48 protein-coding genes, 1 other RNA gene and 1 pseudogene (2 of these 50 running past the window's edge) are annotated in these 57,671 nt (G+C 47.2%); 13 read left to right on the forward strand and 37 right to left on the reverse strand.

All coding sequences use genetic code 11. The annotated features are described in order from the left end of the window. Positions 1-546, forward strand: partial view of a uridine kinase gene (gene udk, locus DWZ67_RS00815; RefSeq protein WP_005831829.1) — the 3' portion only. Its footprint begins 66 nt before the window's first position; the window shows 546 of its 612 coding nt (coding positions 67-612); its start codon lies off the left edge, out of view; its stop codon occupies positions 544-546. Between the two features lie 55 nt (positions 547-601). Next, complete coding sequence (locus tag DWZ67_RS00820; RefSeq protein ID WP_181979425.1) at positions 602-2,023, forward strand: transglycosylase SLT domain-containing protein; 1,422 nt, start codon at positions 602-604, stop codon at positions 2,021-2,023. Positions 2,024-2,063: 40 nt separating this feature from the next. Here the strand turns inward: DWZ67_RS00820 and metH are convergent, their stop codons facing one another. From metH to DWZ67_RS00845, 5 genes are all read right to left on the reverse strand, one after another. Next, positions 2,064-4,829, reverse strand: a complete 2,766-nt coding sequence (gene metH, locus DWZ67_RS00825) for a methionine synthase (protein ID WP_120137965.1) — start codon at positions 4,827-4,829, stop codon at positions 2,064-2,066. Between the two features lies 1 nt (position 4,830). Then, positions 4,831-5,283: an SsrA-binding protein gene (gene smpB, locus DWZ67_RS00830; protein ID WP_005831836.1), complete on the reverse strand. Its 453-nt coding sequence runs from the start codon at positions 5,281-5,283 to the stop codon at positions 4,831-4,833. An 8-nt stretch (positions 5,284-5,291) separates the two neighbouring features. Further along, positions 5,292-5,864 (reverse strand): Yip1 family protein, encoded by a 573-nt coding sequence (locus DWZ67_RS00835; RefSeq protein WP_120137966.1) that lies wholly within the window; start codon positions 5,862-5,864, stop codon positions 5,292-5,294. 3 nt (positions 5,865-5,867) lie between these two features. After that, a complete protein-coding gene (locus DWZ67_RS00840; protein ID WP_034532979.1) occupies positions 5,868-6,785 on the reverse strand; it encodes a hypothetical protein in 918 nt (305 codons plus the stop codon). An 80-nt stretch (positions 6,786-6,865) separates the two neighbouring features. Then, complete coding sequence (locus DWZ67_RS00845) at positions 6,866-7,363, reverse strand: DMP19 family protein (protein WP_008665373.1); 498 nt, start codon at positions 7,361-7,363, stop codon at positions 6,866-6,868. A gap of 443 nt (positions 7,364-7,806) precedes the next feature. Here DWZ67_RS00845 and DWZ67_RS00850 point away from each other — a divergent pair, with 443 nt between their 5' ends. Further along, positions 7,807-8,508 carry an iron-sulfur cluster assembly scaffold protein gene (locus DWZ67_RS00850; RefSeq protein ID WP_005831848.1) on the forward strand — a complete coding sequence of 234 codons (702 nt, stop codon included), beginning with the start codon at positions 7,807-7,809 and terminating at the stop codon, positions 8,506-8,508. An 18-nt stretch (positions 8,509-8,526) separates the two neighbouring features. Then, positions 8,527-9,537 carry a GGGtGRT protein gene (locus DWZ67_RS00855; RefSeq protein ID WP_005831851.1) on the forward strand — a complete coding sequence of 337 codons (1,011 nt, stop codon included), beginning with the start codon at positions 8,527-8,529 and terminating at the stop codon, positions 9,535-9,537. A gap of 59 nt (positions 9,538-9,596) precedes the next feature. Here DWZ67_RS00855 and DWZ67_RS00860 read toward each other — a convergent pair whose 3' ends face one another. From DWZ67_RS00860 to DWZ67_RS00895, 8 genes are all read right to left on the reverse strand, one after another. Continuing rightward, positions 9,597-10,634, reverse strand: a complete 1,038-nt coding sequence (locus DWZ67_RS00860; protein WP_005832802.1) for an alcohol dehydrogenase — start codon at positions 10,632-10,634, stop codon at positions 9,597-9,599. A gap of 27 nt (positions 10,635-10,661) precedes the next feature. Next, the gene (locus DWZ67_RS00865; RefSeq protein WP_008665308.1) at positions 10,662-11,459 is read right to left on the reverse strand and encodes a TrmH family RNA methyltransferase; all 798 of its coding nucleotides are present in this window, start codon (positions 11,457-11,459) and stop codon (positions 10,662-10,664) included. Between the two features lie 51 nt (positions 11,460-11,510). Next, entirely contained in the window at positions 11,511-14,198 is a 2,688-nt protein-coding gene (locus DWZ67_RS00870) for a transglutaminase domain-containing protein (RefSeq protein WP_120137967.1), read from the reverse strand. Positions 14,199-14,283: 85 nt separating this feature from the next. Beyond that, the gene (locus tag DWZ67_RS00875; protein ID WP_005832808.1) at positions 14,284-14,697 is read right to left on the reverse strand and encodes a DUF2141 domain-containing protein; all 414 of its coding nucleotides are present in this window, start codon (positions 14,695-14,697) and stop codon (positions 14,284-14,286) included. 27 nt (positions 14,698-14,724) lie between these two features. Beyond that, positions 14,725-16,650, reverse strand: coding sequence for a TonB-dependent receptor plug domain-containing protein (locus tag DWZ67_RS00880; RefSeq protein ID WP_120137968.1), 1,926 nt, complete (start codon positions 16,648-16,650; stop codon positions 14,725-14,727). Positions 16,651-16,787: 137 nt separating this feature from the next. After that, positions 16,788-17,699, reverse strand: coding sequence for a LytTR family DNA-binding domain-containing protein (locus DWZ67_RS00885; RefSeq protein WP_005831863.1), 912 nt, complete (start codon positions 17,697-17,699; stop codon positions 16,788-16,790). A gap of 66 nt (positions 17,700-17,765) precedes the next feature. After that, positions 17,766-18,368 (reverse strand): sugar O-acetyltransferase, encoded by a 603-nt coding sequence (locus tag DWZ67_RS00890; protein WP_016272870.1) that lies wholly within the window; start codon positions 18,366-18,368, stop codon positions 17,766-17,768. A 55-nt stretch (positions 18,369-18,423) separates the two neighbouring features. Further along, positions 18,424-18,999, reverse strand: coding sequence for a Crp/Fnr family transcriptional regulator (locus DWZ67_RS00895; protein WP_016272871.1), 576 nt, complete (start codon positions 18,997-18,999; stop codon positions 18,424-18,426). Positions 19,000-19,244: 245 nt separating this feature from the next. Here DWZ67_RS00895 and DWZ67_RS20010 point away from each other — a divergent pair, with 245 nt between their 5' ends. Beyond that, positions 19,245-19,385 (forward strand): hypothetical protein, encoded by a 141-nt coding sequence (locus tag DWZ67_RS20010; RefSeq protein ID WP_016272872.1) that lies wholly within the window; start codon positions 19,245-19,247, stop codon positions 19,383-19,385. Positions 19,386-19,464: 79 nt separating this feature from the next. Here the strand turns inward: DWZ67_RS20010 and DWZ67_RS00900 are convergent, their stop codons facing one another. The 11 genes from DWZ67_RS00900 to DWZ67_RS00955 all read right to left on the reverse strand — a co-directional run bounded on the left by DWZ67_RS00900 (position 19,465) and on the right by DWZ67_RS00955 (position 33,613). Next, complete coding sequence (locus tag DWZ67_RS00900) at positions 19,465-21,030, reverse strand: hypothetical protein (protein WP_227212788.1); 1,566 nt, start codon at positions 21,028-21,030, stop codon at positions 19,465-19,467. Positions 21,031-21,114: 84 nt separating this feature from the next. After that, complete coding sequence (locus tag DWZ67_RS00905) at positions 21,115-22,248, reverse strand: DUF4249 domain-containing protein (RefSeq protein WP_120137969.1); 1,134 nt, start codon at positions 22,246-22,248, stop codon at positions 21,115-21,117. A 12-nt stretch (positions 22,249-22,260) separates the two neighbouring features. Continuing rightward, the gene (locus tag DWZ67_RS00910; protein WP_120137970.1) at positions 22,261-23,424 is read right to left on the reverse strand and encodes a DUF4249 domain-containing protein; all 1,164 of its coding nucleotides are present in this window, start codon (positions 23,422-23,424) and stop codon (positions 22,261-22,263) included. A gap of 6 nt (positions 23,425-23,430) precedes the next feature. After that, the gene (locus tag DWZ67_RS00915; protein WP_120138131.1) at positions 23,431-26,169 is read right to left on the reverse strand and encodes a TonB-dependent receptor domain-containing protein; all 2,739 of its coding nucleotides are present in this window, start codon (positions 26,167-26,169) and stop codon (positions 23,431-23,433) included. Between the two features lies 1 nt (position 26,170). Then, on the reverse strand, positions 26,171-26,854 hold the full coding sequence (locus DWZ67_RS00920; protein WP_120137971.1) for a hypothetical protein: 684 nt from the start codon (positions 26,852-26,854) through the stop codon (positions 26,171-26,173). 247 nt (positions 26,855-27,101) lie between these two features. Continuing rightward, on the reverse strand, positions 27,102-27,476 hold the full coding sequence (locus tag DWZ67_RS00925; RefSeq protein WP_005832831.1) for a YccF domain-containing protein: 375 nt from the start codon (positions 27,474-27,476) through the stop codon (positions 27,102-27,104). Positions 27,477-27,513: 37 nt separating this feature from the next. Further along, positions 27,514-28,620, reverse strand: coding sequence for a DNA polymerase IV (dinB, locus tag DWZ67_RS00930; protein WP_016272878.1), 1,107 nt, complete (start codon positions 28,618-28,620; stop codon positions 27,514-27,516). A gap of 31 nt (positions 28,621-28,651) precedes the next feature. Next, positions 28,652-29,998 (reverse strand): MATE family efflux transporter, encoded by a 1,347-nt coding sequence (locus tag DWZ67_RS00935; protein WP_057089571.1) that lies wholly within the window; start codon positions 29,996-29,998, stop codon positions 28,652-28,654. A 223-nt stretch (positions 29,999-30,221) separates the two neighbouring features. Beyond that, a complete protein-coding gene (locus DWZ67_RS00945; protein WP_087332017.1) occupies positions 30,222-31,310 on the reverse strand; it encodes a 2-aminoethylphosphonate--pyruvate transaminase in 1,089 nt (362 codons plus the stop codon). A 36-nt stretch (positions 31,311-31,346) separates the two neighbouring features. Beyond that, the gene (gene phnX, locus DWZ67_RS00950) at positions 31,347-32,141 is read right to left on the reverse strand and encodes a phosphonoacetaldehyde hydrolase (protein ID WP_120137972.1); all 795 of its coding nucleotides are present in this window, start codon (positions 32,139-32,141) and stop codon (positions 31,347-31,349) included. A 14-nt stretch (positions 32,142-32,155) separates the two neighbouring features. After that, the gene (locus tag DWZ67_RS00955; protein ID WP_120137973.1) at positions 32,156-33,613 is read right to left on the reverse strand and encodes a DUF5690 family protein; all 1,458 of its coding nucleotides are present in this window, start codon (positions 33,611-33,613) and stop codon (positions 32,156-32,158) included. Here DWZ67_RS00955 and DWZ67_RS00960 point away from each other — a divergent pair. The 5 genes and pseudogenes from DWZ67_RS00960 to DWZ67_RS00980 form a co-directional block, all read left to right on the forward strand. Beyond that, a pseudogene (locus DWZ67_RS00960) lies at positions 33,614-34,171 on the forward strand (hypothetical protein); the annotation flags it as partial. It abuts the gene before it with no gap. 88 nt (positions 34,172-34,259) lie between these two features. Next, positions 34,260-36,200, forward strand: coding sequence for a heavy metal translocating P-type ATPase (locus tag DWZ67_RS00965; RefSeq protein WP_120137974.1), 1,941 nt, complete (start codon positions 34,260-34,262; stop codon positions 36,198-36,200). A gap of 5 nt (positions 36,201-36,205) precedes the next feature. Next, complete coding sequence (locus DWZ67_RS00970; RefSeq protein ID WP_057089575.1) at positions 36,206-36,640, forward strand: Fur family transcriptional regulator; 435 nt, start codon at positions 36,206-36,208, stop codon at positions 36,638-36,640. 71 nt (positions 36,641-36,711) lie between these two features. Further along, entirely contained in the window at positions 36,712-38,352 is a 1,641-nt protein-coding gene (locus DWZ67_RS00975; protein WP_117962732.1) for a sigma-70 family RNA polymerase sigma factor, read from the forward strand. Between the two features lie 81 nt (positions 38,353-38,433). After that, on the forward strand, positions 38,434-39,231 hold the full coding sequence (locus DWZ67_RS00980; protein ID WP_120137975.1) for a class I SAM-dependent methyltransferase: 798 nt from the start codon (positions 38,434-38,436) through the stop codon (positions 39,229-39,231). A gap of 199 nt (positions 39,232-39,430) precedes the next feature. On the opposite strand, the gene DWZ67_RS00985 is transcribed toward DWZ67_RS00980, so the two are convergent. Together DWZ67_RS00985 and ssrA are read right to left on the reverse strand one after the other, a co-directional pair. Continuing rightward, the gene (locus tag DWZ67_RS00985) at positions 39,431-39,916 is read right to left on the reverse strand and encodes a helix-turn-helix domain-containing protein (protein ID WP_016272883.1); all 486 of its coding nucleotides are present in this window, start codon (positions 39,914-39,916) and stop codon (positions 39,431-39,433) included. 205 nt (positions 39,917-40,121) lie between these two features. Beyond that, positions 40,122-40,520: a transfer-messenger RNA gene (gene ssrA, locus DWZ67_RS00990) on the reverse strand. An 820-nt stretch (positions 40,521-41,340) separates the two neighbouring features. Here ssrA and DWZ67_RS00995 point away from each other — a divergent pair. The 3 genes from DWZ67_RS00995 (at position 41,341) to DWZ67_RS01005 (ending at position 46,518) form a co-directional block, all read left to right on the forward strand. Continuing rightward, positions 41,341-44,169: a beta-glucosidase gene (locus DWZ67_RS00995; RefSeq protein WP_120137976.1), complete on the forward strand. Its 2,829-nt coding sequence runs from the start codon at positions 41,341-41,343 to the stop codon at positions 44,167-44,169. Between the two features lie 101 nt (positions 44,170-44,270). Further along, the gene (locus tag DWZ67_RS01000) at positions 44,271-45,398 is read left to right on the forward strand and encodes a lactonase family protein (protein ID WP_120137977.1); all 1,128 of its coding nucleotides are present in this window, start codon (positions 44,271-44,273) and stop codon (positions 45,396-45,398) included. A gap of 70 nt (positions 45,399-45,468) precedes the next feature. Then, positions 45,469-46,518 (forward strand): DUF4831 family protein, encoded by a 1,050-nt coding sequence (locus DWZ67_RS01005; RefSeq protein ID WP_034529662.1) that lies wholly within the window; start codon positions 45,469-45,471, stop codon positions 46,516-46,518. Positions 46,519-46,525: 7 nt separating this feature from the next. On the opposite strand, the gene DWZ67_RS01010 is transcribed toward DWZ67_RS01005, so the two are convergent. From DWZ67_RS01010 to DWZ67_RS01060, 11 genes are all read right to left on the reverse strand, one after another. Next, on the reverse strand, positions 46,526-46,879 hold the full coding sequence (locus DWZ67_RS01010) for a PqqD family protein (RefSeq protein ID WP_005831929.1): 354 nt from the start codon (positions 46,877-46,879) through the stop codon (positions 46,526-46,528). A gap of 19 nt (positions 46,880-46,898) precedes the next feature. Next, positions 46,899-48,290, reverse strand: coding sequence for an MFS transporter (locus DWZ67_RS01015; RefSeq protein WP_005832845.1), 1,392 nt, complete (start codon positions 48,288-48,290; stop codon positions 46,899-46,901). 153 nt (positions 48,291-48,443) lie between these two features. Beyond that, entirely contained in the window at positions 48,444-48,833 is a 390-nt protein-coding gene (secG, locus tag DWZ67_RS01020; protein WP_009038088.1) for a preprotein translocase subunit SecG, read from the reverse strand. 4 nt (positions 48,834-48,837) lie between these two features. Next, positions 48,838-49,611 (reverse strand): hypothetical protein, encoded by a 774-nt coding sequence (locus tag DWZ67_RS01025; protein ID WP_005831938.1) that lies wholly within the window; start codon positions 49,609-49,611, stop codon positions 48,838-48,840. Between the two features lie 4 nt (positions 49,612-49,615). Further along, positions 49,616-50,140: an LptE family protein gene (locus tag DWZ67_RS01030; protein ID WP_005831940.1), complete on the reverse strand. Its 525-nt coding sequence runs from the start codon at positions 50,138-50,140 to the stop codon at positions 49,616-49,618. Beyond that, positions 50,127-51,377, reverse strand: a complete 1,251-nt coding sequence (locus tag DWZ67_RS01035; protein WP_005831941.1) for a sigma-54 interaction domain-containing protein — start codon at positions 51,375-51,377, stop codon at positions 50,127-50,129. Before DWZ67_RS01035 ends, DWZ67_RS01030 begins: the two co-directional genes overlap by 14 nt. Position 51,378: 1 nt before the next feature. Further along, the gene (pdxA, locus tag DWZ67_RS01040; RefSeq protein WP_005831943.1) at positions 51,379-52,476 is read right to left on the reverse strand and encodes a 4-hydroxythreonine-4-phosphate dehydrogenase PdxA; all 1,098 of its coding nucleotides are present in this window, start codon (positions 52,474-52,476) and stop codon (positions 51,379-51,381) included. 5 nt (positions 52,477-52,481) lie between these two features. Continuing rightward, positions 52,482-53,537: a DUF4837 family protein gene (locus tag DWZ67_RS01045; protein WP_120137978.1), complete on the reverse strand. Its 1,056-nt coding sequence runs from the start codon at positions 53,535-53,537 to the stop codon at positions 52,482-52,484. A 70-nt stretch (positions 53,538-53,607) separates the two neighbouring features. Next, positions 53,608-54,648: a 23S rRNA (adenine(2503)-C(2))-methyltransferase RlmN gene (gene rlmN / locus DWZ67_RS01050; RefSeq protein ID WP_022401941.1), complete on the reverse strand. Its 1,041-nt coding sequence runs from the start codon at positions 54,646-54,648 to the stop codon at positions 53,608-53,610. 152 nt (positions 54,649-54,800) lie between these two features. After that, positions 54,801-56,939: a SurA N-terminal domain-containing protein gene (locus DWZ67_RS01055; RefSeq protein WP_016272890.1), complete on the reverse strand. Its 2,139-nt coding sequence runs from the start codon at positions 56,937-56,939 to the stop codon at positions 54,801-54,803. A gap of 122 nt (positions 56,940-57,061) precedes the next feature. Next, positions 57,062-57,671: the final stretch of a hemolysin family protein gene (locus DWZ67_RS01060; RefSeq protein WP_005831951.1), read on the reverse strand. Its footprint extends 647 nt past the window's final position; only the last 610 of its 1,257 coding nucleotides appear in the window; its start codon lies beyond the right edge, outside the window — the gene reads right to left on this strand; its stop codon occupies positions 57,062-57,064.

Below are 57,671 nucleotides of genomic sequence, written 5' to 3' on the forward strand. Positions count from 1 at the left end.
GAAAGCCTACCGGCTGGTGAAGTGGTATTGTTGCCACAAGACTCTTACTACAAGGACAGCAGCCATGTGCCCGTGGAAGAACGGCAGAACATCAACTTCGACCACCCCGACGCTTTCGAGTGGAGCCTTCTTTCCAGGCATGTCGCCATGCTGCGCGAAGGAAGAAGCATAGAACAGCCCACCTACTCATACCTGACGTGTACCCGGCAGCCCGAAACCATCCATATCGAGCCCCGGGAAGTCATCATCATAGAAGGTATCCTTGCCTTGTGCGACAAGAAACTGCGAAGCATGATGGACCTCAAGATATTTGTAGACGCTGACCCCGACGAACGCCTAATTCGTGTAATCCAGCGCGATGTAGTGGAACGCGGACGTACGGCCGAAGCCGTTATGGAACGCTATACACGTATACTGAAACCCATGCACCAGCAATTCATAGAGCCCTGCAAACGATACGCCGACCTCATTGTGCCGGAAGGCGGAAACAACCAGGTGGCCATTGATATATTGACCATGTACATCAAAAAGCACTTGGGGAGTTAATTTGTAATGGAGAATTGATAATGGAGGATTAAGAACGCACTAAACCCTATGAGATATGAACAGCCTGTTTTCTTTCGCCAGACATAAATCATCCATTATCAATTCTCCCGTCCCAATTATCTTGCTGTTGTTGTTGTGCTGCATCGCAGGATGCCGTGGAGGACATCCTGCCGAAAAAGAAGAAGCGGATGACCTGCAACAGATAAAGGACAGCGGAGAACTGGTCGTATTGACACTGTACAGTTCCACTTCCTACTTCATCTACCGTGGCCAGGACATGGGATTCCAGTATGAGCTAAGCGAACAGTTTGCCAAGAGCCTGGGAGTGAAGCTGAGAATAGAGGTAGCCCGGAATGTGCACGAACTCATAGAGAAGTTGCTGGCAGGCAAGGGAGACCTCATAGCCTACAACCTTCCCATCACCAAGGAATGGAAAGACAGCCTGCTTTATTGCGGCGAAGAGGTCATCACGCACCAAGTCATCGTGCAACGTAACGGCGGACGCACCAAACCACTGAAAGACGTAACGGAACTCATCGGGAAAGATGTATATGTGAAGCCCGGAAAATATTATGAACGGCTGGTCAATCTGGACGAAGAGCTCGGAGGAGGTATCCACATCCATAAAGTGACCAACGACAGTATCAGTGCAGAAGACCTCATCACCCAGGTGGCACAAGGAAAAATCCCCTATACCGTAGCAGACAATGACGTGGCACAGCTTAATACCACCTATTACCCTAACCTGAATATCGGACTCTCCATCAGCTTTGACCAGCGTGCATCGTGGGCAGTCCGGAAAGACTGTCCGCAACTGGCAGCCACCGCCAACAAATGGCATGAGGAGAATATGACTTCACCTGCCTATACAGCAAGTATGAAACGATATTTTGAAATCGGCAAGGCCATTCCCCACTCTCCTATCCTCTCCCTGCGCGAAGGAAAAATTTCCCATTACGATGATTTGTTCAAGAAATATGCTCCCGAAATAGACTGGGACTGGCGTCTGCTGGCGTCTCTGGCGTATACAGAATCCAACTTCGACTCCACTGCCGTATCTTGGGCGGGTGCCAGGGGGCTGATGCAACTGATGCCTGCCACAGCCAGGGCTATGGGGCTACCCGAAGGAAAGGAACAGAACCCTGAAGAGAGCATAAAGGCTGCCGTGAAATACATAGGCGCCACAGCCAAAAGTTTTTCCAAGATACCCCAGGAAGAACGCATCAATTTTGTGCTGGCATCTTATAATTCCGGTATCGGCCATGTGCTGGATGCCATGGCACTGGCCGAAAAATACGGCAAAAACAAATATGTCTGGCGTGATAATGTAGAAAACTTCATTCTGCTAAAAAGCAATGAGGAATACTTCACCGACCCCGTCTGCAAAAACGGCTATTTCCGTGGCATCGAAACTTATAACTTCGTAAGGGATATTACGTCACGCTTCGAGCAATACAAGAAAAAGATAAAAAAATAGGGATTAAGGATTAATCCCTAATCCTTATTTTCCTTCCTATTTAAAACAGATTCAGTTTGTTCTTTCTCGCTTCTTCCAGGGAAACGGTTGTCACTTGTTTCTCCCGGTTCTTCTCGCACAACTGCCGATACTTCTCATGCAGTTCTTCTTCCAGTTCCTCCTTTGTCTCAGGATTCATCAGTTTGGCTGCTACTGTAGCATTCTGTGAGGCGTCCTTCAGATGGATTACGGGAGCATGATAGACCGGAGCAATTTTCAGAGCAGTGTGAAGCGGTGAAGTCGTGGCACCACCTATCAGCAGAGGAACGTCCAGACCTGCCTTTTCCAGCTCAATGGCTACATGCACCATTTCATCCAGTGAGGGGGTTATCAGACCACTCAATCCTATCATGTCTACCTTTTCCTCTATGGCATGCTGTACAATGGTTTCGGCAGGCACCATGACGCCAAGGTCCACTATATCGTACCCGTTGCAGGCCATTACTACCGAGACTATATTTTTGCCAATGTCGTGCACATCACCTTTCACCGTAGCCAGCAGTACCTTCCCGGCAGCAGTCGCACCTTCTTCTTTCTCCGACTCGATTATGGGCTGGAGGATGGCAACCACTTTCTTCATGGTGCGTGCCGTCTTCACTACTTGCGGCAGGAACATTTTGCCTGCCCCAAACAAATCGCCTACATGATTCATGCCCGCCATCAACGGACCTTCAATGATAGAAACAGCTTTGGGATACAGCTTCAACGCTTCGGCAAGGTCTTCTTCCAGATAATCGCCGATACCCTTTGTCAAGGCGTACTTCAACCGCTCTTCCACAGAAGTCTCCTCTCTCCAGGCAAGTTGGGAATGGGCGGCAGCCTGCCGCTCTCCTCCGGAAGTTTTTGCCGCCTCTGCTTCCGCTTTCAAGCGTTCGGCAGTTTCTATCAGGCGCTCAGCAGCATCGGGACGACGGTTCAAGACCACATCCTCTATGCGCTCCAATATATCAGCGGGAATATCGGTGTAAAGAACGGAGGCAGCCGGATTGACGATACCCATATCCATGCCCTCGCGGATGGCATAGTAAAGGAATACGGCATGCATCGCCTCGCGAATGTAATTATTGCCGCGGAAAGAGAAGGAAAGGTTACTCACTCCTCCACTGACATGCGCACCGGGCAGATTCTTGCGTATCCATCCGGTGGCACGGATAAAGTCTACAGCATAATTGTTGTGCTCGTCCATACCGGTTGCCACGGCAAGTACATTCGGGTCGAAAATTATATCATGGGGATTGAAACCTATCTTGTCCACCAAAAGACGGTATGCCCGTTCGCAGACCTCAATCTTACGTTCGTACGTGTCTGCCTGCCCTTTTTCATCAAAAGCCATCACCACGGTCGCCGCACCATATTGCTTTATGGTACGCGCATGCTCCAGGAATTTATCTTCCCCCTCCTTCAAGGAGATGGAGTTGACGATGGACTTGCCTTGCAAGCATTTCAATCCGGCCACAATCACTTCCCACTTAGAGGAGTCTATCATGACGGGAACACGGGCAATCTCCGGTTCCGAAGCTATCAGATGGAGGAAAGTCGTCATCTCCACTTGAGCATCCAGCAGCCCGTCGTCCATATTTATATCAATGACCTGCGCACCGTCTTCCACCTGCTGGCGGGCAATGCTGAGCGCCTCGTCATATTTCTTTTCATTAATCAGACGCAAGAATTTGCGCGAACCCGCAACATTACAGCGTTCACCCACATTCACGAAGTTATTTTCCGGCTTCACTTCCAGAAGTTCAAGCCCGGAGAGCCAAAGATTTTCCGGTCTGGGAACCGGCTGATGGGGCGTTGCACCGGCAATCAGCGAGGAGTACTCGGCAATGTAGGCATCTGTCGTTCCACAACAACCACCGATAATATTCACCAATCCCTCATGGATATACTCTTTTACTTCATGTGCCATATCGGCAGGAGTCTGGTCGTATGTGCCCAAGCTGTTGGGCAGTCCGGCGTTGGGATAAGCGCTGATATAATAAGGTGCACGGGCAGCAAGCTGCTCCAGGAAAGGTTTCAGCTGGTGGGCACCAAAGGAGCAGTTCAGCCCAACGGAAAAAATATCGGCATGTTGCACGGAGGCGAGAAAAGCATCCAAAGTTTGTCCCGACAGAGTACGCCCTCCAATATCAGAAACAGTCACAGAGAGCATCAAGGGTACATGAACTCCTACAGTTTCCATCGCCTGCCCGGCGGCAAAAATAGCAGCCTTGGCATTCAGCGTATCAAAAATGGTTTCTATCAGCAAAGCATCCACACCACCTTCGAGCAATGCTTCCATCTGCTCACGGTAGGCATCGGCCAGTTCATCGTAGCTCAAGGCACGAAAGGCCGGATTGTTCACATCGGGACTCATGGAGCAGGTCTTGTTCGTCGGTCCTACGGAGCCTGCCACAAAACGGGGTTTGTCGGGAGTAAGAGAAGTAAACTCATCTGCCACTTTGCGTGCCAGGCGCACTGCGGCAAGATTCATCTCACGCACATAGTCCTGCACATGATAATCGGCCATACTGACGCGGGTGGAACTGAATGTATTTGTTTCGATAATATCTGCACCTGCCGCCAGATACTTGCGGTGAATGTCTTGTATCACATCGGGGCGTGTCAGACAAAGCAGGTCATTGTTACCTTTCATCTGTCCGGGAATCTGCGAGAAGCGTTCACCCCGAAAATCTCCCTCTGTCAAGTTGTATTGCTGTATCATGGTGCCCATTGCACCATCCAAAATAAGGATGCGCTCACGCACCAAACTACCAAGTTTACTCATATTATCTTTTAAACATACGCGCCATATCGCGTTTGTCATCTTTTTCCTTCAGTGATTCGCGCTTATCATATTGCTTCTTACCTTTGGCAAGTGCCACCACAAGTTTGGCCAGCCCTTTTTCATTGATAAACAAACGCACGGGAACAATGGTGAAACCCGGATCTTTCGTGCCGCGCATCAGTTTTTCAAGTTCCTTCTTATTCAACAAAAGCTTGCGCTCCCTGCGTGCATTGTGATTGTTGTACGAACCATAGAAGTATTCGGCCACATGCATGTTCTTCACCCACAATTCGCCGTTGGCAAAGTAACAGAACGTATCGACTAAGCTTGCTTTCCCCAACCGGATGGACTTGATTTCTGTGCCCGTAAGCACAATGCCAGCCGTATAGGTGTCCGTCAGTTCGTAATCGAACGTAGCACGCTTATTCTTTATATTTACAGGAGCTTGTTTCATAACATTTATCAGTTTAGCACTACCGTCAGCTTATTGAATATCCATTCAATCACTACCGGACAAGCTATTAACAAAATAGAAGAAAGAATGGTGAAACGCAAACGGTCTTTATCTTCTATCTGCATCACCTTTTTGCTTCCTTCCCACACAACATACACGATATAGAATTGGAGCAACAGAGCCATAATGCCGAAATTCGGCAATATGCCGATAACAATCCTCAGCATGAACACCACTACCAGTGCATAACCTGCAAACTGTTGCGCCAAAGGAATATCACTGTCCAGCATAAACATGCGGACACGCAACCCATTGATGAGATAGGCTGCCAAAAAGTATCCTCCAAACAAGGATACAGCCACCGCACAGCATTGTGTCATGGCATATTGAAAGCTTTGCGGCCCGTCCCATCCCATCTTCATCAAAGAACCGATGAAAACGGACAACCCGCATAAACCAATCATAGGATAGACAAAAGCAGTAAATACTTTTCGTCTATCCTCTAAACTAATTTCCTCCCAGGCACGAGCCGGAGAGGAAATCAGTAGTATTGCTATATGAAATAAATCTTTGTAATTCAAATCTTAGTCAGTCGTTGTTTCTACAATAGACTTACGCTCTACTACAACTGTCTTGGTTTCTGCTTTTTCCAAATCCAAGCCATTAGGATTTACAACATACTCCACCACTATTGAAGATGGATATTCAGAACTTCCCACAGCCATTGCATATCGGGTGAAGACATCACGCAAATCATATGCATAATAAAAAATGGAAGGAATGTCCGAATTTTGCAAAGAAGTAGATGAAGTGGCTTTATCATCTGCGTTATAATGACGAAGATACAACTTCAAAGTCTTATTCGTACTATTGTTTTCTGACGGGTAATAAACTAAGGTAAATTTATGTACGCCTGCTTTATAGAGATAATAATTTATTGGCAATACCAAAGTTGTTTTATCATAAAAGAACCAAGGTTTGAATAATTCTTTATTATAACTAACTTTCTCAGAATTATCAATATCTATAATCGGAGCCTTATTGACAGAATCATTAGATGCTCCACGTTCAGTAATTAAAACCTTATCATCCAAACTAACGGCATATGTCAAAGAAACCGACTTATATTCTTTATTGTTTATCGGGTCCGGATTCAAAGTTTCATCATAAGTTCCTATTACATAAGCAATATTAGTGTTTGAATATTTAAATCCCATATTACTCTCTGCCTGTGTCAAAGATGCTGCCGTCGGACTAATTGTTGTTGCACCATCAAGCATTGTAAATGTAGTACCAAACATACCACCGCCGACCTTTACAAAGCCTCCTACGGTAGGAGCATAATCATTATCTGAATTCAGACACGAAGTAAACGAAATGCCCATCAACAATGTCAAGGCAACCATCAAGAATTTTAATTGTTTCATCTTTCCTATAAATATTAGAGTTTGCAAATTTAGATAAAAGAATTGAGTAATATAGTACTCTCCTCGTTTTTTCATTGTTTTTAAGATTAAATGAAAGATTAATCTAAATACTGCATGTCACAGTGATATTTAACATTTATATCAGTTAATCCACACTACACAATCTTGGCAAACAGCTCCAAATGCTCATCCACATAGCCGGCAACCAAAGCTGTATATTCCTCCTCTTTTTCCAAAAATTCATCTTCCAGTTCATCGAAAGCCTCATATTGCTCGTACATTGCCATAAATTCCTCGTCTGTGCGTTCGCGTTCCAAGTCGTCACGATGGCTATCGTATATTTTCTTGGCAGCATAAACCAACTTGCTCAAATCGCCCACTCCCCACAAACGCATCACTTTGGCAAACGGATTGTCGAAAATATAACCGCCATAACCATTTTGAATCAGTTGGCAGAAGCCCCCTTCCATCACTTCATCACGGAATATCTGATAGGCCAACAATGAATGCTGTTCACCGGTAAGCAAAGACATCGTCCCGGCAGTCATTTCTCCGCCTATTTCTTTCTTATAAGCACCGGTGAATACGCCGATGAATGCATCCATCCCTTCACCGGCAGCCTGGCGCAATGCCACATCTGTAACTTCTATCATAGTTTGTATTTTATTTAATGTGCCACAAAGGTAAGACTTTGCAGCCATAGTCAAACACGGACTCCCCTTTATTTTCTTCGCCTTGCCAACCAGTTGGCAGGATTTTGCCTTACCATTGGCAAGACTTTGCCACCGCGTTGGCAAAACTTTGCCATAGGCATGGCAAAAGTTTGCCAAGACGCAAGCAAGGGGTTGGCAAAATTACTTCCTGATTAACAAGCACATACCTTATTGATTCACAAACCCTATCAGAGACGAGAAAAAACAGTCAACTGCAAACTCCACTTTACATTCCGCAGAAATTCAGCTTCTTATTACTTCTTTTTAATAAAAAAGTCAAATTGAACAGTTGGCAGAAACGGGGAAAACAACTAACTTTGCACCCGACTAATAAAAGTGGACTACGTTTTTTTTAATTATATCACTTAAAAAAAGAGCTAATTATGACTTATTCACACGAAGTGGAACACATGTGTGTTGTGAAGAAAGGTCCTAATCACGGACCGGCTCCTATTCCCGAAGAAGGTAAATGGGTAAAAGCTAAAGAAATTGTTGACATCTCTGGTCTGACACACGGTATTGGCTGGTGTGCTCCTCAGCAAGGTGCATGTAAATTAACCCTCAATGTAAAGGAAGGCGTTATCCAGGAAGCTTTGGTTGAGACTATCGGTTGCTCCGGTATGACTCATTCTGCTGCTATGGCATCAGAAATCCTCCCGGGAAAGACTATCCTCGAAGCATTGAATACTGACCTCGTTTGCGACGCTATCAACACAGCTATGCGCGAACTCTTCCTGCAAATTGTTTACGGTCGTACTCAGTCTGCTTTCTCTGAAGGCGGTTTGATGATTGGAGCTGGCTTGGAAGACTTGGGCAAAGGTCTGCGCAGCCAGGTAGGCACATTATACGGAACGTTGGCTAAGGGTTCTCGTTACTTGGAAATGGCAGAAGGTTACATCAAGACTATCGCTTTGGACAAGAACGACGAAATCTGCGGTTACGAATTTGTTCATCTGGGCAAGTTTATGGATGAAATCAAGAAAGGTACAGACGCCAATGAAGCATTGAAGAAAGTTACCGGTACATACGGCCGCTTCACTGAAGAGCAAGGTGCAGTTAAACACATTGACCCACGTCACGAATAATATAAGGAGGAAAGACATATGATTAGAGAAGTAAAATTTGAAAGCCAAGACCGTCGTATCAAGCAGATTCTTGCTGCATTGAACGCAAACGGTATCAAAGACATCGAAGAAGCCAATGCTATCTGCGAAGCTCATGGTCTCGATCCTTATAAGACTTGTGAAGAAACTCAGCCCATCTGTTTCGAAAATGCAAAATGGGCATACGTTGTAGGTTGCGCCATCGCCATTAAGAAGGGCTGCAAGAACGCTGCTGAAGCTGCTGAAGCTATCGGTATCGGTCTGCAGGCATTTTGTATTCCGGGTTCTGTAGCTGACGACCGCAAGGTTGGTATCGGTCATGGTAACTTGGCAGCCATGTTGCTGCGTGAAGAAACCAAATGTTTCGCTTTCTTGGCAGGTCACGAGTCATTCGCTGCTGCCGAAGGTGCTATCAAGATTGCCGCTAAAGCTGACAAGGTACGTAAAGAACCTCTGCGTTGCATCCTGAACGGTCTCGGCAAGGACGCTGCACAGATTATCTCTCGTATCAACGGCTTTACATACGTTCAGACTCAATTCGACTACTACACAGGTGAACTGAAAGTAGTTCGTGAAATCGCATACAGCGACGGTCCCCGTGCCAAAGTAAAATGCTACGGTGCAGACGATGTTCGCGAAGGTGTGGCTATCATGTGGAAAGAAGGCGTGGATGTATCCATCACTGGTAACTCTACGAATCCGACCCGCTTTCAACACCCGGTTGCAGGTACTTATAAGAAAGAACGCGTATTGGCTGGCAAGCCGTACTTCTCAGTGGCATCCGGTGGTGGTACTGGTCGTACTCTGCACCCGGACAACATGGCTGCCGGACCGGCTTCTTACGGTATGACGGACACCATGGGTCGTATGCACTCAGACGCTCAGTTCGCTGGTTCTTCATCAGTTCCTGCCCACGTAGAAATGATGGGATTCCTGGGTATCGGTAACAACCCGATGGTAGGATGTACAGTGGCTTGTGCGGTTGACGTGGCTCAGGCTTTGAGCAAGTAAGTAGCAAGTAAATAATTACATAGAAAAAGAGGATAGCCTTCATTGGCTATCCTCTTTTTCTATCTACCCACAATCGCCACCTTTATCACCCCCTCCAGCCTATTCTCAAAAATACGGTAGGCTTCGTCAATTTCCTCCAACGAGAAACGATGTGTGATAAGCGGTGTGGTATCTATCTGTCCCGCCGCTATCAGGCGCAGTATCTCGGCACAATCGCACCCATCCACACCACCGGTCTTGAAGACAAGATTCTTGCCATACATCTCCGGCAAGGGCAATAACTGAGGCTGGTCATAAAGCGCCACAATGGTGACAATGGCATTGGGACGGGCACACTCCCATGCCAAGCGGAAAGTATCTTCCGTGCCGGCAACTTCAAGTACGACATCTGCCCCACCATGGTCGCTATGCTTCCTCACAAAGTCTTTGCAGTTTTCCGGCCCAATGACCAGCACCTCCGGATAATGCTCGCGGACAAAACGGATTCTTTCAGCCGACTGCTCGCAGACAATAATGCGACGGGGCTTCTTCAGCATGGAACAAAGCAGGGTACAAATACCCGTCGGCCCGGCACCGATGATGAGTACAGTGTCTTCCTCGGTTATTTCGGAGATACGGGCAGCCCAGAAGCCGGTGGCCAACACATCGCCTACCAAGAGCGCCTGCTCGTCGCTTACCGTATCGGGAATACGGTTCAGTCCCTGGTCGGCATAAGGCACACGTACATATTCCGCCTGGCCGCCATCGATACGGCACCCCAAAGCCCAACCGCCATTAGTGTCGGTACAGTTGTTCACATATCCGTGACGACAAAAGAAACATTTACCACAAAAAGTCTCCACATTCACAGTCACACGGTCGCCGGGCTTTACCGACTCAACTTCGGCACCCACCTGCTCTACGATGCCCACCATTTCGTGTCCTACCGTAATTCCGGGTACGGCGCGCGGTACACTTCCATGCTTTATATGCAAGTCACTGGTGCATATGCTACCCAGTGTCACCCGCACAATAGCATCACGTGCATCTTCCAATACCGGTATCGGTTTCTCAAGCAATCCGAACTTTCCGTGTTCAATATAAGTATATGCCAACATAATATATGCTTTTTTGAGTTATCACTTCTAAACGCGAAGTTGCCAGAAAGCAACAGCCGCTGCGGCCGCCACGTTCAGCGAATCTACACCGTGCGCCATGGGGATACGAACCACATAGTCGGCTCCCGCAATCGCTTCGTGCGAAAGACCATCTCCCTCAGTACCCATCACAATAGCCAACCGGGGCTCGGTCTTCAAAACGGGATTGTCTATGGAAATGGAATTGTCCGTAAGCGCCATGGCCGCCGTGCGGAAACCCAACTCACCGAGCGTATCCAGAGGACCGTCCATCCACGTCCACGGCACAAGAAAAACCGTTCCCATTGAAACCCGGACCGCACGACGGTTCAGAGGATCGCAGGAATTACGCGTCAACAGCACAGCATCCATGCCAAGAGCCGCCGCCGAACGGAAGATGGCCCCAATATTGGTGGTATCCACCACCCCGTCGATAACCACAATACGCCGGGCTCCCCGGCAGACGTCCTCCATACTCTTCGGAACCGGACGGCGCATGGCACAAAGAACACCACGCGTCAAAACGTAGCCGGTCAGCTCGGCAAGCAATTCCCTACCGCTTGTGTAGACGGGTATATCGCCACAACGCTCAATGATTTCAGCAGCATCCCCATAGATGTGCTTGTGCTCACACAAAAAGGCCAAAGGCTCGTAGCCGGCATCCAGAGCCACCTTGATAACCTTAGGACTCTCAGCTATAAACAGCCCTTTGTCCGGCTCAAGGCGATTGCGTAACTGGGCTTCGGTAAGGGTACTGAATATCTCCACACCGGGATGGGTCAAAGATGATATTTCGATAACAGGCATCGGATGATTTACTATTTGACGATTACTATTTACAATTCATGGCAGAAAGCCCTATAACCCCTTTATTGTCTTCATCAGTTGTTCTCCCAGTCCGATGGTATATCCTTGCGATACAAAGACCACCCGATTGAAAGTATCGGCTATGATGAATATCGGCAGGCTCTCTTTATGCTTCAACTTCATGCTTTCTGCAATCTGCGCAGCGATACCGTCCGTATCTATACCATAAATAATGGTAGAGGGCAAATCGGGGAATGACTCGCGGGCGAACTTGCCGGCTTTGGCCTCATCAGGGAACAGCAACACCATCTTACGCCCCCACTTCTCCAAATCAGCCTTGAATGAAGCGATGTCGCGCAACGCATGATTGGTTGGCTCTTGATTGACACCCAGAATGCCTACGACAAAGTAACCGCGCCCACAAGCCTGCAGCAGACTCTGCCGGGCTGCGGAGCCGGCGTCCGGCAGCGGAGTGAAGAGAGACTCCGAATTAAAGTTCCCGATAACCTGCACCTCATCCTCGCTCTCGCGCATCACCAATTCAATTTCCGTTGTCTTCTCCGGCAGAATATTGAAAAAGGTGGTTTTAGAAAGTACCGCACCGCTGGCAAGGCGTGTACCGGTCACCAAAACATAATCTCCGGCCTCCAGAGCTGTTCCTTCCTTCAGAAGATTGCTCCATGTAGTACCGCCGCCCATATCTGCATCGCCTTCGTCATAGGAAAGCAATTGCAAACTGCCCTGCGGGGTCTGTTTGGAAAGAGTGAAATGAGAATAGTATTTCGGGTTATCCAACGAACGGATAGGCTTATAGGAAGCCACCAACTTTCCCTTCGAAGCAATTCCTTCTGCCATAAAGACCGGCTCTTCCGGATGATGGTTCAAGTCCACATCCATCGCACCATCATCCCCTATCAACTGTACTTTGCCGGTCACTCCGTTGATACGGGCAGGGATTGCCATGCTGCGTGCCATGGAGACGAAGAAAATGTCACGACTATGGGCATCAGCCACACGGGCCTTCCAGACCCCTTCCGGAGAAATGGGAGCCCCTCCCAAATTACAGTCATTGTCTACCCGGATATTTTGGGCCACCCATGCCACCAGTTTCATCGGTTCTGCCTTGTATGCCTCAGCATCTTCCTTTGAGACGGCTTTCTTGAAAAATCCTTTATAGGGGGTCAGTATTTCGTTGCTTACACGAGGATTGCGCACATATCTGCGGAAATAATCGGGATTCTTGCACATGCCGGATTGCATGTGGTCCATCAGAACTTCCAGTGTAACGTCGCGGAGGTCTTTTGCCGAAATCCGTTGGAGCAGGTCCAGACCTCCTCTTTTGGACTTTTCAGAGCGCAACCGTGCCATGAAGTCGGCAATGACCCGATGGTTTCCTCTGGAAGCGACCAGTATCCGTGAAACGGCATCTTCGTCGAGCTTGTACTGCCGGGCAAAATAACGCGCCGTCTCATCCGTCATGAACATAGACACATAAGCGTTGCGGATGGAATCTTCATGGACCATGCGGCGGTCATTCGCCGCACGCTGTTCGGGCGTAACCGCCGGCAACTCCGCATTTTCGGGGGGCGGCACAAGTTCAAAATCTACCGCATGGCCGTCGCCGGCAGTCTTATCCATCTTCACAACCAGTTCATGGTCCTTACCGAAAGACAGTTTGGCATAGCCGAATTTTCCGTCTTTGGAAGCCCATACCAGCATGTCACCCTTACCGGCCGTCAAAAAAGCCTTTCCCTCTGCATCGGTCTGCTTCCGGGCTACAGTATAGAACTCCGCATAATTATAGAGCTTGAACTCCACACAAGCATCAGACACCGGATTTCCATGTCCGTCCATGACCGTAACTGTGGCCTTAGCCGTCGGTGCATAGTTACCGATTACATTGATTTCCGTATAAGTAGGAGTGACAGACATCACTTCCTCCGCTCCTTCATAACGTCCGAAGACCTTGGTATGCATCAGCATACCGCGACTGGCCGGAGCATTGAACCAACCAAGGTTGAGTACCGGTTCGGGTTCGCAGGCTCCAAGAAAATACCATTTCCCGTCTGCCCATGCTTCTACCCACGCATGATTGTCGTCGGTATGCGCCCACCGGGGTGTGTAGACCTGACGGGCAGGGATACCCACCGAACGCAAGGCGGCAACCAGCAAGGTAGATTCCTCGCCACAACGCCCGTATGCCGTGCGTACCGTTGCCAAAGGCGAACTGGTACGGGCATCGGAGGGAGTATAGATAGCCTTCTCGTGGCACCAGTGGTTCACCTCCAGAATGGCATCATAGAGGGACAGAGACTTGACACGATTCTTCAGTTCTTCGTAAAACACTACCCGTGCACTGTCCAGATGCTCATTGTTGACCCGCACCGGAAGTACAAAATGACGAAACAAATCCTCAGGAATAACTTTTCCCCAAGGCATCTCATCGGCAGCCTTTTGGGAGGCGCGCACGTTCATCAGATGAAATTCTCCGGAATAATCGGCAATGTCTGCCAAAGGCATATAGGCATAAAGGAACTCCAAAGCTTCGCGTTCGTACGACGTCAAGTCCGTATCGAATATGGCAAACAAATCGCCCTGCGGCAACCTTTCTTTTTTTTGATTGAAGTCTTGCTCCACACGTTGGCGGTAAGAAGTGTCTGTAATGAAAGAACGTTTGCCGCAAGAGGCAAGCAAACATACCAGTCCGAGAAATCCCAGAAGTCGTGCAACTCGTTTCATAATGCAATTATTAAGGTTGAGCCACAAAAATAGTGTAAATCGTCCGCAAAAGAAAATTAATTCCCGTTTTACTTACATAATCACTCTACTTCAGATGTATCACCAAAGTCGTGTCTCCGGAAAAAGTGAAGCTGCATTTGTCATAAGACGGCGGACCCATAACGCCTTGAGCATCATTACTGAACCCGTACTTCTCTGTAGGAATGCCGAAAACGGCAGTATCCAGTTTCCCGTTTCCGTTCTCGTCTTGAAACAACGAAATGGCATACGTACCCGTAGGTAACCCCTGGCAAGGAATGGAGAGCGACGTATCTTTCACATCTATCCGGAAGGCGGTCAAGGGTTTCTTCATGAATGTTTCTTCCGAATTGTAGATGGCGACATAGAGATGCCCCTCCACCTTTTCAATGTCACACACTTCAATAGTCAGGTTCTGGGCAAAGAGCAGCTGGGCGGCACTTTGCATTACAAATACTAAAAAAATAATCATTGCTTTCATCTTTGTTTATTTAAAAAGGGTTATTGTCTAAAAATTGGATACATCGTAGGCGGCCTTCTTGCCTAAAGTCACATATACTCCTACATAGAAAAAATGGTCGCTGGAAGCCAGGACAGCCTTGTTATCCACCTTACCGAACTCATTCTTCCGGCAAAGGATATTGCTGGTGGAAGCATGGATGATTACCTTCTTGCTTGCCAGGAAGGTCACACCCAAATCCAGACTGTTATAAGGCTTCACTTCATCGTTCATCAGACCCGGCAGCATGGGGTTATGATAAGGACGTCCGCTACTGAAACGGTCGGTCACGCTGACAATGGAACGCAGGCGAGGCAAGGAATACTTCACCACCCAGGCTGCATTATGCCGTGTAGCATACTGAGGAGTAGTCAGTTCCAGATACTCCCGATATTTACGTTTGGCTATATTATAGGTATAGGATAACTGGTATTCCAGATTCTTGAAGGACGCTCTATCACGGAAGAACAAGTCTATGCCTTTGCTGTGTCCATAACCGTTGGAGGTCAAGAATACAGCTTTCGTATCGGCATCCGTTTCCTCCAATGCCAGACGGTCATAATCCTTATAATAAAGTTCAGCTTTACAGAAACGCCCTTCATAGTCGTACTGAACGCCTAAATTGTACTGCATACATACTTCCGACATCAACTGCGGCCGACGCACCAGACAGTTGTTCTCGGGCAACTGTGTGTATCGCCCTACAATCCCCGACAGCATCATGTTTCCCCAATAATAGTTCGCCGCCAGCCGGGGAGAGAAATTCATCTTACGGTTCGGAGAAGTGTATTCCGTGCGAAAAGAAAACTCCATCTTCAATTGTTCCATCGGATAATAAGCCATCGAAAAGAAACCCGCACCAATGGTAGGCGACATGCGATTGCTGTCATCCGTCCCGCACAACAGATAATGATTCCTGTAATTGCGGATATAGCTCTCTATCCCCATATCCAGGCGGAATACCGATGACAGCCGTTTGGAAACTTTAGCCTTCAGATGCGTCTCTTGCTGATGTTCCAGCCAGTTATCACCCGAAACAACTGCTCCTCCCATTCTCCGGTTATAGTAAGAATAGGCCGCCCCTGCAAACCAACTCCACTCTCTGGAAGTATGCCTGCGAAAGGTTGCATTTACATAGATATTGTCTTCACCCAGCCCGAACAATCTGCGGTTATCCCCTTCGTAAGTGGAAAAGTCCGTCCGGTCGTATTGTGCGTAAACCTTCCATACCACTCTTTCATCAAGAGTATAACGGAACTGGACAGCTCCGGAAAACATCCGGTAAGGCTTCTCGAAATCCCTCCTGCCCGAATAAACCTTGTCATACAAACCCAGGTTCTGATAATTCAAGTCAACAGACAAGGATCCTCTGTCAAAAGTCTTTGTGCCCCCTCCACCAACACCGACAACGGAAGCGTTCACTCCGACTTTATCGACCTTGCTGTAATCTTTTGTTTCCAATGGCAAGACTGCCGAAAGCGCTTCTCCATATTCTTGTGAAGCGCCTCCCGAAGCAAGGTTTACCCCACTGAACATAAATGTAGAGTAACGGCTGCGAGCAGGGGTATTTATTCCGTTCGAAGTATAGGGATTCAGTACATGCATTCCATCAATAAAAGTCTGCGTCTCGTAACTGCCTCCACCACGTACCAGCAATTCACCGGTTTCACCCTGCACTTGCGTACCGGGCAAAGTCTGCAATGCCTTGTATAAATCACCGTTCGCACCGCCCACCGTGACCAGTTCCACCGGATGCATATCGCTCCAACGGCTGTTGGCAGCAGGAGTTCTGGCTCCTTTTACCACTACTTCTTCCAAAGCGACACTGTCTATATTAAAATTCAGACGTACTGTATCGGTCACTGATTTCTGCGCTACGGAAGGCTGTGTATAAAGTAATACACCCAATATCCCAAAGACTGTTTCCCGTTTCATATCTTTACATTCGTTGTGTTTCCTGCCGCAAACATAAAGGAAGGGTATAAGACAAAAAAATATCCGGGACAGACAGCCCGGATATGTGACAACCAACAAACTCTTTGTGACGAACAACGTATTTCTGTGACGAGTGACTAACTCTTTGTTCGGTTTTCAATCAATGCTTTCACCTCTTTGGCGTATGCGCGTGAAACCGGAACCTCTTCTTCGCAACCCTCCAGATTCAGCTTATATCCCTGAGAGTTTCCATCTACTTTCACCACCATCCGGATGTTTACAAGAAAGGCCCTATGGCAACGGATAATAAAAGGGCAAGCAGAGACAGCTTCCTCTGCCTGCTTCATGGTGGCACGCAACAATCTCCATGTAATTTTCTTTTCTTTATCCGAATCTGAACGGTAACCTACTTTTACGTAATTCCCCTTTGCCTCTGCATAAAGGAAATCTCCGGCCTTTACTTCCAGCATTTCTTTGGTGCCACCGGCAAACACCAACGCTTCTTCCGAGGAAAACACCTTGTCTTCCAAGCTCGCTATCCCAACTTCCGGGGATATTCTCCTTGAAAGGTGACCGTTCATCTCCATAGCTTCTTTCAGATTGCGGGTCAGTTGCAAATTGCGGTTCCACATCAGAAAAAATATGGTAGGAAAAGGTGCCAGCACCATTACCCAAGACAAAGCCAGAAAGAACAACCGCTTGTCCAACCACATTCCCATCAACCATGATTGATAGGCCCAAATCCCCACTGCTATCAGCAACAACATCAGCAGCAAATTCAACACATGCTTACCCAATGTCCAGTTCTGCTCCTTGTAATAAGCAGGAAATAATGCCGGAAGCAAATAGGTGAAAACTCCCGAAGCACCTGCCGCAATCAATGCAGAACCGGCAACCACCCCAAACACACTTCCCTTTATCCGGGAAATACCGAACGGCTGAAGTATATATAATATCAGAAAAATAATGGCCGAAGGTATCACTACTGCCTTCCAGCGTTGATAAAACGTAGGATAAGGACTCCGCCAAAGTTCCACCAATTTCCCCATAAGTATATAGTCTCTCTTGTTTACATGGTAATATATGCAAAGATAATACATTTACTCAACACATGCTCATACAGATACTATATTATCAATCTGTTTTATCACACGACAAGGATTTCCCACTGCCACACAATTCGCAGGAATAGAACGGGTAACCACACTCCCCGCCCCGATAACACTGTTCCTCCCGATGGTGACACCAGGCAAAATGACAACCCCTCCACCAATCCATACTCCATCCTCTATTCGTACAGGTAAGGCATACGTACGGCAGATTTCTTGTCCTTCCGGACAGTCCTGCACCATACGTTCATCTACTTTGGTAGAATGGGTTGCCGTATATATCTGTACATTAGAGGCTATCAAGACGTTGCTACCTATGTCAATACGATTGTTGTCCACAAAGGTACAATTCATGTTGACAATTACCTTGTCGCCCATAAAAATATGCTTGCCACATTCACAATGGAAGTCAATATCCACATGCACATTCTTGCCTACATGTCCCAACATCTCACACAACAACTCTCTCCTGCGCTTGCTATCGGCATAATCTGTGGCATTGAACTGTGCCAGGAGACGTTTTGTACGCAAAATCATCTCCACTATTTTCGGATCCCTGCTTCCTATAAAAGGTTCGCCAGCCATGCACTTTTCATATTCTGTTTTCATACGCATCCTTTTTTTGCGGACAAAAATACAAAACTCTAATGTATAGGAATTTATCCTATGTTAAAAAATACCCCTTTGCCCTAATACGACTCAATGATTGTTGTGTAATGCCAAGGAAAGAAGCGATATGTCCCAAAGTCACTCTATGAAAAAGGGCCGGACACTCACTCATTAATTTTTCATAACGCTCATACGCAGACAAGTTGAGGCGAGATATATGAATATCTTGTAAGCGAAGAAAATTTTCCTGTTGTAACACCCTCATCCAATTTGCAATATCTATATCTGACTTATACAACTCATTAAGCGTTTCAATGGAAATAGAATAGACCAGTGTTTCTTCCAATGTTTCCACGTATTCAAAGCCTGCTTTGTTCCTATATAAATCCCACGAGCCACAAGCTACATCACCTTCCATAGAGAACCATGTCGTTATTTCTTTTCCATCGTGCAAGGTGTACGAGCGTGTCATTCCCTTCTCTATGAAGTGGACTTGCCTATCAAATTGTCCTGCACGGATAATAAGTGTTTTGGCAGGAAACACTTGCTTTTCAAAACCATGTGTCAATGCTGCCAATGCTTCATCTGAAACCGGATAATAAGCTCTTATTGTTCTGACAATATTCTCCATACTAAAATATTCCTTTTTACAAAGGTATAAAACAAGGAAGAGTTTGCGAAACTTGCGTAACATATTTGTCATATATAGATTGCAAAATCTAGTATTTCTAAAGAAAATAAAGGATGAATGGCTATTTTTTATGTTATAAAACACATTTCTCGCAAACATTTCGTATCTTTGCAACGTTATAAGATAAAAGAAAAGATGTAAAAACCCGCTTTCCGAAACGCGGAGAGCACAAAAAGATGAGAATTATGAAAAAGAATGCAAATGAAATTTTTATGTTACAGTACCAAATCAAACGCTATCAGGCAAGGGGTAATGGAACAATGTGTCAAACACTGAACGGTAAACTACAAAAGCTGCTTGCAAAGCAGTCCCTCGTAACCATGTAAAAAAACACCTTTAAATACAATGAATAAAGGGCAGGGAACTTTTCAGTTCTCTGCCCTTTTTCTTTTTTATCCATCTATACTAATGGTTAGCACCAACTACAAACTCGCTTTGCATCCTTATCTCCCTACCGTCAACCGAAATTCCTTGTAGGGTAATTATATATATTCCGTTCATATCCGAAGTATAAAAGTTGAGTGTACCCATAGCGGAAGTTATCTCCGGATTCCAATAAAGTGTATGCCGAAAATCCGGTAAGCGAGAACCGGCTTGTTTCTCTGAATTGTATGATGGAGCAACAAATGCGATTCTCTTTTGTGGAAACTCATAAGAAAACATCTGTGAATTCTTATCCAAACGTATATCAGGCAATGTTCCCCGATGGGTTATAAACGAAACAATTCCATCATACAACTCCCCGCCAAAAGTATATTTGCCAGTATAACGATGTATATAGTGTATCAAACGGGCATCATAGTTCAGAATGGTTTCATGGTCATCAAACGGAATCCCGTCTAACAACACCAGTGTTTTCATATTACTGAATCTCCTTATATCCGGTTGCAGTATCCGGATGACATCTTTACCTTCCAGCTGACTGATACGTATTCCCTTGACAAATTCCACAAAAACATCCCTCACAGTCCTGAAACGAACATACTCATCCAGATTATAAGTGGAAGCGGGAACAAAATCATAAAGTTGTTGCAATATACTCTTGCTATACGAAGAATCTACCGGCAAAAGAGAATGTAATTGCGCGCTGAAACCACGCTCTATCAAGTCTTCTTTCCGAAATGACACACAGACTTTAGGAAGTTTTTCTGCCAACACCCCGACAAAAGGAGAAATAAGCTCCAATCGGCAGGGACTTTCCTCCTCCGGTAATGCAGTTAATACAATCTCCTGCATATCCGTTATTCCGGTCGTATAAAAAGCATAAATAGCGTCAGCCTTAGGCTGTCCGCCAAAGACACGAATATCCTTGCCCACACATGCCAGACGTGCATTTACATTGTCAGCAGGCGCTCCCATCAGCCTGCCGGTTACAATATGCCCTTCACACTCTGCAGCAAATGACCGTTCCGGAACACTTGTATAGTTCTTCTGCCCGTCGGCTGATATTGGAAACCCCTTTAGCACATAGTCTTTTCGTACTACGGACAAAGTAAGCTCCTTGACATCAGCAGGCAGATTGGGTAATGTCAAGGCTACTTTACTCCGGTTCCCATAGACCGATTTATCTGTCCATAAGTCCGCTCCGGAAAGCTGATTGCCGGAAGCTTGTGAAACGGTAATGGAATCCGTGAAAAGTTCCACATTATCCTCCTCTGTTGTCTGAACAGTATTAAGCAAGGCTATATACTTCTTTGGGAAACAAGCCATAGGATAGTTCCTCATATAACGCGTATATGCCGTCAGTTGGTAAGCTCCGGTATGCATGACTTGCGGAAGTCTGATACGTCCCCATCCATTCCCGTTCTGCAAGTCGATTTTACCTTGTGCGTATACCAGCTTCGTGTCACTTATCTCTACATAAGCTACTTTGCTTAATACGCTTCCACGAGACAAGGAATCCGTCACACAAACTTTTATCCACAAATCTTCTCCAGCCACATAGCAGTCCTTGTCTGTATAAATACGCATATTCTCAACAATTTGAGCGTGTAATCCCAATACAAGAACCCAACCTATAATACAAAATATCACTCTCTTCATATCATTTCAATATTAATTCATTTCATCCGGCCAGAAGGAAGGCTTTTCCAAGCTGGCACCTAAATAGCGTACGTCTGTACAACCTCCGGAAACCCATGCATAACCTACCATCAATGGATAAGCAATAGCATATCCCATCACATATAAATCCATGTACGAATCTGCCCAACCTCTAAATTCTTGGCAATAACCGTCAGGAAACCTATAATATATATCATCGGCAGAAATGAAAATACGATATTTTGCCACATTCATGCTAACTCCCACATAACCAACTACATTTTTGTCTGAATTGTTGCAAGTAATATTCGTAGGAAGTTCCGAAGGCTGAGGAATAAACAATCCGCCCATTTCTTCATTGATTTTTATTTTCTCCTGATAATATTCGTACTCGCCCCTCGAAATCTTACGCTGTTTCACCAAAGTGCTATAATGATGAAAGACACGGTTATTATCCGCCTTTATAGAATAGAGCCACTTATCCTTCAATTGAGTATCCTTATTTGTTCCTATATTACCTACTATGATTTTAGCCGACTTATCATGACACCATCCCCGTGCATATGGTGTAGCATCAAAATCAACCACCTCATCAGTGGTAGGGTCATAACGGAACTTGGGATTATATACTGCCCTCACTTCCCAATCTTCCTCGTAACTCCAGAAATAACATCCGCCATCTTCACTCCGCATAGAAAAGCGGATAGAGATGTCACCGTATTTTTCCGGTTGCTCGTAGGTAACGTCATTTATTGTTTCTGTCTCCAATGGATATTGAGGCTCCGAAGTATAAATATCCCCTTCATACACAATTTTCAGACTATAGCTGGCATCTTTATTCAAAGCGCCAATTACAACTTGGTATTTTCCATCTCCCAAAGAAGTGCCATTAAAACAAGAACCATCACTTCCTACTACACTGACTTCTGCATCTATCTTGTTATAATCCTGAGGAATTCCTTCTACATTCAAAGGAAAGGAACAGCTCAAGGAAAAAACGACTGTACTATCTGATATGATGTTACCTTCAACTATAAGCACCCTCGTACTACTCTCCGGCAAGTGCGCATTGAATTTATCCACACAACTGCCAATAGTGAGCCACAACAAGCATATCCATGTTACTATATATTTTGCATTATTCATCGCTTTTTCTTATTAAAACAGATTGATTTCAACTGGCCAGAAGGAAGGCTTTTCCAAGCTGGCACCTAAATAGCGTACGTCTGTACAACCTCCAGAAACCCATGCATAACCTTTGAATCCCGTACGTGGGTCCGGGTCCGGATATGCAATGGTATACCCCATCAAGTATAAATCTAAAAATGTATACTCTTCTTTCAGCCCTTTCGCTCCCTGACAATACCCCTCAGGAAGCCTATATTGTATATCATCTGTAGAAATGAAAATACGATATTCCGCCACATTCAAACTGACACCAACATATCCAATAGCCTGTTTAGCTGAACTTTCACATCTAATGTTCGACGGCAATTCCGAAGGCTGGGGAACAAACAACCCACCCATCTCCTCATTAAGCTTTATTTTCTCCTGATAATATTCATATTCACTCTTCGAAATCTTACGTTGTTTCACTATAGTACTGTAACAACAAGAAAAACGAATATCATCTGCTTCAATGGAATAGAGACACTTATCCTTTACACGATTATCCTTGTTTATTTCCATATTACCTATTATTATCTCGGACGATTCACTGTGACACCATCCGCGTGAGTATGGTCTGGCATCATAATCAACAACCTTGTCTGTATCGGGATCATAAGCACACATAGGATTGTATACTGCTCTAACCTCCCAATCTTCTTCATAATTCCAGAAATAACATGCAGCATCTTTGCTTTGCATGGAGAAACGGATGCTGACATCACCATACTCCCCTTGCTGTTCGTAGGTGACATCGTCTATGCTTTCCGTTCCTATCGGATATTGAGGTTCGGAAGTATAGATATCTCCCTCATAGACAATCTTCAAGCTATAGCGGACATCCCTATGCAATGTTCCGACAGCAACCCGGTACTTTCCATTACCCAACGCAACACCCCTAAAACTGGAGCCATCCTCACCGGTTACACAAACTTCAGCATCCACCTTATTGAAATCAGGAGGAACCCCTTCCACATCCAAGGAAAAGGAACGGCTCAAAGAAAACACGACAGCACTATCCGATATAATACTACCTTCAACTATGAGAAGGCCGATACTACTTTCCGGCAAATGGGCATTGAACTTATCCACACAATTACTAAGGAACAACCATAACGGACATATACATATCACCCAATATATTTTATTCTTCATACCCTTTCAGAATTTAATATTATAAGTAACAAAAGGAATGGGAGCACCGAATATGGACATCTTGTATCCTTGAATCCTACCCTCCTCGGACACAAAATAGACAGAGTACACATTCTTCCTTCCGGTCAGGTTATAGATACCGAAAGAAAGGGAACTGTGGGTCAACAATGTCAGGTGATGGCTGGGTTCAATATTGAACGACAAATCCATACGGAAATAGTCGGGAACACGATAACTGTTACGGTCGGTATAGTAAACCTGCATTTTCTTCAGACCCTGGTCGTAGTATTGCCCGGCAGGAATTGTGGTGGGACGGCCCGTACTGTAATCCATATTGAAAGACATGCTGTAACGACGGGTAAACTTATAATTACCTACAAGCTTGAAGTCATGCGGCTTATCATACTCGGTCGGATACCATTCTCCACCATTGATGGGACGGGCTATGCGCGGATCATTCTGACGCAAGAAAGTGCGCGAATAAGTATAGCTCATCCATCCGTTCAGTTTTCCTACCGGTTTCTTCACCTGAAATTCTACGCCGTAGGCATATCCCTCCGTATTGATGACATCCGTCTCCAGATGGTGGTTCATCAGGATTTGGGCGGAACTGCGATAATCCAGATAATCAATCAGCTTTTTGTAATATCCTTCTACAGATAATTCCAGAAGTTGCCCCGGCGTATTATAGTAGGCGCCTGCCGCCACCTGCCAGCCACGTTGAGGCTTGATATTGGGGTCGCTCAGCTTCCAGGTATCTGTAGGAGACATAACGGCAGTATTCGATACCTTATGGATATACTGCCTCATCGTATTGAAACCGGCCTTTACGGAAAAATCATCTGTAAAGGCATAACGTGCCGACACTCTGAATTCCGGTCCGTGATAGGTCTTGATGACCTTTCCATTCCCCGCCGTGATAGAATCCGCCACCGAAGACATGGAGGGCAGTATACCTTCCTGATATGTATAGTAAGTGCGCGGTCCCAAAGCATTGAGCATGGAATAGCGTATACCCGCATTGATGGAGAGCCTGGAAGTTATATCCCATTCATCCCCTATATAAACGGCACTTTCCAGTGCTTTATCCTTTTGCAGTTCATCATATCTTACCAGCGAATTAGGCCCCACCGGCTCGTAGGTCCCGGAATTCACATTATACAGCTGGCTCATCAAACCGAAGTTCACCGCATGGCTATTGCCGGCTTGATAAAGAAAGTCCGCTTTTCCAAACCATTGGTTAATGGCAAAAGACAGCCGTGCGGCAGACGCTTCCTCCACCGTTTCATCATTTCGGTAATCGTAGTGGTCATAACCGAAAGAGAAGTTTCCGGTCAGCTTTTCTGCAAAGACGGTCCTCCAGTTTGCCGAGAAATTCATATTGTTGTAGGCATACTTCTCATTGTCATTAAAGGCAAAACGGTCGTGACTATAATAGCCATAGACATTCAGCTTGTTGCGCTCGTTCACCGTATGCGAGAAGACAGTCCCCAAATCATAGAAACCGGCTTTCCCATCACGATACCCGCTTTTGTTGGGCAATGTCTTCATTATCCAGTCCGAATAGGTCGTACGTCCACTCAGCAGAAGGGAAGTCTTTTCCTTAATGATGGGAATCTCGAGATTCAACTTACTGGTCACAAGCCCGATACCTGCAGAACCGGTAAACTTTTCCTTGTTCGCCTCCTTGCTGGTGATGTTCAGTACGGAAGCGATACGCCCGCCATACTGGCTGGGGATACTGCTCTTATAAAGTTCCGCATCCTTTATCATGTCCGAATTAAAAGCCGTGAAAAAACCGAAAAGATGATTGGGGTTATAAATCGTTCCGTTATTGAAAAGAAGCAGGTTCTGGTCAGCGGCACTCCCACGCACATTGTAACCGCTTGATGCCTCCCCCACTGTCTTGATGCCGGGAAGTGTCTGTATCATCTTCAGCACATCCACCTCACCCATAGCCGTAGGAATGTTTTTCAGCAGGGCAGGCTGCAGCTTCTCCATTCCCAACTGCACACTTTTCACGTTCTGTATACGCCCCGAAACAATAAGCACCTCATCCAGCATATGGTCTTCCTCTTCCAACTCGATATGGACAATGCCTTCACCATAAAGCATAAATTGCCGATGGGTCACTTTGATATTCATCCCACTGATTTCAAGAATATTATAGCCTGCAGGCAGGTCAATGGTAAATTCCCCCTGACGGTTGGTCGTCGTAGCTACCCACGGCTCTCGATGAATGATGTTGATACCATCCAGATTCTGGCCGGTCTTAAAGTCAGAAACTCTTCCGGTCAAAGTTATCATATCTCCGGGGGCAGGCTTGTACTTGTTTCCTATCTCATAGACCTTGTTTTCTGAAGAAGACTTCACAATAGGAATGTATGAAGGCAATAGTTCCTCATCCGTCTCCAACTTTTCCCCCATCAATACCGGTGGCAGCGAGGTGGCCAGAAAAACCTCCGGCAAGACAAATATTCTGTCACCATAAACCGTCACCTTATAGATAGTAGCTGCCAAAGCCTCTCTCAAGTACTCGGCAGTGGGGTTCTTCACCTCTGCCCGCTTCACTTTAAAAGGAACCGTTATCGTTGTATAAATACGGCAAGACGTGCCCTTTTCTACTGCATCCATCAATTCGAATATGGAAATGCTGTCCATAGCCATCTGTTGCTGTGCAAACATGCCGAAAGGCGACAATAGGAGGAAAAAGGCTACTGTATATTTAAGATTATGTGCTTTCATATTATTTTCCATGAATTAAGGAATCAATATATTCCGTTAACCGGGTCATTGCCCGGACACCGCCATTTTCCTTGAAGTCCAGCCGCTCTTTCCGGCAATAAGCCTTCAACTGCTTCTTGTATGTAGGAAAAAGTTTCAAGAAACCCGAACGGGAAGTTATCACATAATCGGTTCCGCCACTGCGAAGACTGAAATAGCTCTTTTTCTTGAACCGGCTGTAATAAAGATCGTTTTTCTTCACCTGAGACTCCATTGTGGATACGATATACTGTGTCAGGCACATTTGCGGACTATCATATAGCAACGCAGCGAAACAGTCACCCTGCGGTACAAACTTCTGTCCTTCTATGACAAAATAATCCACTTTCCGCATATCTACCTGCAAGGTTATCCGTTTCTCCGGAGTAACCACAATCAGACTCTTTTTATAGGTATCATAACGGAGCTGCAAATCCGAGTAAAGCCATCTGCCATAACAGACAGCCCCCTCGCGAAATTCATCCGTATTCCAATAGGGATGGTTAAGATACTTCTGCTGGTTATAATTTTCCTCTGCCTTACCGGAGTAAAGAGCAGCATAATCTCCTGCCGCTTTTCTGAATTCATCAAAAACGGCTTGTTGTGCACAAACCAAAGATGGAAAACATAGGACGCATAGTAGCGTGTAAAGGTGTGTTTTTCGCATATATGTGAAGTGTTATAAATGAGGATGGGACAAATATAACGTTTCACTTCAGAAAACAAAATTATTCTTATATATAATTCAAATAAAAGTAGAAAAATAAAGGTATATCCAGGTGCTAAACAAAAAGCTAAACATTTAGCATACAATTAGAAAGAGATTTACCCGGGCCAAAACAACAGCCAGTCCATAGAATCAATTATATTTACATATATTCATAAAAGGCCAATCATCAACGCAACGTAATAACTCAAGCCGCAACAATATCCTTCCCGAAAGGAGTCAATGCCAGCCCTGCCAGTTTAAAATGTTGGATACCGAAAGGAATGCCTATAATGGTGATGCACAGCAACAACCCGAATCCCAAGTGCGAAAGGCAAATCCAAATGCCGCCCAAGAATATCCAAAGAATATTCATCAGCACATAGAGGCAGCCGTTGGAACGTTCCCCGCTACGAACCTCTTTGCCGAAAGGCCACAAGGCAAGGCTTGCCATTTTCAAGGTCTGCATGCCGAAAGGGATGCCAATAATGGTGAACATCATCAATAAACTTGCAATAAGATACTCCACAGCAGTGATGATACCTCCAAACATCAACCACAAAATATTCATAAAACAGCCCATAGCTTTCCTTTTTTTGATACTGAACACAAATATAGCATTATTTATTTGAATGTTCCGTCTCCCAGTCACTAAATTCAAAACTCAGCTGTTCCCAGACTCCTTTCTCCTCCCCCTCTTCACGGGGGTTGGAAACGGAAAGCCCAATCAAACGGATAGGATGATGTTCATAATCCACTTCCTGCAGCAATTGCTTTGCCAAAGGCAGAATCACGTCAAGAGCAACCAGTTCCTTTGTTTGAGTCATACTACGGGTAATCTGGCTAAAATCATGAAACTTGATTTTCAGCGTCAGCGTATTCCCACGAAAATTGGTGTGCTCCAGACGCCCCACCAGCTCCACTGCCGCATGGTACAACTCTATAATGACGGATGAACGCTTGCTGATGTCCTTCTCCAACGTATGTTCACAGCCCACAGACTTGCGGATGCGGACAGCCTCTACCGGACGGGTATCAACGCCACGGGCAAAATCATAATAGACTGTCCCCACTTTGCCAAATTCGCGGGTCAGCATTTCCAAAGACTGCATGCGCAGCTGCTCTCCATTGTGAATTCCCAAAGTATGCATTTTTTTCGCCGTTACCGGCCCCACTCCCCAGAAACTTTCAATGGGCAGCCGGGCAACAAAGTCCAACGCCTGGGCAGGATGTATGGTGCAAAGCCCGTCCGGCTTGCGGTAGTCCGAGGCTATCTTGGCAAGAAACTTATTATAGGATATGCCGGCGGAAGCCACCAGATTCAATCTCTCCCGCACCTTCCGCTTTATCTCCTTCGCGATGTCTACAGCCAATGGAATGCCCGGTTTATTCTCCGTCACATCCAGAAAAGCCTCGTCCAGCGAAATGGGCTCGATGACATCCGTATATTCATGAAAGATTTCGTGTATCTGGCGGGAAACGGATTTGTAGACTTCCATCCGTCCCGGGATAAAGATAAGTTGGGGGCACAGCCGCTTTGCCTTCAGTGACGACATGGCAGAACGCACCCCGAAACGCCGTGCCTCGTAACTGGCTGCCGCCACCACTCCCCGTTCCTCCGCATGGCCCACGGCAATGGGCTTGCCCCGCAATGCAGGATTATCACGCTGTTCTACGGAGGCGTAGAATGCGTCCATATCGATGTGTATAATTTTTCGTCCGGTCATTCTTCTTTCAACTCCCCGATACAAAGATACACTAATTTTTCTTCATCCGAAGTATCCGCCGATAGACATAAATGAAGGCTGGTATTAAAAAGGCATCTGCAAAAATCCATGCAGTAGGGTCACCAAAACACACGGCCAGATAGCCGAAAGCCGGAACAGCCAGCAGGCTGACCAGTATCCGGGCAATCATCTCCGAGACACCGGAAAGCATGGCAAGATTGGTATATCCCACCCCCTGGATAGTGTATCGCAGGATGCAGAGCAGTCCCAAAACCGGGAAAAAGGAAACGGAAATGTGCAGGAACAACTCCGTATTCTTTAAAATCTCCAACTCAGAGGCATCTACAAAGAGCAGGGCAAAAGTCCTGGCACCGAACATCAGTACACAGAAAGTGAACGCCCAATAAACAATCATCATCAGGGCGCTTGCCTTGACTCCCATCCAGATACGTTCCGGCTTGCCCGCACCGTAGTTTTGCCCGCTATAGGTGGCCATTGCCATGCCCAGACTCTCGAAAGGACACATGAAAAACATCTTGATACGCATGGCTGCCGTGAATGCAGCCACACAAGCCGTACCCAAAGCATTATTGGCGCTTTGCAGCATAATGCTGCCAATGGCAGTAATGGAAAATTGCAGTCCCATGGGTACGCCGATGTACATCAGTGTGCGTGCCAAAGCACCGTCGAATTTCCGCTCGGCAGGCGTTGTCTTCAGAATGTCGAAACGACGCATCATATAGATGTAGCACAATATGGCCGAGACGCCTTGTGAAAATACGGTAGCGATGGCAGCTCCTGCCACTCCCCAACCCAGTACCAGAATGCAGAACAAATCGAGCAGGATATTCAGTACCGTAGAGAGAAGTAGAAACCAAAACGGCGTCTTGCTGTCACCCAATGCACGGATAATACTGGACAGCAGATTATAGAAGAAAGTAAAGGGAACCCCGATAAACGTGACAAGCAGGTAATAATAGGCTCCCGTGAATATGTTCTCCGGCGTACTCATCATGTGCAGAATATCTGCACAGTAAATGCTGGTAACCACGGCAATGACAACAGACATCACCGCAGCCAGCTGCAAGCTGACAGCCACATAACGGCGCATCGTGACATAATCCCGCGCACCGAACTTTTGCGCCACGGGAATGCCGAAACCTCCGCAACAGCCATTGCAGAATCCCAGAATAAGAAAAACGACCGAAGTGCTTGCCCCGACTGAAGCCAAGGCGTTGATACCCAGAAAGCGCCCCACGATAGCTGCATCTACCAATGAATAGGTCTGTTGCAGCAGATTGCCGAGCAGTAAAGGCAAAGTAAAGTTGAAAATCAACGGAAGAGCCCGTCCTTCCGTCATTTCTCTGGATGTTGCCATAAATCTGATACCTCCGAAATTGGGTGCAAAAATACGAAAAGATAGCGTTTACAGACTTGACGAAGGTCAAATTTAATAGGGAAGCTTAAGAAGAAGGAAGGCGAAGGACAAATCATTCCATCATGGGGAAAATATTATTCCACCACTAGGAAAAAATCGTTCCACCATGGTGGAACGATTTTTCCTCCACGATGGAACGATTAAATCTATGCAGATTCGGAGCTTAGTATTTACACTCGCGAATTATCTCTATCAGCTGCCGGAAATCTTCGGGATGAACATCTCCGATATTGCCGATACGGAAAGTGTCGGCTTGCGAAATCTTTCCCGGATAGATGACAAATCCACGCTCTTTCAGTTGTGTGTAGAAAGCTTTGAAGTTGAAATCGGCATGAGGATAGAGGAAAGAAGTAATAACGGGCGATTGAATCTCGTCCGGCAGCAACGTTTGGAAACCGAGGGAACGCATGCCGTCCACCAGCACGCGGTGGTTCTCGCAATATCTGTTGTGACGGGCCTCCACACCGCCCTCCTCTGCCTGTTCGTCCATGGCTTGCTTGAAGGCGCGGACCACGTGTGTAGGAGAAGTAAAACGCCATTTGCCATGTCCTTTCTCCATGGCTTCCCATTGGTCGTAAATGTCGAGAGAGAGTGACTTGGAGACGCCCTTGCAGTGCAACAGCTCGGAACGGCGAGCGATGATGAAGCCAAATCCCGGAACGCCCTGGATGCACTTGTTGGCACTGCTGATGAGGAAGTCTATGCCCAGTTCGTGTACATCGAGGGGAACACCGCCGAAGCTGCTCATGGCGTCTACAATCAGTTTCTTGCCGTACATCTTGACGAGGTGGGCTATCTCCTTGAGGGGATTGAGCACGCCGGTAGTGGTTTCGCAATGCACCACGGCAACGTGGGTGATTTCGGCATTGTGCGAAAGATAGTCGTCGACGTAGCTGACGGAGACTTGCTCTGTTTCGTCAAAAGCAAGCATGTCGTACGAGATGCCGTGATACTCGGCGATGTTGCCCATGCGGTCGCCGTAGGCGCCGTTGCTCAGTATGAGAAGTTTGTCGCCAGGCTTGATGACGCTACCGATGACGGCTTCCACACAGTACGTGCCGCTACCTTGCAGGAGGATGGAAGTATAGTCGCCGGTATGCTGGGTGGCGAGGGAGACGAGGGACTTGCGGATTTCTTCCACAATGTGGAGGTTGTAGTCTTCGTCCCAGGTACACCTGTCGGTCAGCATGGCTTCCTTGACGGTTTGTGAGGTGGTAAGGGGGCCGGGGGTAAGGAGAATGTAGGGTTTCATATGCATTGAGCTTTTAAGTTTATACGTTTATAAGGGTTACAAAATCCCAAGTTTACGGTTTATCTCGGCGATGACTGCGGGGAGCTCGGCAATGGTATCGACCACATAGTGGGCACCGGCGGCAAGCATGCGGCGGCGGACATCGGCCTTACGGGCTTCGAGCTCATCGGCAGGCAGGGAGGAGACTTCCTCTTGTGCCAGTCCCAGTTCGTTACTGCCGAGGACTACGCCGACGGTCCATGCTTTGGCATTGATACCCTCCTTGATGTCGGCGATGGTATCGCCATACTTCAACACACAATCTACGGAGGGGATGGCGAGGTCTGCCATATTCTTATATATCATGTAGGGAGCAGGACGGCCTGCAGGCAACCCGTCGGGAGTGACGCAATTATCTACCGCATAGCCTTTGGCTGTGGCGGCAGGCAGCACAACATCCATCATAGAGCGGGTATAGCCGGTGGTGGAGCCAATGCGGACGCCTTGCGCACGCAGTGCGGAAATCGTTTCCACCACACCGGGGATAAGGTCGGTATAATCTTCGAGCGAGGCAAACAACACCCGTTGGAATTCGGCATAACGTGCCTGCACGTCTTCCTCACCGGCGGGACGGCCGAATTTCCGTTCAAATTCCGTCCGGACACGTTCTATATTGAACAGTGCACGGATTTCTTCTACTTTGGTCAGCCCCATGTGCGCACGTGTTTCAGCAGCAGTGACGGGAACGCCGATGGCCCGAAAGCTCTCGACAAAGGCGGCGACGGGAGCAAAACAACCGTAATCGACGGCAGTTCCTGCCCAGTCCATAATGATACATTCAATTCTTTTCATACGATATATTATTATTATTCAGTCTCAAGAAGCAAGGAATTGCCCGGCCGGGACCAACGGCGCAAACGGAAAAGGGAAGAGCCCAACGGTCCCGAAGCATTCTCCTTGCGATAGCGCTGCACCAGGTAGACAGCCGAGCATAGGAAAGCCACGCTGCACACAATGCCGACATAGCCCGACATCAGGTTATAGAAATCCAGCCAGTTGATGTCCGGATTGAAGAATTCCTTGAATACCAATACCACCACCGTACCGGTATACCCGATAAAATCGAGTGTGACAATAAAGAACCCCACATTCCCCTTGATGCGGAAGCAGGCGATGAAACGCTCGAAGAACAACGTCTGGAAGCTGAGGTAAACAGTATAGAGCGACAAACTCTGGAGGAACAGCCACGTCATGGGTGGCAGTTGCAACCCATCGTAATTGAAGGCCACGAATCCCAAGGTCGCTGTGCCGCACGTCACAAGCACCAGCAGCAGGCACAGCACCTTTATATTACTCCTCACCGCGGACATCAGCCCGAAAAGCAACAAGATAATCAGTGTCACCACCGCATCTACCTTGGCAAATGCCCACGACGACAGCTCCGCCGCCTCCACATCCAGAATCTTCACCAGGAAGTCCTCCTTGATGTCCTGCAAGACGGTGATGAACAAGTTTGCCGCAAACAGCATCAGCAATACCGGCATGAAGCTCTTGAAGAGGTCCGCACGCGCCCTGCCGTCCAGCGTCACCCGTTCCGAGCGTAGTGCCCGGTCTGCCGCGGTAGGTTGCGGCATTCTCGTCATCAGCCAGCCCAGCAACGACAGCAGCGGGAAGGCAAAGGCACCGATAAAGGCAGGCATCCAGAACTCACTGATGTGGAGATGCTCCATCACAAACAGCCCGACGGACTTTGCCGTGCCCGAACTGATGGCAATGCTCAGCCCCATTAGGCTCGCCAGCAGGTCCGTCACCCGCCGCCCCTCGAGGAAACTGAAAATCACTCCCCACATGCATCCCAACGAAAGCCCGTTGAAGAACAGCGCAAAGACATTCAGCGGCCGGGGCAACGCTCCGAACAGCACCAGCGAAAGCTCGGCCACCGCCACCGAGAGGATGATGAACTTCAGACGGTTCTCCTTCTTCAGTTCCGAAATTACCTTGATACCAATCAGCTTGGAAATAAAATAGCCGGAAATCTGCACGATGCTGGTTGCCGTCTTGTAATCCATCCCGAAGAAGTCGAGCCCGTCGAAGCCCGCAGCCGTAAACGGCTTGCGCAGCGCATAGACCAGTGAATAGGAGAGCAAAGCCGCTCCACCCGCCCAAAGGATGAACAAGGCATCAGCCAGTCTCTTGCTCTGTATTATCTGTTTTTTCTCACCGTTGAACATAGTGTATCGTTTAAATTCGTTCTTGATTTCGGCGGCAAAGATAGAGGCGGGCGCTGACAGCAAAAATGAATTTCCATTATTAATAAACTTCATGAGATGCTCCACTCGGCGCAGGAAGTGTACAATTACAGCGGCATCTACATCAGTTACAGCCTCTCTTCCTCCTCCAATGCCTTAAAGGTAGAGCCTTACCTGATAACCCCTGCCGACAGCAACGACCACGTCAAAGTGGTGCACATGAGCGCCTACAACACCACACACTTCGGCACTGCTGTCTTCAACAACCACCAGAATGCCTATATCTTCTTCAACGAACGCGAGGCACCCCAACTAGCCTTGTTCACCATCTACCTGCAACTACCCATGTACGACTTTCCCCACCTGCTCAAAGGGCTCTACCTCTGCCTGGACTACAACCGCAACCCCATAGCCCGCCGCATCCTCTTCATCAAACACTCGGACAGCACCTCCATGGACGACTTCCTGGAACTGAAAGGCCAACTCATCCCCCAAGACCAGCTGACCGACGAGCAACGCCCCTACTACAACTACACCTGCCAGCCGGGCGACTTCATCAAAACCTGCTCCGTCCCCTCTCCCCTGCTGAACGAGAAAGACCTGGAACGGGAGAAGCGGATGCTGGAAATCTAAGACAGTCCGGGAATTTTCACTTTGCAACCAAGTTGCATCTCCTTTCCGCTACCTTTGCTGCAGAAAATAGAAAATAGGAGGAAACAATATGAGTTGCAAATGCTGCTGCACACACGGACATACAGCGATACAAGAAAAAAGAAACAGTCTGCTGAAAGATTATTGGAGAATCATCCTCTCCGCCCTATTGCTCTTCGGAGGGCTCATCCTGAATGCTACTGACACCACCTTCTTCAAGGGAGAGTATGTACCTTTTATATGGTACTTGCTTGCCTATCTCCCCGTGGGCCTCCCGGTGATGAGGGAAGCCTGGGAAAGCATCCTGCAAAAGGACGTGTTCAGCGAATTCACCCTTATGTCCATCGCCACCCTCGGCGCCTTCTATATAGGCGAATATCCCGAAGGCGTTGCCGTCATGCTCTTCTACTCCTTGGGAGAGCTCTTTCAGGACAAAGCCGTAGACAAAGCCAAGCGTAACATCAGCGCCCTGCTCGACGTACGTCCCGAAACGGCAACGGTCATCAGAAACGGCAGTACGCTTGTCGAAGCTCCCCAACATGTGCAGGTAGGCGAAACCATCGAAGTAAAAGCCGGAGAGCGCGTCCCCCTGGACGGAACGATGCTGGACGAAGTTGCCGCCTTCAACACCTCTGCACTGACGGGAGAAAGTGTTCCCCGCAACATCCGCCAGGGCGGGGAAGTGCTTGCCGGAATGATTGCGACCGACAAAGTCGTACGCATCCAAGTCACCAAACCCTTCGAGAAAAGTGCTCTTTCCCGTATATTGGAACTGGTGCAGAATGCCTCCGAGCGCAAAGCGCCGGCAGAACTTTTCATCCGTAAGTTTGCCCGTATCTATACACCCGCCGTCACCGGACTGGCGGCATTGATTGTACTGCTCCCCTTCCTCTATTCGCTGGCAGATGCACAATTCTCGTTCATCTTCAATGACTGGCTATACAGGGCATTGGTCTTTCTGGTTATCTCCTGCCCGTGCGCCCTCGTCGTAAGCATTCCGTTAGGCTACTTCGGAGGAATCGGCGCCGCCTCCCGCCTGGGTGTCCTCTTCAAAGGTGGCAACTACCTCGATGCCATCACCCAAGTCAACACGGTGGTATTCGACAAGACGGGTACGCTGACCAAAGGCACCTTCGATGTACAATCCTGCCAGGCACAACCGGGAGTTACGGAAGAGAAGTTGATACAGCTTGCCGCCTCGGCAGAGCGAAACAGTACGCACCCCATAGCCAAAGCCATCGTAAGCTATGCCAAACAAAGGGATATAGAGTTGATTGCCACAACGGACGTTACGGAGATTGCCGGCCACGGACTGCAAGCCACTATGGATGGAACGCGTGTCCTGGTGGGCAACACCCGCCTGCTGACTAAGTTCGGGATAGAATATCCCGATGAATTGTCATCAATTGTCGATACGATTGTGGCCTGCGCCATCGGAACAAAATATGCCGGTTATCTGTTGCTATCAGACACATTAAAGGAAGATGCCGTCAACGCCGTCAAAGAATTAAAAGCTTTAAATATCAATAATATTCAGATATTATCGGGAGACAAACAAGCCATTGTTACTAACTTTGCAGAAAAGCTAGGCATCACCCAGGCATACGGAGACCTGCTGCCGGACGGAAAGGTGAAGCACATCGAGGCACTCCGCAGCAACCCTGCCAACCGAATAGCCTTTGTGGGCGACGGCATCAATGATGCCCCGGTTCTTGCCCTTAGCCATGTGGGCATCGCCATGGGCGGACTTGGCAGCGATGCCGCCATCGAAACCGCCGATGTAGTGATACAGACAGACCAGCCTTCGAGAGTGGCCACCGCCATTCATGCGGGCAGGCAAACCCGCCGGATTGTCTGGCAGAACATCTCGCTGGCTTTCGGAGTGAAGCTGCTTGTCCTCATCCTCGGTGCCGGTGGAATCGCTACACTTTGGGAAGCTGTCTTTGCCGACGTAGGCGTCGCCCTCATTGCGATAGTGAACGCCATACGCATACAAAAACTTATTAAATAGAAAAAATGGAAGAAAAGAAATATTTGGACCTATTGGCCAAAAGGGACATACAGCCCACTGCCATCCGCATCCTGGTATTGCGCACCATGATGCAGGCAGGCCGTTCCGTCTCATTGCTCGACCTTGAAACCATGCTGGATACGGTGGACAAATCCACCATCTTCCGTACCCTTACCCTATTCCTCTCCCATCATCTGATACACAGTATAGATGACGGGACGGGTTCCTTCAAGTATGCCGTGTGCAGCGACAGTTGCTCTTGCGACGTAAGCGACCTGCACACCCATTTCCATTGCGAGAAATGCAACAAAACCTTCTGCTTCACCAACATTCCCACTCCGGTGGTGAAGCTGCCTCAAGGATTTACACTGAACAGCATCAACTATGTACTGAAAGGCATTTGTCCGGACTGTGCAGCAGAAGCCAACCGGGAGGCTTAGTTAAAAAATAAAAATCCATGCAGTCATTCATGTTCTTCTCTATCCTTAAGAAATAACATTGAGACAAACACATGGATACAAAAGCTCTTGTCACTTTATGCCAGAAGGGAAACGGGCAGGCCTTGAGCCTGCTCTACGAAAACTATTCAGAGAAAATGCTGAAAGTATGCCTACGCTATATTCCCGACCCAACGATAGCCCAAGATCTTCTTCACGACGGTTTTGTCATCATATTCACTTCCATTCATTCGCTGCGCAACCCGGAGAAACTGGAATACTGGATGAAAAAGATTATGAGAAACCTGGCACTGCAATACCTCAACCATGCCAATGCCAACCCCACCATCCCATTGACAGATATTCCGGAAGAGGAAGAGCCTGCTGAAAATCCTTTTTGTCCGGATTTCATTTCGTACGATAAGATGCTGGATATAGTGGAGAGCCTTCCGGAGGGCTACTGCAAGGTATTTAAACTGGCAGTACTGGAAGGATTGTCCCACAAAGAAATTGGAGATTTACTGGGTATAGCGCCACACTCCTCTTCCTCCCAATTGTTCCGGGCGAAAATTTTACTTAAAAAGATGCTGGCAGGATACCGTGTATTCATTGTTTTGACAGTATTGCTTCTCTTTCCAACGCTGTATGACTATCTGTACAGAGAGAAAAAGAGTATCAGGGAAAACCGTTTGTCCAAAGTTTCTTCCAGGCAAGCCGGGAGTACGCAACAAACAAAGAAAACCGATACTCCCCGAACCGACGAACAATGCCATACCAAAGAAAATCTGAACAAAAGGGAACGAATCATCCCTCCCGTTCCAGTTTCCACAGAATGGCCCCTTGCCATACCCACAATGAAAGATAGTATCCACAAATATCCCATACCTTCTCCATTCACCGGACAGACCATCACCAACCGACAGATGGCTTTCGTCTTCTCCCCTTCCCTGATGCCGCCAACCCGCAAGAAGAAATCCGGAAAATGGAAGTTGATGCTGGCAGGTTCACTCGGACCGCAACTGGCACAGAACTTATATAAGCTGATTGCCACTCCACATACCGACGGCATTTCAAGTGACTTCCCTCAACAAGTCAGCACGTGGGAAGAGTATTATTCTTATCTGCACACCCGCTATCAGCAGGGTACTCTGGGAAAAGATTCCATCGGACTCATGCAGATTGCCCAGAATAACAGCGGCAGGATTGTTGAGAACCAGCAACATCATGCCCCCATCGTCGTGGGACTCTCTCTCAGCAAGAAATTGAATGAGCGTTGGAGTCTGGAAACCGGATTGCAATATACGCTTCTCAGGTCGGAGTTCACTACCGGCGAAGCATTCCGCATTCAAGACAACCAGAAGTTGCATTATATCGGCATTCCTCTCCGGCTTTCCTACCGTTTCTGGCATTACAAACGTTTCTCCAGTTATGCCACGGCAGGCATGCAGGTGGATATCCCCATAAAAGGGACACTCCAAAGCTTCCATGTCACGGACAGTATTCCACACAAGCTCGACAGCCAGCCGGTAAGTGCTCCCTGGCAGTGGTCGGTCAACACAAGTATAGGCATACAATATCGCCTCACACCCCAGGCAGGCATCTATCTGGAGCCGACTATAAACTATTACATCCCCGACGGCAGCCAACTGCGCACCATCCGAAAGGAACATCCGTTCACATTCACCCTCCCGGTAGGTCTCCGCATTTCCTGGTAAAAAAACGATGCGCCACGCAGTCTTTTACCCGACTGATTATCTATTTATATGGATAATCAAACTCAAGAAGGAACAAAGAACATGCAGAAACGACATACCGACCGGGAAAGCTACTTTGGTGAACAGTCACAGACCAGCAAGAACTATTATATCCCCTACATAAAGGAAGTCATCGGACACATCCCCGATAAAGTGCTGGAAGTGGGCTGTGGAGAGGGAGGCAATCTGCTTCCTTTTGCCAAAGCCGGTTGCCGGGTGATGGGCGTAGACATTGATGCCATGCGAATAGAGCAAGCCAGGGCCTTCTTCGCCCAAAGGCATCAGCAGGGACAGTTCATTGCCACCGACATTTTCCAGCTTGAGGACAAGGCTACGAATTTTCCCCTGATTCTTCTACACGATGTGATAGAGCATATCAGAGACAAAGAACGGTTCCTCTCCGGCCTACAAAAACATTTGTCTGCCGACGGAGCTGTATTTGTAGGGTTTCCCGCCTGGCAAATGCCATTCGGAGGCCACCAGCAGATAGCACACAGCCACATTGTTTCACATTTCCCTTTTCTCCACCTCCTTCCCCGCACTTTATACAGATGGATATTAAGACTATGCGGTGAGCAGGAACGCGTAATCACGGAGCTACTGGATATAAAGAGCACCGGATGCACCATCGAACTGTTCAATCGCATCGCCCGGCAAGCCAACTATCAAATCATTGACCGGAGACTGTACCTTATAAACCCACATTATAAAATCAAATTCGGCTTGTCCCCACGAAGGCTCAACGGAGTTATTGCTGCTATCCCGTACATAAGAAACTTCTTTTGTACAAGTTGCTTTTACATATTAAAGAAAGGGACTAAAACTGTTAATCACTACTGATTTCCCAGCTTTAGAATTGATTCCGAACCATCAATTTAAGATTATATATTCAGAAGAAACCATTAAATTTCTGAATAGCCCTGATGAAAGAGGGTGTGTAGAAACCCTCATAAACTAAAAAATCACCCTCGCTGCAGATGGTTGTAGCGAAGGTGATTTCAATAAAAGAGGAACTTGCACTTCCTCCCTTTTAATGTTTTTACATCGTTACTTGGTTCATTACAGCCTCGTCAGGTGTCGTTCCTATTTCATCGGCAAATAATATGTGGGTGATAGACCCTCTCGGGGTCGGAGTTTCGATTTTAATTCTTTGACCTTGGTACATCTCCGGAATATCAACCAGCTTACATCTATGGGCTTCGTTATTGCCAAAACTGACATAATAGTCTTTCCCTATTACCAGCTTTACAGGTTTACGTTGAGAGAAATGAGTCGGACAAACAGAGCTATCCACTTTTATATCTATCACAAAACCAAGAGCGGATGTTACCTTAGATAGTATATCAATGCTCACATTATAAGCCCCTTTCTCTATCTTGGCTATATTAACACGATTAACACCACAAAGATTAGCCAATTCCTCTTGGGTCATATTTCTCTTCTTGCGAAGAATGGCTAACCGACTACCAATCCGTTCACGTTCTTTCAAAATCTTCTCTGTACATTTTCCTTCGTGAATTTTCATAAATCTGTTGCAGAATTTAAAGTGTTGCCCCCACTTCTAATAGTTATTGATTTTTGAACAGACAAAAGTAGATATTAATTTTGAATTGTAGCACATTTACTACAACTATTTTCTAAATGAATATAAAAGGTAGGGGGAGTAGAAGAAAAGAAAAAGCCCCTGAATTACTGGAATTCAAGGACTTACAAACTTCTTTTTACTATTTCCGTGGAGCTGGAGGGAATCGAACCCTCGTCCAAACGAGGAAATCATAAGCTTTCTACATGCTTATCTTTGCCTAAATTTTCGTGCAGCGGCAGAACCAAAGCCATCAACCGTTGCCTTATCCTCTAAATTTTCACCCGCGCCACGAGGCTGACACGAACTATCCCCGATTTGACTGCACCACTTTATCGGAATGCTTCGGAGCAACAGCTTCCGAGTGATGTCACGTCCCAGCACCTGGTGCCGGGATTAAGCTTCAATCTACTATACTTCGATTAAGCAGCGAGAGCGTAACGAGTTTCGCCAGATAAAATTTTGAGGACTGAGATTAAAGTGCAAATCAACGACGCACTGCATGCTTACTTACCATTTCTGCCCGCTGTCAAATCCAGTCAACCCCATGACTTTGTAACGGTCTGAAATTTAAAAGATTGCGTAACTCATTGCTAAGTAGGGAGGGTGAAAAAGGGATAAATGCTACTTTATTTTTCATCCTCTACCGCTTTCTTTGGCACAAAGATACATATTCTTTTATTAGCAATCACCATATATTTACAAATATTAGCTAATACTGACTTTTCGTGATAAAAACAATAATCTTCCATACATAGAATATGTGCACCCCATTGTCATCAATGTTCAAACAGCTACCAAAGCCAGTATCCGTTGACGGAATTACCCCCTGCAAGAGGGAATATCTATCTTCTGTAATGGATATTTGCACAAAAGAGATGGGAAGTTAACGGAAAAAGTCTCTGAAGTTAACTGAAAAACCGGAAAGAATTAAGGAAGCAATCTATCCCAAACTTTGGTTTTTCCATACCCAACCTTGGGATGTCTAAACCAAGGTTGGGTTTAGACATCCCAAGGTTGAAAAGAAAGTTCTTCCGTACAAGCAACAATTCCGCCAACAGATTCCTATTATATAAATACACCCTCGTTTAACAGATGTAGCCGTAATACTTGTATACACCGCGATTGCATCTACTTTTCAGGTTATTATAGTGTTCTCTCTTTCTTTTTAAAAGTGAATGATATGTTTCGTCTAATAATGATTTGAATTCCCCGGTAGCGTCTTGGAGGATATTTTTAGTAAGAGGAAGACCCTTCGGACAATAAAAGCCGATACTTCGGACTATTTTATCCCTTTATTTCACACATTAGCCGTATTTTTGTCAACAAAAGAAACAATAATAACCAAGAGATTTTTAGAACATATCATGAAGAACCTTATTGCCCTAACCCTGCTGCTTGGAGGAAGCACACTGCTCTGCGCACAAAAGCCTGCCAAAACACCGGCAACCTACAAGCCGGTGAAAAGTGAAATGTACCGCAAAGGTTGGATAGACTTCAACAAAAACGGAGTGAAAGACGTGTACGAAGACCCCTCCGCCCCGCTCGAAGCACGCATCGAAAACCTGCTGCAACAGATGACGCTGGACGAAAAGACCTGCCAAATGGTCACCCTCTACGGCTACAAACGCGTACTGAAAGACGACCTCCCCACCCCCGAATGGAAAGAGCTGCTCTGGAAAGACGGTATCGGCGCCATCGACGAACACCTGAACGGCTTCCAGCAATGGGGGCTGCCTCCCTCGGACAATGCCTACGTCTGGCCCGCCTCGCGCCACGCCTGGGCACTGAACGAGGTGCAACGGTTCTTTGTGGAAGATACCCGTCTCGGTATCCCCGTAGACTTTACCAACGAAGGCATACGCGGCGTGGAAAGCTACCGCGCCACCAACTTCCCCACCCAACTGGGACTGGGACATACCTGGAACCGTGAACTGATTCGCCAAGTAGGGCTCATCACCGGACGCGAAGCCCGCATGCTGGGCTACACCAACATCTACGCCCCCATCCTCGACGTAGGACGCGACCAGCGCTGGGGACGCTACGAAGAAGTTTACGGCGAATCTCCCTACCTCGTAGCCGAACTGGGCATCGAAATGGTGCGCGGCTTGCAGCACAACCACCAAGTGGCCGCCACCGGCAAGCACTTTGCCGCTTACAGTAACAACAAAGGCGCCCGCGAAGGCATGGCACGCGTGGACCCGCAAATGTCGCCGCGCGAAGTGGAAAACATACACATCTACCCCTTCAAACGCGTCATCCGGGAAGCTGGCATGCTGGGCGTAATGAGTTCGTACAACGATTACGACGGCATCCCCGTGCAGGGCAGCTACTACTGGCTCACCACCCGCCTGCGTGGCGAAATGGGATTCCGTGGCTACGTCGTATCCGACAGTGACGCCGTAGAATACCTCTACACCAAGCACGGCACCGCCAAAGACATGAAAGAAGCCGTCCGCCAAAGCGTGGAAGCCGGACTGAACGTACGCTGCACCTTCCGCTCGCCCGACTCCTTCGTCCTTCCCCTCCGCGAACTGGTGAAGGAAGGCGGACTGAGCGAAGAAGTCATCAACGACCGCGTGCGCGACATCCTTCGGGTAAAGTTCCTCATCGGTCTGTTCGATGCCCCCTATCAGACAGACCTTGCCGATGCCGACCGTGAAGTGGAAAAAGAAGAGAACGAAGCCATTGCCTTGCAGGCATCCCGCGAGTCCATCGTTCTGCTGAAGAATGCCGGTGAACTATTGCCCTTAGACATCAACTCCACCAAGAAGATTGCCGTCTGTGGTCCCAATGCCAATGAAGAAGGCTACGCGCTGACCCATTACGGCCCACTTGCCGTAGAAGTGACCACTGTGCTGGAAGGCATTCAAGAAAAGACAAAAGGCAAGGCAGAGGTGCTCTACACCAAAGGCTGCGACCTGGTGGACGCCCACTGGCCCGAAAGTGAAATCATAGACTATCCGCTGACCGACGACGAACAAGCCGAGATAGACAAAGCCGTAGAAAATGCCCGTCAAGCTGATGTTGCCGTCGTAGTATTGGGCGGCGGACAACGCACCTGCGGCGAAAACAAATCGCGCACCAGCCTCGACCTGCCCGGTCGGCAGTTGCAACTGCTTCAAGCCATACAAGCCACGGGCAAGCCCGTCGTACTGATACTCATCAACGGACGCCCGCTCTCCATCAACTGGGCAGACAAGTTCGTCCCCGCTATCCTCGAAGCCTGGTATCCCGGCTCCAAAGGCGGAACAGCCCTGGCCGACATCCTCTTCGGCGACTACAACCCCGGTGGAAAGCTGACGGTGACCTTCCCCAAGACCGTAGGGCAAATCCCCTTCAACTTCCCCTGCAAACCTTCTTCACAGATAGACGGCGGTAAGAATCCGGGACCTACGGGCAACATGTCACGCATCAACGGAGCACTCTACCCCTTCGGTTACGGCTTGAGCTACACCACCTTCGAGTACTCCGACCTCGACATCACCCCCCGAGTCATCACCCCGAACGAGTCTGCCACCGTCCGCCTGAAGGTGACCAACACCGGCAAACGTGCCGGAGATGAAGTAGTGCAGCTCTATATCCGCGACGTACTGAGCAGCATCACCACCTACGAAAAGAATCTTGCAGGCTTCCAGCGCATCCACCTCGAACCGGGCGAAGCCCAGGAGCTGTCCTTCACCATCGACCGCAAGCACCTGGAGCTTCTGGACGCTGACATGAAATGGGTGGTGGAACCCGGCGACTTCGTGCTCATGGCCGGCGCCTCTTCCGAAGACATCCGCCTGAACGGAACGCTGACCGTAGAAGACTACCAGACCCGTGCCAAAGCCATTGAAGCCCAAAAACCAGCAAAGCGTGTGAGTGCCAGCACCAACCCAGAGGATGCCGAAAACGTGCTCGACGAAAAAATCAATACCGCATGGCAAGGAAATAAGGGAGATTATATTACCTTTGCCTTGAAGAACGGAGCCAAGGTAGATAAAGTTGCCATTGCCTTTACACGTGACAACAACCTGCCGGCAACCTTCGAAATCCAGCTCTCGGGCGGTGGCGGACAGTTCCTCACCGTATATTCGGGCACCGTCAGCGAATACGGCAAACTGATTTCCTATCCGTTCAAAGGCACTACCGCCAGCGACCTCCGCATCGTGCTGAACGATGACCGCGTCAGTATTGCCGAAGTTAAATTTTAATGTGCTAATGTGCCAATATGCTAATGTACCAATGACCATGCAGCATATACAGCGCAGCCAATTAGCACATTAGCATATTGGCACATTAACACATTAAATTAATGAAAACACTTCTTTTCTGTATGCTCGGATTAGGTTTGACAGCATGTGGCTCTTCTCCAAAGGGCACTAACGGTGACCAGGACGAACTCGCCATGCTAATAGGTACTTACACGAATGGCTCAAGCAAGGGTATCTATACCTTCCGCTTTAATCAGGAGACGGGAACAGCCGTTCCGCTCAGTTCAGCGGCATTGCCCAATCCCTCCTACCTCGTCCCCTCGGAAGATGGCGAATTTGTCTATGCCGTCAGTGAAATGAACGACAGCACAGCAGCCCTCAGCTCCCTTGCCTTCGACCGGGAAACGGGAGAACTGCGCCTGCTGAACACCGTTCCCACCTTCGGCGCCGACCCCTGCTACGTGGCCACCAATGGCCGGGAAGTGTTGACTGCCAACTACAGCGGTGGAACCATGTCCGTCTTTCCTTTACAGAAAGACGGCACTTTGGCTCCTGCAGACACGCTCTTTCAAGGCTCTGCCACCGGTCCCGACGCCATACGGCAAGCCACTCCCCACATCCATTGCACGGTCTTTTCACCGGACGGAAAATACATCTTTGCCACCGACTTCAGTGCCGACCGCATCCTGCGCTTTGTGATGCACCCCGACAACCCTATTCCTCATGCTTCTCTGGAAGCCGTTGACATTGAAGCGGATTCCGGCCCGCGCCATCTGACATTCAGCCCTAACGGGAAGTTTGCCTATCTCATCACCGAACTGTCCGGTAAGGTCATTGCCTTCAGTTACGACGACGGCTGCCTGGAACAGATACAGACTATCACAGCCGACACCGTAGCCGCCCGTGGAAGTGCAGACATCCACCTCAGTCCGGATGGGAAATACCTCTACGCCAGCAACCGTCTGAAAGAAGACGGCATCGCCATCTTTGCCGTGAATCCCGAAAATGGGACCTTGGCAAAGGTAGGTTATCAGCCCACCGGCATCCATCCCCGCAACTTCAACATCACGCCCAACGGTAAATACTTGCTTGCCGCCTGCCGCGACAGCAATGTCATTCAGGTATACAAACGAAACGAAGTTACCGGACTCTTGGAAGATACTCATCAGGACATTGTAGTCGACATGCCGGTTTGCGTACAGTTCGTCAGCTCTGTTAATAATTTATAAAGCAATATTTAGCAAAGATAACTTCATTAACTTTGTCCCTTAGCTAAATCAGTCTAAACGAATGTACATTATGAAGAAGAATATATTGATGCTCTCAGCTCTGTTCTTGTCTACCACTGCCCTGGCGCAAACAGACGTAACCACCGGTGTGATGCGTGGCAAAGACTACGGAGTGACCTATATGTTACCCAAAACAGAAATAGAAATCGTATTGCAAGCCACCAAGCATACCTACACTCCCGGAGAATTTTGCAGATATGCCGACCGCTATCTGCGTCTCAACAACGTGTCTGCCGAACCCGAGGAGTTCTGGACACTGGATAAGATAGAAACCCGCATAGCCGGTGTACCGGATAAGGACAACGTCTATTTCGTGAAGATGAAAGACAAGACCGTAGCACCCCTTATGGAGCTTACCGAAGACGGAATTGTCCGCTCCATCAACATTCCGTTCAGCGGTAAGCCTGCTGCCAAGACGCCCGAAGCCAAAGCCACCGAAAGCAGCATTGACCCACGCAGTTTTCTGACGGAAGAAATACTGATGTCCAACTCCAGTGCCAAGATGGCCGAGCTGGTGGCCAAGGAAATATACAGCATCCGCGAAAGCAAGAATGCCCTCCTGCGCGGCGAAGCAGACAATATGCCCAAGGACGGCGCCCAACTCAAGCTGATGCTTGACAATCTGAACCAGCAGGAAACGGCTATGACGGAAATGTTCTCGGGCAAAATAAAGAAAGAACCCAAGACATTCACCATCCGGCTGACGCCTAAAGAGATGAAAGATGAGGTGGCTTTCCGTTTTTCCCGAAAGCTGGGAGTGGTGGCCAATAATGACCTTGCCGGTGAACCGTATTATATCAGCGTCACCGACCTCAAAAGTCCCGATGTATCTGCCACCGAGGAAGGCAAAAAGAAAGTGGACGGTGTAGCCTATAACCTTCCGGGCAAGGCACAAGTGACATTGATGTATAACAATAAGAAATTGTTTGACGACCAACTTCCCATTACCCAATTCGGCACCGTAGAATACCTCGCACCGGTACTGTTCAACAAGAATTCTACCATCAAAGTGCTGTTTGATACGGCAACGGGAGGATTGATAAAAGTGGATAGGGAATAAAGGAATTCTAATTCCGGATTGTCAACTGGATAAATCCATCCTTACGCAACTGCATTACGTAGGCGGTGACCCGGGGAATATAATTCTCTTCCTCCCCAAAGTGCCTGGCAAGTAGAGAGATGATTTCGCGCACGGTACGATGTCCATCTATCAGATTCCAGACAGCTGTACCGTGTTCTTCCAGCCTCACATGGATGTCAGGAGACATCCCCTTCGGCAATAAAAAACGACGCATCCATTCGTATTTAAACCGTGGGTAGGCGAGTACGGCGCACTCACCTTCCCATTCGGTTGTTATATGTCCACAGCGGACCGGAACAGCGTCCAACAGACTTACTTTTCCTTCGGGTATTTCCATCATACGGTATCCGCTTTTCCTATTATTTCTGAATATTAGGCTCTTCCAGCTTATAACCATACTTCTTGTCTGCCTTCTTCAGCAGTAGAGCCACTATAAGGGACAAGCAGGCAATACCGGTAAAAATGCACATAGGCACCGTATAGTCATACATATTCGTTCCATCTGGTTTCTTGCCGGATATACAATAGGCATCAAGCACCCACCCTATCAATGTAGGAATACCCCAAAGACCGATATTCTGGATAAAGAAAATCAATGCGTATGCCGTACCCAACTGGCTTACCGGGAATATCTTGGCCACAGCCGGCCACATGGCAGAAGGTACCAGCGAGAAAGCGATACCCAAAATTATCATCAGCACAATAGCTACCAGCCAATAGTTTATATCGGGAATAGCATAAATGAAATGCACACATATCAGCATGGCCGAGCCCAGCAGCATGATAGATGCGGACTTGCCCCGCTTGTCAATGAAACCACCAAAGACCGGAGTCAGAATCAGCGCTCCCAATGCCGGAAGTCCGGCAAATGTACCGGCCACATTCTCATTGATACCGTATTTGATAATCATCAACTCGGAAGCAAACTTCTGGAATGGGAATACACAAGAGTAGAACAATACACACAGCAATGCTATCAGCCAGAAACCGGGATTGACCAGAATATTCTTCACATCCTTAAAAGAGAACTTCTCTTCCTCATCTTCCGTACCGGCAGCAATGGCAGCAGCTTCCATCTGTTTGTCCAGCTTCTTGTCCATCACTGCAAAGATGAAGAAAGCAATCATACCGCCCAACAACAGAACCAAACCCAACAACACCGGTGTGGAAATACCGAAAGCACGGGCCAAAGGAATGGCTACGGCATAACCGGCTTGCGAACCGATACGTGCTAAAGCGACTTGTACCCCCATAGCCGTGGCAAGCTCTTTCCCCTTAAACCACTTGGCTATGATTTTGGAAACTGTAATACCGGCGACCTCCGCTCCTACTCCAAAAATGGAATAACCGGCAAAAGCAACAAACACACCCGTTTTATAGCCAAATATTTCATTGATTCCGAATAAAGTCGCGTCGGCACCGGCAAGTCCCGTCATTGCATAGTATTCAAGTGCTGTACCACCTACCATCAGGATAGTTGCCAGCTTTCCGGTGAAACGGATACCAAAGCGGTCGAGGATTAATCCTCCCCAAATCAACATCAAGAAAAAAACATTCAGAAAACTATAACCACCGGTAAAGAATCCGAAATCGGTACTCGACCAAGCCAAGTCCGTTTCCAACATTGTCTTCAACGGTGCTACCACGTCGTTTACATAATAAGCTGCCATCATCGTAAAGGCAACAATCACCAATGCCCCCCAACGGGTAGCCTTGGAATCATTCAATTTAAGTTTGAGTTGTTCTGTCATTGTACTATTTGGATTTCAATTTATTAATCAGATTGCATAAATTGCTGACAAAGGTAAATAAATACTTCATCAAAACGAAAAAAGGCTGACACCTTTTCAGTATCAACCTTTCTCTTATTTTTCCAAGCGGGAGTCATCCGCAATATCCTTATCTTATTCTGCTGCAGGGGCTTCTGCTGCAGGAGCAGGAGCTTCAGCCGGAGTTGTAGCTGCAGGGGCCTCCGATTGCGGAGCTTCTGTACCTACGGGCATGTTATAAGGATTAGTTTTTTCTTCTTGTTGCGCCTGTTCCAGAATCACATCACCGCCCTTGCCTGTGGAAGAAGGAATAGTGTAAGCAGAAACAATACTGAAGACTACCATGACAGCTGCCAGAGTCCAGGTTGCTTTTTCCAAAAAGTCCGTAGTCTTGCGCACACCCATAATTTGGTTGGATGATGAAAAGCCTGATGCCAGACCACCTCCTTTAGAATTTTGAATCAATACAATGAAGCACATCAGCACAGATGCAATCAGCATTAAGATAACTAATAATAAATACATTTTGTTATTTTGATTTAGCGTTAATAATCAATTTCTCCAAAAATCTGATTTGGTCTGCAAAGTAAGCATTTTTTTTTGGATAATTCAAACTTAATTTTTTAATAATTTCAAGCGCCTTGTCATATCGGTGCTGTTTTATATAGATTTTGGCTAAAGTTTCCGTAAAACAGCTATCGTCCAACTCTTCCGTTACCGGCGATACTGAGGGTTCTTCCTCTTCTTCAGTCTCTTCCTCCTTCTCTACAAGAAACTCCCTTCTCGTATCCGAGGCATCCGAAGACTCACTCTTTTGGATAAAGTCATCTATCAATTCATGCCCGCGCAGTTTAGGCACTTCCGACTCATCTTCTGCATCCACACCGGGTTCTTCCTGCATTAAATAGGCCGTATAATCCACCGCATAATCCAGCTCCGTATGCTGTGAATGCTCTTCGGGAACAGTAGCCAGAAATGCGTCAATCAAGGAAAGGGTACGGTCCACACTCGGCTCTTTCTCCAAATCGCCGGAAAACAGCGACGAGACCTTCCGGGATTTCAAAGTATAGCGGTCACCCTCTATAAAGTAAAACAGCACACGACGGTCTGCCACATACAACACAGCCTTGCGCAACTCCGCGCCAAAGTTGATGTCGTGCAGCAGATAGAGGTTTTTCAGATAGAGCAAACGGAGCGACTGGAAATAAGGATAGCGTGCCACCAATGTGCGAAGCTCGTACAAAGTATCCCTATTCAGCGTCTCGGGATGCTGAATCCATTGTTGCAAATGGGTAGGCGTCATGAGTTTACCAGTTAGCTACAGTTGCATTGAAAATCTGTTCGGCAATGTCTTTCACCATCAAGGTTATCAGCTGGTCCTGCACTTCGGTCAGCAATTTTGAGGAATCATAGGTCTGGAAAGCCGAGAACTGCTGTTCAAAGTCCTCCTCATGGTTCGTGTTATTGGTGTAGCGCACGTTGACAGTCAGCGTCACCTTCACCTTCGAAGAGTAGCCGCTGGCATCCACCGATTCATTATATTGATTGTAGCCGGTTATTTCTCCGTCTATTTCCAGGTCTCCTCCGGAATTCACCAGTTGCAGGCGAGTCTGCTGAATGAACATATCCTTCATTTTCTGGTTAAATTCTGTTGCCAGCGGTGCATATACATACTCTGCCCGGTTCTGGAAATCGGCAATGGAAATCGTTTTTACCTTTGTATAGTCGATAGAGCTTATCGGAGCAAGTCCCAACTTCATACTACATGAATTCACCAGAAATAACAAGCTTACCAACAAGGAAGCAAATGCCGCTTTTTTAATCCAATCCATATTCTTTTATCTTTCTGTATAACGTACGCTCAGAGATATTCAAATCCTGAGCCGCACTCTTACGCTTGCCGTGATGTTTTTCAAGCGCCTTACGTATCATTTCTTTCTCCACTTCATCCAGGGAGAGTGACTCCTCCACATATTCTTCCGTATCCTGGAAATCATCGTCCACCGGAGTAACCGGCTTTACCGAAGGATGTATAATGGTGGGGACACTGGATGTTACCGGAGGTACCACCGCCGGAGTAGCCGGCGTATAGTAGGCCGATGTGGCAACCGCCGGATTGGCTACCGTTCCCCTTTCAGCCATAATCTCATGCACCAACTTTTTCAAGTCCGTTACATCCTGGCGCATATCAAACAGAACCTGGTAGAGAATTTCCCGTTCACTCCCAAAGCTCTTGTCCTCCTTCACTCCAAACAAGGCAGGCAGGCGCTGCATATTGTTCTGCTCAGGCAGATAGCCCTTCAGTATGGATGCATTGATTTCACGATTGGTCTCAATGATGGATATCTGCTCGGTGATATTCTTCAACTGGCGCACATTACCCGGCCATGAGTAGCCCAGCAACACTTGCTTGCCGTCTTCCGTCAGCTGAATGGCAGGCATACGGTACTTTTCTGCAAAGTCCGAAGCAAACTTTCGGAACAGCAGCACCACGTCTTCACCGCGTTCGCGCAATGGAGGGACCTGAATAGGAACTGTGTTCAAACGGTAATACAAGTCTTCACGAAAACGTCCGTCAGCAATGGCTTGTGTCAAGTTTACATTGGTAGCGGCAACAATACGCACATCGGTCTTTTCCACCTTAGAAGAACCTACTTTGATGAATTCACCGCTCTCGAGCACACGCAACAAGCGTGCCTGGGTAGGCAAAGGCAATTCGCCGACTTCATCAAGGAAGATTGTTCCGCCGTTGGCCTCACCGAAATACCCCTTCCGTTCGCCGATAGCCCCGGTAAATGCGCCCTTCTCATGACCGAACAGTTCCGAGTCAATCGTCCCTTCGGGAATGGCTCCACAGTTCACGGCAATGTACTGTCCATGCTTGCGCCGGCTGTACTGGTGTATTATCTGCGGAAAGCTCTCCTTTCCCACACCACTCTCTCCGGTAATCAGTACAGACAAGTCGGTGGGCGCTACCTGGATAGCGATATCAATGGCACGCATCAGCGCTTCATTGTTGCCGATAATGCCGAAACGTAATTTTACTTGTTGTATTTCCGCTTTTGTCATTCTACAAATCTTCTTCTACACTATCGAGTTTCAGTTTGTCGCTATCGTCACGTTTCTCGTAATATTGCTTGCGCAGCGGATTTGCATGTGCCTCTTTCTCACGCTGGCGGTTACGGAACACATCTATTGCCACATAGATAGCCTGCCGGAATGAATCTTCAGAGGCGATTCCTTTCCCGGCAATATCGTAGGCCGTGCCATGAGCAGGCGAAGTGCGTATCACCGGCAAGCCGGCAGTATAGTTCACGCCCTCGTCCATAGCCAATGCCTTGAACGGTGCCAGCCCCTGGTCGTGATACATGGCCAGGATACCATCAAAATGGGTAAAGTTATCTGAGCCCATAAACCCGTCTGCCGGATAAGGACCATAGCAAAGCATACCCTTAGCAGCCATTTCGTTGATGGCCGGAATGATAATCTCCTGCTCTTCAGTTCCCAGCAATCCGCCGTCTCCTGCATGCGGATTCAGCGAAAGCACTGCAATACGCGGTGCGCTGATAGCAAAATCCTGCTTCAAGGAGCGGTTGAATATCTTCAGTTTTTCTTGTATCAGTTCTTTGGTGATGCTTCCGGCTATCTCTTTAACGGGAATATGTCCGGTCACCAATGCTACCCGGAAGTCATCTTTCATCAGAATCATAAGGGCCTTCTCGCCATCTCCCAATTTTTGCTCTATATACTCCGTATGTCCGGGGAAGGCAAACTCCTCCGACTGGATGGTATGCTTGTTGATGGGAGCTGTGACAATCACGTCTATCATTCCCTCCTTATATTCCTCAATGGCTTTTTCCAGTGCACCAAGTGCAGCTTTACCAGCTTCAACGTCAGGTTTAGAGAACTCAACCTTTACTTCATCATCCGTACAGTTCACTACACTCAAGCGATTGGGAACCGCTTCGGAGGCGGAGTTGACGATACTGAAGTTGGTAGGCAAGTCCAATGATTTACGATGATAAGCTGCCACTTTAGGCGAACCGTAGATAATCGGCGTGCACAATTCCAGCATCACCGGGTCTGCAAACGTCTTTAAAATCACTTCATACCCTACACCATTAATGTCGCCTTGTGTAATGCCGACTCTTATTTTGTTGTCTTCCATTTTTATTACTTATTATTAGTAGTATCTTTTGAGGTTACGCCTACCGGAATTTCCGTACCTTCCTGCTTGCTGCCGGGCAGTTTCAAGGTATAGAGCGAAGCCTCCATCTGACGTACCAGATTACGTTTCATTTTATCAGGTGAATAAATAAATATTTCAGATACGATAATACGCTGATTGGCCTTGTCCAAACGTACATGCGATACGAACGGACCGCCCATGAAGTCACCCTTTATGCGCCACAAGCCGCGGGCCTCCAGTGCATAGTCTCCCTGCACACTGATGGGGCGTACATCGGTCATCAGAGAATCCGTCGACATATACATGCCTTCACGGGCACCAGGGATATTAACCTTCATCACGGAATCGCGTTTATGAACAAAATATTCTTTAGTAAACGTATCCTTATCCGTATAAGGATAAGAGTAGATTACAAAGTTCTGGTCGCCGGTAGCTGCATTCGTACCTGCCCAGAAGAAGTTCTCACCCTCCTTGGTAGATGTCAGTTCGCCCGGCACCCATACATCGCAATCGAACTGGCTTTTCACCTTCGTTGCTATATAGTCGCTATGCTTGTCCTTCAATACTGAAATCTGACGATTCATTTCCGCATGGGTAAAGAAATCGATGATTACCTGCCTATTCTCCTCCACAAATTTCTCGAACGAAGCCTCGTCCGGTGCCTGAATAGTGAGAATAGACTGAGGAGCAGCATATACATTCCTTGCATACTTGAATTTAGGCTGGGTATAGAGGTCCTTGTTCACATCGACAATAATGATATTGCGAATCAGTTTTAAAGTGGCATCATAATTGGAAGGGGCAGTATACATGATTCGGAATGAACGTTCTGACTGGGGAAGCCCCGGAACATCAGAATCAAGCACATCGAAAAGCGCCCTACCAGCAGGACGTTCCCACAAGCCGGGCTCCACCACTACCAGAACTTCATACGCACGACCACTGGAGGTCGGAGTAAACACACCCTTGTTACCACCACCGCAAGCGGAAAAAAGTGTCAGTACGAGAACCATACTTAAATAAAACAAGTGCTTTCTCATATCTCTATCATTTTAGTTTTTCACAAAGCTACGAAGAATGCGTAATATCCTCCCTACCTAAGTTAATAATTTATATTAATTCTTCTTTATTCTCCTCCTGCTTGGCAGTGGACAACATGCCACAAGCGGCAAATATATCCTCTCCACGCGATGACCGTATAGTGGTAAACAGACCGTGCGAAGTCAGATAATCACGGAACGCAGTCATGGTTTCCATATCAGCCCCTTCAAGATTCACTCCAGGTATGGCATGAAAACGAATCAGGTTAATCCGGCAGTCCAGCCCGCGTAGCAGCTTCAGAAGTTCCTTTGCATACGGTAACGAGTCATTCACTCCTTTGAAAACAATATATTCAAAAGATAGTCTGCGCTGTTTGCTAAAATCATAGTTTCTTAACAATTCCACAATCTCCGTGATGGAGAACGCCTTCTCTGCCGGCATCAGTTCGCGGCGTTGCAAAGGTATCGGCGAATGAAGGCTGATAGCCAGATGGCAGTCCGATTCCTCAATAAAACGCTGCAAGCCCTTCTTCAATCCCACAGAAGAAAGTGTAACACGCTTGGGACTCCACGCATACCCATAAGAGGCGGTCATTATTTCCAGCGCTTTCAATACCTCGTCCAGATTATCAAGTGGTTCACCCATGCCCATCATTACCACATTGGTAAGCTTGTCCCTTTCGGGCAACGAATTGATTTGATTAATAATCTGGTTGGATGTCAGATTGGCAGTAAAACCTTGTTTGCCGGTCATACAGAACTTGCAATTCATCTTACAGCCCACCTGAGAGGAGACACAAAGCGTAGCCCGGTCTTCGTCGGGTATATAGACAGCTTCCACGAAATGCCCCTCGCCTGCCCGGTACAAGTATTTCACCGTACCGTCTACAGAGCGCATGGCATCTACCGGCGCTTCGGCACCTACCTCATAGATTTCTTTCAGCAATTCCCGATGCTTCAACGAAAGATTGCTCATTTCGTCTATAGAAGTCACCTTCTTGTCATACAGCCAGGAAGCTATCTGCTTGGCAGAGAAACCGGGCATTCCCAGATTCTTCACCACATTCTGCAATTCAGAGAGCGTCAAGCCCAATAGAGGTCGTTTCTGCATATCGTTTTTCATTAAAAACAAAACTCTTTCAAGAATGCAAAGGTAGGAATAAAGTTGCACAAAGACAACGGAGAGTATAGAAAATGAAATGTACAGAGAATGAAAAAGCCGCCCGGGAGTACCGGACGGCTTTTCAATATGTTTTTTTATTCTTAGAAGAATAAATAACGTTGGTCTTTTACGTTGGCTTTCAGATACAAGTCACTGATGAACTGGCTTGCCATGCGTGCGTGCATGTTAGCCAAGTTAGCCTCTTCAGTTTCCTTGTTGAATGTTTCGTTCAGTTTCTCTTTTGCATAAGGTTGCAGAACGAATACACCACCATTACCCTTGATAGGAGCACTCAGCTTGTTCACTTCGGCAATAGAAGCGTATGCGCCTACCAGAGGTTCGCTGCTACGCAATGCCGGGATATAGGCAGGAGCAGAGAAAGTAACGTGCTTTACAGAATCACTAACAGCATTTGCCATATTCTTGTACTGCTCGAACGAAGTTGCATTGGCAGCCTTCATATCAGCCATAATCTTCTCTGCTTTCTTATCACGGAGAATTTCAGCTCTCAACTGGTCCTTTACCAAAGCCAGTGGGCGATAACCTTCAGGAACAATACTTGCAACACCTACTACCAGCATACGGTCGCTCTCGCCACATTCGTACAAACCGGAAACTTCACCGGCCTTTGCCTCAAACGCCCATTTCAAAGCATCTTTGGTACCTCTGATACCACCGATACCATGTTCAGAGCTGTACAAGTCGGCTCTATCCAACAACTTATAACCGGCATCTTCCGCATTGGCAATCATTTTCTCTAAAGTATTGTTTGCAGCGATAAACTGGCTGAATTCATTGTATGCCTTGCTGTAAGTTTCCTTACTGAATTCTACCGGACGCTTGATAACGGCTACCTTATATTTATCCTTGACAGCCTTCTTGTTGGTTACCTGCAAAATGACATTTGCTTGTCCCAACGCCAGATTGGTCAGTTCGTTCTGTCCCAAAGTAGTGACAGCAGTAATATATTTCAAGTTGTCACCGTCAATCTGTGCGCCTTCGTAGTTAGCTGAAGAGATCCAGGTAGGCTCACCGGTCTGACCGTACTTCTTCGCAATTTCAGCAAAGCTGGCACCACCCTTAATAGCATTGTAGATGCTGTCGGCTAAAGTCTTCGTCTTTTCAGCATCTTCGGCAACTACCTGAATCTGACGGAACTCGATAGAGTCCGGCATAGCAGCAGTAGCCAATTTCTTGAAAGAGTTAAGAGTATTGTCCGATACGTTATAATAAGGTCCGAATACACCACCCACCGCAACAGAGTCCAAACGGGCTGTCACATCAGCAGGCAGAGACTTAGTAGTGTAGAACAAGTCTGTATAAGGAGCTTCGGAACCGGTAGAACGGATAAAGGTAGTATAGTCAGAAGGATTGGCAGTAAGTTGTTCAGTGTATTCTTCCATTTCCTTCTGGAGAGCAGCTCTGTCTTCTGCACTTGCAGTAACTTGCACATCAATGAACTTGATATTGCGAGTTTCCACATATTGCTTGAACTGTTCTTTCTTCTTGTCGTATGCAGCCTTCAAATCAGAATCCTTGATAACGATGGTAGAGTCAACGATAGAAGAATAGGGAACTGCAGCAAGCAGCAGGTCTGACTGCTCTACTCTTGCATCAAAAGCGTCCTGAGCTTCTACCGGGTTGGAGAAAAGGGATTTTGTAATCAAAGCTTGATACTTCTCCTGAAGACGTGCCTGGATAAGGGACTTTTCGAGGAAAGACCAGAACTTGTACATGGATTCATAGTATTCTGCATATTGTGAAGGCATCTGTGCCTTATTCATTTTTGAATAGTCCACCAAGAACTTCTTCAACATATCCTTATCAAACGCACCGGTCTGAGGATTACGGAACGGAGTCTGTTGCAGCATCGGATGCACACCGGCATTAATGATAGCCTGAATCTCAGCCTTCGATACAACCAGACCGAGTTTCTTTGCTTCCTTTTCAATCAGCTTATTATTGACGTATGTTCTCCATACTTCATCTTTGATTTGGTTTGTCTGCTCATCGCTCAATGCACTGTTGCCACTGGAGAACTTGATGACTTCTGTATATTCTTCTACCAATGCTTGAAAATCCTGAGCGGAAATTGATTCCCCGTTCACTTCACCTACGTCTTGTGACTGGTGTGGCTGAAGCACTTTCCACGCGTCACCTGCGATGAAAGCAAACAGCGCCAAACCAATAACAATCACCAATAAAGGTCCTTTAGACCGAATGTTTTGTAATGTTGCCATTTTAGTTAATATGATTTATTTGTTTATTATTATTTTCCTAACATGTTCATTTTAGCGCACGAAGATACAAAAAATGCTAATACGCATCCATTTATTCTTTAAAAAATTACGCCTAAATGAAATTATTCAATGACTTTCAGTCTTACCAACTCAATTTTAGTGGCTGTTACCTTGATTATTTTAAACTGATAATTATCCACTTCAATCACTTCATGCAGTTTCGGGAAACTTTGATAACGGTTCAAAATCAGACCGCCCACTGTCAGATAATCATCCGATTCCGGCAGGTCGAGCCCGAAAGTCTCATTTACCTTTTCTATTTCCAGACGGGCCGAAAGCACATATTCACGTTCACCCAACTGCTTACACACATAGGATGTGTTATCATGCTCATCCTCAATATCGCCAAAAATTTCTTCCACCAAATCCTCTAAAGAGACGATACCCGCCGTACCACCGAATTCGTCCACCACTACAGCAATCGTTTTTTTCTGTTGCATGAACAGTTTCATCAGTTTGTGGGCCGACATCGTTTCGGGTACAATAGGCACTTCCTTCACGTTATTCCTCCAGTCCACCGGATTCCTGAACATCTCCGACGAGTGAATATATCCCACCACATTATCTATATTTCCATCATATACTATGATTTTGGAAATACCCGACTCCACAAAAAGACATTTCAATTCTTCCAATGTAGTGGTCAGATCTACAGCTACCACCTCTGTACGC

It is taken from the genome of Bacteroides sp. AF34-31BH (genome assembly GCF_003602795.1).
Lineage (GTDB): Bacteria > Bacteroidota > Bacteroidia > Bacteroidales > Bacteroidaceae > Bacteroides > Bacteroides uniformis.

Excerpts from the sequence above, each read along its gene's own strand:
- DWZ67_RS00820 (WP_181979425.1), top strand. The coding sequence starts at position 602 with ATGAACAGCCTGTTTTCTTTCGCCAGACATAAATCATCCATTATCAAT.
- metH (WP_120137965.1), bottom strand. The coding sequence starts at position 4,829 with ATGAGTAAACTTGGTAGTTTGGTGCGTGAGCGCATCCTTATTTTGGAT.
- smpB (WP_005831836.1), bottom strand. The coding sequence starts at position 5,283 with ATGAAACAAGCTCCTGTAAATATAAAGAATAAGCGTGCTACGTTCGAT.
- DWZ67_RS00840 (WP_034532979.1), bottom strand. The coding sequence starts at position 6,785 with ATGAAAAAACGAGGAGAGTACTATATTACTCAATTCTTTTATCTAAAT.
- DWZ67_RS00845 (WP_008665373.1), bottom strand. The coding sequence starts at position 7,363 with ATGATAGAAGTTACAGATGTGGCATTGCGCCAGGCTGCCGGTGAAGGG.
- DWZ67_RS00850 (WP_005831848.1), top strand. The coding sequence starts at position 7,807 with ATGACTTATTCACACGAAGTGGAACACATGTGTGTTGTGAAGAAAGGT.
- DWZ67_RS00855 (WP_005831851.1), top strand. The coding sequence starts at position 8,527 with ATGATTAGAGAAGTAAAATTTGAAAGCCAAGACCGTCGTATCAAGCAG.
- DWZ67_RS00860 (WP_005832802.1), bottom strand. The coding sequence starts at position 10,634 with ATGTTGGCATATACTTATATTGAACACGGAAAGTTCGGATTGCTTGAG.
- DWZ67_RS00865 (WP_008665308.1), bottom strand. The coding sequence starts at position 11,459 with ATGCCTGTTATCGAAATATCATCTTTGACCCATCCCGGTGTGGAGATA.
- DWZ67_RS00870 (WP_120137967.1), bottom strand. The coding sequence starts at position 14,198 with ATGAAACGAGTTGCACGACTTCTGGGATTTCTCGGACTGGTATGTTTG.
- DWZ67_RS00875 (WP_005832808.1), bottom strand. The coding sequence starts at position 14,697 with ATGAAAGCAATGATTATTTTTTTAGTATTTGTAATGCAAAGTGCCGCC.
- DWZ67_RS00880 (WP_120137968.1), bottom strand. The coding sequence starts at position 16,650 with ATGAAACGGGAAACAGTCTTTGGGATATTGGGTGTATTACTTTATACA.
- DWZ67_RS00885 (WP_005831863.1), bottom strand. The coding sequence starts at position 17,699 with ATGGGGAAATTGGTGGAACTTTGGCGGAGTCCTTATCCTACGTTTTAT.
- DWZ67_RS00890 (WP_016272870.1), bottom strand. The coding sequence starts at position 18,368 with ATGAAAACAGAATATGAAAAGTGCATGGCTGGCGAACCTTTTATAGGA.
- DWZ67_RS00895 (WP_016272871.1), bottom strand. The coding sequence starts at position 18,999 with ATGGAGAATATTGTCAGAACAATAAGAGCTTATTATCCGGTTTCAGAT.
- DWZ67_RS20010 (WP_016272872.1), top strand. The coding sequence starts at position 19,245 with ATGAAAAAGAATGCAAATGAAATTTTTATGTTACAGTACCAAATCAAA.
- DWZ67_RS00900 (WP_227212788.1), bottom strand. The coding sequence starts at position 21,030 with ATGCGTATTTATACAGACAAGGACTGCTATGTGGCTGGAGAAGATTTG.
- DWZ67_RS00905 (WP_120137969.1), bottom strand. The coding sequence starts at position 22,248 with ATGAATAATGCAAAATATATAGTAACATGGATATGCTTGTTGTGGCTC.
- DWZ67_RS00910 (WP_120137970.1), bottom strand. The coding sequence starts at position 23,424 with ATGAAGAATAAAATATATTGGGTGATATGTATATGTCCGTTATGGTTG.
- DWZ67_RS00915 (WP_120138131.1), bottom strand. The coding sequence starts at position 26,169 with ATGAAAGCACATAATCTTAAATATACAGTAGCCTTTTTCCTCCTATTG.
- DWZ67_RS00920 (WP_120137971.1), bottom strand. The coding sequence starts at position 26,854 with ATGCGAAAAACACACCTTTACACGCTACTATGCGTCCTATGTTTTCCA.
- DWZ67_RS00925 (WP_005832831.1), bottom strand. The coding sequence starts at position 27,476 with ATGGGCTGTTTTATGAATATTTTGTGGTTGATGTTTGGAGGTATCATC.
- dinB (WP_016272878.1), bottom strand. The coding sequence starts at position 28,620 with ATGACCGGACGAAAAATTATACACATCGATATGGACGCATTCTACGCC.
- DWZ67_RS00935 (WP_057089571.1), bottom strand. The coding sequence starts at position 29,998 with ATGGCAACATCCAGAGAAATGACGGAAGGACGGGCTCTTCCGTTGATT.
- DWZ67_RS00945 (WP_087332017.1), bottom strand. The coding sequence starts at position 31,310 with ATGAAACCCTACATTCTCCTTACCCCCGGCCCCCTTACCACCTCACAA.
- phnX (WP_120137972.1), bottom strand. The coding sequence starts at position 32,141 with ATGAAAAGAATTGAATGTATCATTATGGACTGGGCAGGAACTGCCGTC.
- DWZ67_RS00955 (WP_120137973.1), bottom strand. The coding sequence starts at position 33,613 with ATGAAGTTTATTAATAATGGAAATTCATTTTTGCTGTCAGCGCCCGCC.
- DWZ67_RS00965 (WP_120137974.1), top strand. The coding sequence starts at position 34,260 with ATGAGTTGCAAATGCTGCTGCACACACGGACATACAGCGATACAAGAA.
- DWZ67_RS00970 (WP_057089575.1), top strand. The coding sequence starts at position 36,206 with ATGGAAGAAAAGAAATATTTGGACCTATTGGCCAAAAGGGACATACAG.
- DWZ67_RS00975 (WP_117962732.1), top strand. The coding sequence starts at position 36,712 with ATGGATACAAAAGCTCTTGTCACTTTATGCCAGAAGGGAAACGGGCAG.
- DWZ67_RS00980 (WP_120137975.1), top strand. The coding sequence starts at position 38,434 with ATGCAGAAACGACATACCGACCGGGAAAGCTACTTTGGTGAACAGTCA.
- DWZ67_RS00985 (WP_016272883.1), bottom strand. The coding sequence starts at position 39,916 with ATGAAAATTCACGAAGGAAAATGTACAGAGAAGATTTTGAAAGAACGT.
- DWZ67_RS00995 (WP_120137976.1), top strand. The coding sequence starts at position 41,341 with ATGAAGAACCTTATTGCCCTAACCCTGCTGCTTGGAGGAAGCACACTG.
- DWZ67_RS01000 (WP_120137977.1), top strand. The coding sequence starts at position 44,271 with ATGAAAACACTTCTTTTCTGTATGCTCGGATTAGGTTTGACAGCATGT.
- DWZ67_RS01005 (WP_034529662.1), top strand. The coding sequence starts at position 45,469 with ATGAAGAAGAATATATTGATGCTCTCAGCTCTGTTCTTGTCTACCACT.
- DWZ67_RS01010 (WP_005831929.1), bottom strand. The coding sequence starts at position 46,879 with ATGATGGAAATACCCGAAGGAAAAGTAAGTCTGTTGGACGCTGTTCCG.
- DWZ67_RS01015 (WP_005832845.1), bottom strand. The coding sequence starts at position 48,290 with ATGACAGAACAACTCAAACTTAAATTGAATGATTCCAAGGCTACCCGT.
- secG (WP_009038088.1), bottom strand. The coding sequence starts at position 48,833 with ATGTATTTATTATTAGTTATCTTAATGCTGATTGCATCTGTGCTGATG.
- DWZ67_RS01025 (WP_005831938.1), bottom strand. The coding sequence starts at position 49,611 with ATGACGCCTACCCATTTGCAACAATGGATTCAGCATCCCGAGACGCTG.
- DWZ67_RS01030 (WP_005831940.1), bottom strand. The coding sequence starts at position 50,140 with ATGGATTGGATTAAAAAAGCGGCATTTGCTTCCTTGTTGGTAAGCTTG.
- DWZ67_RS01035 (WP_005831941.1), bottom strand. The coding sequence starts at position 51,377 with ATGACAAAAGCGGAAATACAACAAGTAAAATTACGTTTCGGCATTATC.
- pdxA (WP_005831943.1), bottom strand. The coding sequence starts at position 52,476 with ATGGAAGACAACAAAATAAGAGTCGGCATTACACAAGGCGACATTAAT.
- DWZ67_RS01045 (WP_120137978.1), bottom strand. The coding sequence starts at position 53,537 with ATGAGAAAGCACTTGTTTTATTTAAGTATGGTTCTCGTACTGACACTT.
- rlmN (WP_022401941.1), bottom strand. The coding sequence starts at position 54,648 with ATGCAGAAACGACCTCTATTGGGCTTGACGCTCTCTGAATTGCAGAAT.
- DWZ67_RS01055 (WP_016272890.1), bottom strand. The coding sequence starts at position 56,939 with ATGGCAACATTACAAAACATTCGGTCTAAAGGACCTTTATTGGTGATT.